The sequence below is a fragment of the Microcystis aeruginosa NIES-4325 genome (assembly GCF_008974145.1).
Classification (GTDB): Bacteria; Cyanobacteriota; Cyanobacteriia; order Cyanobacteriales; family Microcystaceae; genus Microcystis; species Microcystis aeruginosa_G.
Map to the genome: position 1 here is coordinate 1 of NZ_BJKP01000021.1, position 57,671 is coordinate 57,671.

The following is a 57,671-nucleotide window of genomic DNA, read 5'->3' on the forward strand; positions in this document are numbered from 1 at the left end:
AACCGGATGATTATGTGGTGGCGACAAATGAAACCTATTCTATCCGGGAGTTTCTCGATATTTCTTTCCAATACGTTAATTTAAATTGGCAGGATTATGTGGAGTTTGACGAACGTTATTTGCGTCCGGCGGAAGTGGATTTATTGATAGGGGATTCCACAAAAGCTAGGGAGAAATTAGGCTGGCAACCGTCGGTGACATTCGAGGGGCTGGTAAAATTAATGGTAGATGCGGATTTAGCGGCTTTGGGGATTAATCTTAATAACGGTGGTGATAGCCAACAGTTATTAAAAGATTTGGCTTATCTTCGCAATCGTTCCTTAATTGCCGTCGATTAATAAAGTCAGGTGGGTTAGGGAAGGGCAGCCCACCCCCGTCTTGATCCATCACCATTTTTGCCTGACTTTTAGGAATAAATAGGGTCTTTTTCCAGGAAACCTAGCAATTTTTGCATTTTAATCCAAGCCCTTCTCATTTGCCAGAATTTACTTTTTTCCATGGCGGCTATTTTACTTTTAGCTTTTTGCAATTCCTCGTCTCTTTCTCGATAATCAAATTGGTTTTTTTGCAAGTCTTGTTGCAATTCTTGTTCATGGATTTCTAATTGTTTAATTCGTTCTCTAGCCTGTTCTAACTGAGCAAATATATCGACTTTTAGGGTGACTAAAGCAGCAAAAATGGCTTGGATATTTTGGGAGTAAAGTTGGGGATGATTATAAAAGAGTTGGGTGTAGGAATAAATATAGTGTTCTGCGGTCATTGAGCGACTCATAGAATCAGCTTTTTGCCGATAGAAAAATAACACTTCTGGGATACGATAGACTTCTCGACCTAATTCGATCAGAGATAACCAAAAATCGTGATCTTCCCAACCATAAATTAAATTGCTATTATAGCCGCCCACAGTTTCCCAATCGGATTTCCGAAACAAACCAGAGCAAAATATCATATTATCTACTAATATATCGGGAAATTTATACTCAGGTAGCGGCCAAATTCCTTGTCTATCGCCAAAATACTCCGCTTCGCAATAAACTATACCTAATTGCTCATTACCTTCCAGCAAAGTAACCGCTTTTTCTAGATAGGAATCGGCAATTTTATCATCGGCATCAAGAGGAAGAATATAGGTTCCTTGTCCTTGGGCAATTCCTAGATTTCTCGCTGTGGCAACCCCTTGATTTTCTGTGCGGATGATCCTAGTTTTTGGCTGTTGATAATCTTGTAAAACCTCGATGGTTTCTGGTTCTGTGGATCCATCATCAATGACGAGGATTTCAAAGTTTTGGTATGTTTGCACTAAAACAGATGCGATCGCATCATCGAGATAGCGACCTTGATTATAGCAAGGAATAATCACGGAAACTTGAGGATCATGACTCATTGAGGGCAATTCTCTCCTACTTGAGCAAAAACTAGGTTATCAATAGCTTATCCCAAAAGCTCCCCTTTCTCATTTTTCTACGTCAAGGAAGTGTTGATATCCCCACTGGCAATTTCGGGATAGTAGGACATATTATGGATAAACTCTTAAATTATTGCGATTGGTCGACAAAATCACCCAATTGGGTGATCCCCGTGAGGGAAGCATCTCTTTTTAATAGAGGATAAGTTATTCAATAATCAGATTATCATTACAAATGATCCTTAGTCATGGAAGCTCATCAACAAAAACAACTCCGCACTTTCCTCTTGGAGAAATTAGCCATTTCCCCCCGTTCCCTCGATATGGCTGTGCGTCTCTGTGAAGCATCGGTGGGTTCTTTGCCGATGGTTTTATGGCAGTACGGTTTAATCGATTTGTCGCAATTGAATCAAGTTTTTGACTGGATGGAAACTGTATAATTATTTTCCAAGAATATGCTCATTAATTATCATTTTTATTAAGAGAATTGACCAAGTTCCAGAGCTGCAATGTCCTGCAATTTATTTATTAAGTCCCATTAAGGTTTACCATAGCAGAAAACCTCCCCTTTGCTGGGACTAATTAAACTGGCTATTATCTGCTGTTTCCCCTACTTTGCATTCGAGATCGATATTAAGATAACTGCTGTAATCTGTCCTAGGTTCTTGAGTTAGGCATCGACTATATGGAACTCTTTCAGGGCTGGATAGAAGTTGAGATTTTCGTGACTGGGACGACTGAGTTTAATCAGGGCAAAACGTTGGGATGGTTGCAATTTTTGCCATTGTTCTAAACTAATTTCGATCTGGAATTCTTTAGCTTTTTCTAGGATTGTATTGGGAATCTGGCTATCATCTAGCCAAGGAGGATGCGGATCTATTGCTACTTCTCCTGGAGGAGTACCGGTTTTTTCGGTGATTAATTTTTGCAGAAAATCTCGATAAATTTTGGCTTCTGCTGCCGTCGTACAAGCCATATTAACTAATACCATTCTTTCTGGTTGACTCAACTGCATCCAATGGGATAATTTTAATTTAACTCCACAGGTATCTAGTTTCATTCTCACGGTCATCGGGATACAACGTAAGGAGTCAACAAATTCGGCTTCAAAGTCGAAAAAGGTGGTCATATCATTTCATTGGGTTGCTTAGTATAAATCTATGATACAGTGCCGTGGGATAATTGCTAGGGACAAAATGTTATTTTTATTGAATAAAATTGGCTCGATCTTGATGACTAGAGACGAGAATTTCCTCTAGTTCCTGCCATTTTTCTCCTGCAATATAGTCAATAATTTGATCAAGATTTTGCCGATAATTTGTCAAGGATATCAATAAAGCTTGACGATTGTATTTAGCCATCATTAAACCTAATTCGGGATTACCGCCACCGACGCGACTGGTATCGCGAAAACCAGAACTAGCTAAATTTTCCGCTAATTGGCGAATATTCAGGTCTTGTTCTTTCGCACAAGCTTGGATTAAACTGGTACTAATCATTACTGGCAGATGGGAAATCCAGGCCACGGCTTGATCGTGTTCTTCGGGGGAAGAATAATAAATTTTACAGCCTAATTTTTGTACTATTTCGGTTAAGATTTCCACGGCAAAATCAGGAGTAGATTCGAGGGGAGTAATCAGATAGGGGGTATTGACAAATAAACCCAATTGTGCTGCATTAATTCCCTGTTCGGTTTTCCCAGCCATAGGATGACTACCGACAAAATTCGGACATAATCGACTACAATTGGCCACAATTGCCCCTTTAACCGATCCCACATCGGTGACAATGGCTTGGGGTTTTAAATAGGGAGTTAATTTTTGCAAAGTTGGCACAATTAAATGTATGGGAGTACAAATAAAGATTAAATCGGCAGTAGCCAATAATTCTAAACTGGTACTAGATTCATCTACCACTCCTTTTTGTACAGCGATATCACAGGTGGATTGTTGACGAGAAACTCCCAAAACCTTATAACCTTGTGATTGTAAATCTAACCCCAAGGAACCCCCGATTAAACCCAGTCCAATAATGCCAATATTCATTAGTTTTACTCAAAGATAATTTCGTCTTCCACTCGCCAAGCAGGATCGACAATGCACAAGAAAACTAAGGTTTCCTCTCCACAATTATGAATATATTGTTTAGCTAGAGGAGGTATATAAATGGCAGCACCGACAGTCACTAATTGCACTTCCTCATCGATGTGCATTTCCCCTTGTCCTTGCAGAATATAATAAACTTCCGCAGTTTTTAAAGCGTGGGGAGTAGAAGTTTCCCCCACATCCACCCGGGCGTGGGCTAAACTATAACGTAGATTTAACGGCTGTTTATCGGGATGCAATAACTCCCGCAATCGGGTATGATCACCGGCGATGAATTCCTCGCATTCGAGCAGTTTTCTGATTAACATGGTAGAATTAAACCTCGAAGATTGTTTTTATTTTATCATTGAGTCAAAAGCTAAAGACTAATAGCCGTTATCATAGAAATATTCAGCATCGCCAGAATTAACGAATGACTTGGTTAGAACATAGTGTACAGGTAGAAGTGGACGCGCCGATCGATCTGGTTTGGGAGCTCTGGTCAGATTTAGAACAAATGCCCCACTGGATGAAATGGATCGAATCTGTGAAAATTCTCGAGGAGGAGCCAGAACTTTCCCGTTGGAAGTTAGCCAGTGGTGGTCTAGAATTTACTTGGTTGTCACGGATAATGAAAATTGTCCCCCACCAGATAATTCAATGGGAATCTGTAGATGGTTTACCTAACCGCGGGGCGATTCGTTTTTATGACCGTCATGGTAGGAGTATTGTGCGACTGACAGCAGCCTATGCTATACCCGGTTGGTTAGGAAAATTGATGGATAATCTTTTCCTCGGTCGAGTGGTGGAATCAACCCTGCAAGCCGATCTAGAGCGTTTTCGCCTTTATGCGCTCAATATTGTCAATAATACGCAGCCAAGGTGAGGTAATCACCGGTAATAAGCTTTTGACTAGCTAAATTGCTCGTTAAGACTGTCTATGAGCAGGGAGAGTCGGTCTGAGCATTTGTACTAAAATCAATACTAGGTTTAAATGCAGTACAGCTTATTGCTGACTACCGACAACCGACTCCCCAAAAGGAAAACTTCCTAAGAATATCCCCAGCAAATTCCGCTATCACGGTTGAGTTATTGCTACTCGATTTTATAGAGATAGGCTTCCGGGGTTTCAAGAAGGGGAGTCATCGGGCGATCGAGAGGGGGAGTTTTGACGAGGGTAAAAATTGGAAATAAATCGTTCATTTGGATAGCCATTTTAAATTTCGGCTGTATGTAATAACTACCCGATGGGCAAGCATTGGTGATCTTTAGCTCTCTTTTGGTCATAAAGGTATCGATATAATCGTACTGACCATGCTCTTTTCTTTTGCCTTTCTTGGCTGGATCACAAAGGGTTGAACCGACCGGAATCTGATTGATAATTGCCACTGTATCGGCCACGGATAGGAGTCTTTCGGAACCGTATTTACTAGCAAGATAACGTTGATTGAAATAGAGATTAGTTGCGATAGAATAGCCGATGATAATTGCTAGAACTAGACCGAGGATCCTGTCGAAAGTCTTAGTAAAGTTTAGATAGGCCAGACTAGCGATCGCCAAGAGGATAGGAGCAAACCAGAGTAAGATTTTACGATGGGAATAAAAATGCTCATCAGGATAATTAGAGGAAGCATAGAGAAAAATTATCCAAGTAATCGCCAAAAAGCCGATCAGTGTTTTATTGCCTCGATATTTTTTGATGACTATGTATAGAGAAATGCCGAAAAAAATCACCGAAACTACAACATTGAAAATCGATATATTGTCATTCAAAAAAAATACTTGATTGCCCAGATAAACCGTTTCCAAAATCGCTTTAAATAGACGAGTGAACAGATTGCTCGATGGTTCACCGCTCGCCCCCTTCGCCGTGAGTGCTCTCACGATTCCCCTCGTATTAGCGAAATTCCGAACGATCTCACTGTGCCAATACATAAATAAGGCGAGATTTGCCGAGAGAATCGATAGAAAAGGCAAAAGACATTTACGAGTATTCTTGCGATTGCGATAAACAAACCATAGACAGGCAATAACACAAGTCACTGGGATAATTAACATCGTGGTGGTGTGTAAACTCACCAATATAGCGACGGTAATCCCGAAGAATATCCAAGCTATAGCCTGATAGAGCAGCGGCTTACTCGTTTCCATCTGGAACCGATAGAGTAAAGCAAAAACGAGCAGGAAAAAGGGTATTGGGCTAGGGGCCCAGGCAAAATTATTAATGAAATAGTCCGCATAAATCGTGCTATACCAAAATCCTGCCAAACTGGACAGGAGAAGACGTTTATCTTGTTCTACATTTTCCAAAAGTTGATAAACAAAGTAGATTAAGAGGGGAATCGATAGAAAAGAAAATAGGCCATTGGTAAGGACTTGAAATTCGGGAGCGGTACCGAAAATTGTCAGAGGGAACGCTAAATAACCATAGAGGGGAGGAATTACGAATCCATATTTTCCACCCCCCCCTGCGGGTCCTAATTGAGGAAAGTTTCCCTTCCACATATCCATCCAAAAGTAACCACCGCTAATCTGATCGGGATCGGGTCCGATATCGAAGGTAACGTATTCAAAAATACTGACAATCCTGGTGAAAAAGGCAAAGGCGATCGCTAGAATCCCTAAAATCAGTGCTGTTACTCGGACTTTATTGATTGATTTCCCCATAAGTGTCGGTATTTTTATCCTAAAATTGTCTGGTAGCTTCGCGACCGTATCCCCGAATGGTTATCTTCGCATGGTAGCGCAAATTTCTAGCCCTACCCAAGTCGGAATTATAGCGTTGTTGATAAACTGGACACACTCGCTCAACAAAATTTTTTGGGGACAGATGGGGTTCTCTTCGGTTTGGTGGGTAAAATGTATTCTAAAATACAGTCCTGCCGACGAGCGAGTGGAAGGAACCACAAAGACACAAAGGACACAAAGATTGATCCCTCCTATATAAGTTAAACTGATCACACAAAGAATCAGAGTTGAGACCAAATCCGCCAGCAGAGGGATTTGGTCATGGTTTGCCGTTCACTAATCTCTGATCACTAGGGGCGATTGCAGGGTAATATTTAAATCTCGATCGGGGTTAACAGAGTATAACTGTGCGGAACTACCACCGACAATTCCTGCCGTCGGTAAACCCCATCCGGCAAGGGTTCCCACGGCTGCCCCCGCTAAGACATCGAGAACTTCGATCTTGCGATCGCCTGTAAGAGCAGCGATCGCTGTAGCTGCCCCCGCGCCAGCCACGGTTCCCCCTAAGATATCTTGAGTTTTTGCCCCTTTACGCACGGTTTCAGTGGTAGTAATTAATCGGGAAGTAGCATTGAGGGGAAGGGTGCGATTACCCCCATCAATGCGAATTTCATCGGCAATAAACCGCACACCTCGGCCCGCCGCTTCTAAAGTACCCTTGACTTCACTTCCCGCTGCAATCACCACAATCCCATTCCGGTTACGAATATCTCTGGCTACGGTTAAAGTCAGAGGAATAACATCACTTTTAGAAACTAAAATTTTATCAGCTTTCTCGTAATTCAAAGGGATAACTGTTCCCACCGGAATCGAGATTTGTTGAGCGATGAGACGTTGCCGATTAATATTACTTTGAGCAAGGACGGGAAAAGTACCGGACATGGAACCCATGAGCAGGGTAATCAGTAAAGCTGTGCTGGCTCTAGTAACAGGATTCATAGACATAGGGGTTATCCTCTCAAAAAACAACAGTGAACTTTCTCTATTTCTAGATTATTTTTTTCTGTCTGTCATGTCAGTCCCCTCCACAGGGAATTTTTTCCCTCTCTATAGGGAAAAAAGTAGAATGGGAGAATTTCCGCCGACCGCAAAAGAGAGCCGAAAAGCCTAGAATAGTAAAAAACCTTGGATTGCCATCGTCTATGGAACTCGCTGCCGGAAAAATCCTTAGTCATCGCTACCAAATTATCCGTCAATTGGGAAAAGGGGGATTCGGACAGACTTTTTTGTCCTGCGATCGCCAGTTGCCCAATCAAAATCGCTGTGTGATCAAACAATTTCAACCCCAGTGCCGGGATGCCGAAACTGTAGCCATCGCTAGACGACTGTTTGAAACCGAGGCGAAAATCCTGCAAGAATTGGGCATTCATCGCCATATTCCCCGTTTATTTGCTTATTTTGAGGAAAATGGGCAATTTTTCCTCGTGCAAGAATACATTGAAGGGGAAGATTTAGCCACAGAAATTACTGCTGGTGTCTATGGGCAAAATGAAGGGAAAGTGGTGGCTTTATTAACAGAAATTCTCTCAATTCTGGAATTTGTCCATCAGAAACAGGTGATCCATCGTGATGTTAATCCCTTCAATCTTATTCGTCGCAGGCAAGATGATCAATTGGTTTTAATTGATTTTGGTGCTGTCAAACAAATTAGCACTCAAGTAGTTAAAGAAGGTAAAACCGTTTCTACAGTCGCTATTGGTACCCCCGGTTATTTCCCTAGTGAACAGGCCCAAGGTTATCCGCGTTTTAGTAGCGATATTTATGCCGCCGGTATTATTGGATTACAAGCTTTAACTGGTAAAAATCCCGAAGATATTCCACTCGATGCTCGCACGGGAGAAATTCTCTGGCAACATTTGGCTATGACTAGCCCAGAGTTTAGTTATGTTATTGATCGCATGATCTGCTATGATTTTCGTCAGCGTTATACCAGTGCCAGTGAAGCATTAATCGCTCTGAGAAAATTAGGGAAAATTCATCATCTCGCTCCGAAAACTACCCATGTGGTGAAATCGCAAGGTCGAGTTGCTCGTCAAGGTAAATCTTGGCTAACAAAAATCCTGTTTTTCTCTGGGACAATTGGCTTAATAGCAAGTGCTTATCTGGGTTTTGACTATTGGCAAAATTCTCGCAATTCTCTTGGTTACTATCAACAAGGTCAGACTTTTTATCAACTTAAACGTTATACCGATGCCCTTAATTCCTATGGTCAAGCCTTAAAAATCAATCCCGATTATCTTGAGGCATTGCAAGGAAAAGCTGATGCTTTATTGGCTTTAAAAAGATACTCGGAGGCTTTAAATACCTACGAAAAAGCTATTCAAATTAACCCAGATTCCGCTTGGGCAGCTTGGCTCGGTCGCGGGCAAGCTTTAGATAAATTAGGCAAAAATCAAGAGGCTTTAGAAAGTTTTGAGCGGGTCTTATCTCTTAATCCTGCCGCTAGTCAAGCTTGGCAAGGTAAGGCCGATATCTATCTAGAACTGCAACAATATTCCGCAGCCCAAAAAGCTCTTGACAAATTGTTAACTTTTCAACAAAATGATGCCAAAGTATGGTATAAAAAAGGCTGGTCATTACAAAATCTTGAGGATTACGAAGGAGCAGTTAAAGCCTATGATCAGGCTCTAGCGATCGAGTCAGATAATGCCTTAATTTGGTATCAAAAAGGTAATAGTTTGTATCAATTAAATAAAATTAATGAGGCTTTAGAAAGTTATAGCAAAGCCGGACAATTTAATCCCCAATTTTCCCAGGCTCACTATAGTCAAGGGATTGTTTTACAAAAATTGGGCCGCAAGTTAGAAGCTTTGGAGGCATTTACGCAAGCAACTGAGGCCAATTCTAATTATTATCAAGCTTGGTTAAATCAAGGGGCATTACTTCATCAAATGGAAAGATTTCAAGAAGCGATCGCATCCTACGAAAAAGCTCGCCGTATTTCTTCCCAAAAAGCCGAAGTTTTTATCGGTATCGGTAACGCTTGGTATCGTTTAGGCGACTATTCTCAAGCCATAACCGCCTATCAACAGGCGATTCAAAGACAAAAGGATAACCCCGAAACCTGGAAAAGTTTAGGCAATAGCTGCTTTAAACTCGGTCAATACGAGCGAGCGATTCAAGCTTATCAAGAATCACTTCGTTATCGTTCTAATGACCGAGAAGTGCAAACACAAAAACAACTGGCAGAAACTCGCTGGCAAGAACTTCAGCAATCTCCCCAAAACCAAACCCCCAAAGTGGATAATGAGGAACCTGTTCCCTAACTTCCGCTCTTTTTCGGCAGCTTTATCGCTTTTTACCAGTATTTCTCGGCAATAATTCCCGTCCTTGATAAAACTGTTTTTTCAGTTCTCCCAAGCGCCAATAAACTGCCACCATAATAACAGTTAATACTGTCAGCACTGTCACGGGAACAAGGGACGATTGAGCGAAAATTAGGGCTAAAAGTGGTAAAGATAGACCAAGAATAATGGCGATCGCTAATGTTAACCCCCGGAGACGATTAATATTTTTTAAAGTACCTTGACAAACAGCACAATTTTTGGTATGTGACTGATAGCGTTCCAGGAGAATCTCTTTTGATTGTAGGGGGGGGAAAGGTTGACCGGCAAAAGGATCAGCTTGGTATTGATTAACCCAATTGCGATACTCGAACACGAATAAATCCGCTTTGGTGGGGAGATAACAAGCTTGACTAAAATTCTGACTATCCCCCTGAGCTTGCAGATAACGCTCTTGATAGTAGAGGAAAATATGATCATCTTCAAGAATAGCGTTTTGATTGATGTGGGAATACCAAGTAGGGGTAAGCTTAATGAAAAATTTCGGCAGCTTAGAGTTAAATTTAAAGGGAAAACGAGCAAAGAGACGACATTCTCCCTGACGGATCGGAGTTGCATAGACTGCGGTTAAAGTCCGTCCGAACTTTTCCGAGGTGAGATCGTGGTAAATTAATCCGGGCGCGATAAAATTGCTGTATTGCTGACCTAATTGACCTTTACGCGGTCCTTCGGGCCAAATTCCCTTAAATCCCTGACGATTGGACTCGATAATTTCTAACTCCATAGGAGCGGCATTGGCCCGATTACCGATGGTGAGATGATGAGTATAGGGAACATGACTAGAATCGATAATATTTTCGATTAAAGTGACGGCTGAGTAGGGTAGATCTCGGAAGGTATCCAAACAAATCCAAGCATCACCATCCTCCTCCATGGGTTCAATAATTGGAATCGCAGTCAGGGGAGCATTTTCGGGATTACCCGCATAAACGAATAATAATCCCTGACGGATAGCCGTGGGCAAAGACCGCACACAAGCGCGTCGAGAGGTGTTAGCTTGACTGTTTTCTGGTTGTTGGGGAATAAATTCACAGTTTCCTCCTCCGGAAAAAGACCAACCGTGATAGGGACATTCTAGGTGTCCGCTTTCGTTAAGACGACCTTCTGAGAGAGGAGCCAAGCGATGGGGACATTTATCCTCAAAAACTCGCCATTCTTGCTTATTTTTGTCCCACCAAATCACTAAATCCTCTTCTAGTAGGGTAAAGCGTTGGGGCTGCTTTTTGTCTAAATCTTTGACGTAGTAGATAGGATACCAAACTTGACGACAATCAAAGCGATCGCTATCGGTTCCCCCGACGGGATAGGTAGCAGTGCTGGTCAGCATAAATTTTAAAATAAGTTAACATTTCTCCTCCAAAATCTAACAAATTTAATCGATAAAAGGGGACAGATGCCGGGATCTGCTGGGGAAACAAACACTGGGGCTATATTTTGGGGTGATATCTCCCATGGATAAAGCGAGAATGGGAGAAATATCAAGATAAAACTAAAGGGAGTTTACCAGAATGTCCGGAGAAACCGTCACTTATTCCCTAGAAACTGTCTTAAAGGATATCAAAGACAGCGTTAAGGATGTTAGTCAAAAAATAGACAATCTACAAAGGGACGTTAATCAAAAATTTGACAAGATTGATGAGTGCTTTGACAAAATCGATGAAAGATTAAATAAAGTAGAGATAGGATTGGTTGCTTTAACCGAGAAAGTCGGAGGGATGGATAAACGACTCGAAAAGGTGGAAAATGAGCAGGCTACCATGATTAAAGCTATTTCTGACCTCCAGAGATTCCGAGGTCTGATTCTGCCGATCATCGTCGGTGCGCTCAGTGCTACCATTGGTGCGGTGATTACCGTAGCAGCAAAAATGTTATTGATCGGCAATAGTCCCTGATCGAGATAAGATTAATTCTCGTGGTCTAGATGGGGGAGATTTGTGAATAAACTAAGCATTCTGGTTCTGCATGGGCCGAATTTAAACCTATTGGGGAAAAGAGAGCCGAATCTCTACGGTAACGTTAATTTAGAGACGATTAACCAGTTTTTAAGCGAAGAAGCTACCCGTTTAGGGGTGAATTTAACCGCGTACCAGTCCAATCAAGAAGGGCAATTAGTGGACTGGATTCAGCAAGCATGGGGTCAGCAGCATGGTATTTTGATTAATGCGGGAGCTTATACTCATACCAGTATCGCCATCCGTGACGCACTCTTAGGCACAAAAATGGCCTGTGTGGAAGTACACTTAAGCAATATTTACAAACGCGAGTCTTTTCGTCATCATTCCTACATTGCCGATATAGCCATCGGACAGATTAGCGGTTTTGGGGCCGAAAGTTATCGCCTAGGATTATGGGCATTAGTCGATTATTTGCAAAAGAATAGAGAATGATGATTAGGCAAGGGATTCTCCTACTTCTAAGAGGGGACAAAAGGGAAAATAGGGGGAAACCGTCCAACGATAGAATTTTTTGCTGCTGGTGGACTGGAGATTAAAACGTAGGGAAACAAAGGGGAAAAAGGGAGATACGGAACAATTCCAACTGAAAGCCGGCTTAGAATTGCTATTATCCCCTTGCAAAGACCAAGCAGGGTATTGAAAAACCTCCCGGACGAGGGATTTTCCTTCATCGCTAACTTGGGCGCAGCTGCGACTAATCCCTGAAACCAAACAGAGACTATTACTAACACAATTATCATTAGAAGCCACGATCAGGATATCTTCCCCGGTGGTGGTTAGTTCAAAAGCGATAAAGTCTCCAGCTTGCCAACGACTAAGGACTTGTCCTTGGGCATTCTGGTAGATGGCGCTGCAGTTTTCGGGATCGAGAAGACGATTACTGTCGGGATCTAAGTAACCGCAAACCTTGCCCATCAGACGAGTTCCATCCTGAAACCCATACACCCAATCAAAGGTATCGGTTTTAGCAGCCTTTTGATTGTTTTTGTTAACCAATAGTAATCGATCGCTGACCACGGTTATTAATTCTCAATAAAACTAAGCTTCCCTTGATAACAAAGGTATCACTAAATACCAATTTCCCAACGAAAAGATTTATTAAGTTTAACTTCTGGTCTATTTGGGAGAGTGGACTGGTCAACTTAAATCAAGGCCAAAACCTGCTATCTTATGGGGAGACAAAAATTATCTAGATCTTGTTTTAGCGAGTGGTAGTAAGGGCATGGCGTACAAGCGGGTATTATTAAAACTGAGTGGGGAAGCCCTGATGGGCAATCTCGGCTATGGGATCGACCCGATGGTGGTTTCCGCTATCGCCCAGGAAATTTCCGAAGTGGTTGACCAAGGCATCCAATTGGCGATCGTGGTCGGTGGGGGCAATATTTTTCGCGGGGTGAAAGCCGCCTCGGCCGGCATGGATCGGGCTACGGCCGATTATATTGGTATGATAGCAACAGTCATGAACGCTATGACCTTGCAGGATGCCCTAGAACGAGCGCAAGTACCGACCAGGGTATTAACGGCGATCGCTATGCAGGAATTAGCTGAACCCTACATCCGCCGGCGGGCAATCCGTCATCTGGAAAAAGGTCGGGTGGTGGTTTTCGGTGCGGGATCGGGTAATCCTTTCTTTACCACCGATACCACGGCAGCCCTGCGCGCTGCCGAAATCGATGCGGAAGTGGTGTTTAAAGCGACGAAAGTGGATGGAGTTTATGATTCCGATCCCTCCCACAACCCTAACGCGCGACGCTTTCAAAGTCTCACCTACGGTCATGTGCTGACCCATGATCTGCGGGTGATGGACGGAACGGCGATCGCTCTGTGCAAGGAAAATAATATCCCGATAGTCGTTTTCGATCTGTCGGTGACAGGTAATATTGTTCGCGCTGTCAAAGGTGAACCCGTTGGAACATTGGTAGGAGGATTCTGTGAAGTTAGCTGAAGTTCAAGACCATATGCAGAAAACCGTCGAATCGACCCAGAGAGCTTTTAATACGATTCGTACCGGCCGCGCAAATGCCTCTCTTTTAGATCGGATCGTGGTGGAGTATTATGGCATGGAAACTCCCCTCAAGTCCCTGGCCACTATTAGCACTCCCGACGCAACCACGATCGCCATTCAACCTTTCGATCGTACCAGTATGGGGGCGATCGAAAAGGCGATTTCTCTCTCGGACGTGGGTTTAACTCCCAGTAATGACGGTCAGACCATTCGTTTAAATATCCCTCCTCTCACTAGCGATCGCCGCAAGGAATTGGTCAAATTAGCGGCAAAATTGTCCGAAGAGGGAAAGGTGGCTATCCGCAATATTCGCCGGGATGCGATCGATGCTATCCGTAAACAGGAGAAAAGTCACGAAATTTCTGAGGATGAATCCAGGGATTTACAGGATCAAGTGCAGAAATCCACCGATAAATTTATCGCCAAAATCGAGGATTTATTAACGACAAAAGAAAAGGATATCATGACCGTTTAATTTTTTTTCTCCTAAGGGATAGAACAGGCTTTTTGTCTGTTCTATTTAGCTTTTTATCCCTAGGTAAAAGCTATAGGGGAGTGAGAAGGTTTGGGGATGAAGTCTTTCAGTTACTTATAACATTTTTCACAAGTAATGCCAGAAATGGTTAATTGCCCTCACCCCCAATCCCTCTAACGTTCTGGGAGAGGGGATTAAGATACCTGCCATGAATAAAAAAAATGGTATTATATGCGGGTACAATTCTCTAATTATTGTAGAAAAAAATCATCTTGCTTAAAAAATATTCGGTAAATTATAAAAATGAAACGCTATCAAATTCTTCAAGAAAAACGAGAAAATTTTATAAAAATTGCTCGAAAACATGGAGCATTTAATATTCTAATATTTGGATAAGTTGCCAGAGAAGAAGAGAGAAATGACAGTGATATTGACTTTTTAGTAGAAATGGAACAATGGCGCAACTTATTAGATAGAATTGGTTTAATTCAAGACTTAGAAGATTATTTAGGCTGTAAAGTTGATGTGGCTACTATTAACAGTTTACGAGATTGTTTTCGGGAAAGAATCATGAAAGAGGTGATTCCTTTATGAAGGATGACTTAATTTATTTAGGTGATATTTTAGATAGAATTGAACGAATCGAATCTTATACATAGGAGGGAAAAGGCAGATTCTATCAATCTTTATTAATTCAAGATGCTGTGATTCGCTGTTTTGAAGTCATTGGAGAAGCTGTTAAACAACTCTCTCCTGAGATTAGAAAAAAATATCCTGAAATTACTTGGCGTAAAATTGCAGGGTTTCGAGAAAAATAGCAGCGGTTGCCCCCTAGTTCTATAATCAGATCACGGCTAATTTGATTGGCTATAGTCCCTATTCATGTCTATCTCCCCACCCCGTTCCGGTTACACTTTACCAGTTTTTGCCTGTGCCAGTGCGATCGCCTCTCTCCAGCATCTCCACGGCGAAAATGAGCTAAATTCCGTTACTTTTAATCTTTTAGAACCGCCAGAAGCCGTTACAATTGCCATCGAACAAGTTGCCCGACTGAACCACGATGCTGCCCTAGCCATCACCCGCAGCGATCCGGGTGATAATTTAGATTTAACTAGAAATACCCCTATATGGGCGTTAGTAGAAAGAAAGACGGGTAATCAAGAGATAGAGATTCAAGGCGGCGAAGGAATCGGACTACAGCTTGATAATGGCGGAAAATCAGCTATTTATAGTTATGCCCAGCGTCTGCTGCAAGAAAACCTCAGCCCCCTGTTACTGCCCCAAGAAAGCATCAAAGTGACGATTATCCTGCCGGAAGGCAAAAAACTGGCCACAAGGACTTCTAACGCCGCTTTTGGGGTGGTAGAGGGATTATCTTTGTTGGGTACTACTGGCATTTCCCAACCCCTGAGCGCCCCCGGACAGTTGGAAATCTTTCGCGAGCAATTAAAAATTTTATCCCTTCGTTTCGATCACTTGGTGTTTTGTATCGGGGAAAATGGCTTAGATTTAGCCCCTCAAATGGGGATTAATCCTGATATTTTGGTAAAAACAGCCAATTGGATCGGGCCGATGTTATTAGAGGCCCAATTACAGGGGATATCTGAAATTCTTTTGTTTGGTTATCACGGTAAATTAATTAAACTTGCTGGGGGAATCTTTCAGACTCACCATCATCTCGCCGATGGTCGTCGGGAAATTCTCACCGCCTACGCCGCTAAAATGGGTTTAGCTACCCCCCATCTCCAGCAAATTTTTGACAGTAGCACCAGTGAAAACGGTCTGGAATATCTGCGTCAATTAGACCGGCAAACGGGAGATAATTGGGTGGAACGCATCTATGGAGAAATGGCTAATACTATCGATCGCCGTTGCCAAGAATACGTTTATAACCACAGTAACGGTCATCTTGGGGTCGGTTGTATTTTATTCGATCGCTCTCGTTCTTTGATCAGCAAAAGCGAAAATGGCCTTAAATTTTTGCAAAATCTACAAGTCACTCCCCAGTGACCGTGCTATGATCGTGGGAATATTTAGTCTTAAAAAATGAAACTAATAAGGCCATACTATTGTAGCTTATTTCCAGAACAATAGCCGATTTAGTTTACAAATCTTTAACCTTTTCCTGCCAGTTTCTTTTTTTGATCGCAGTGACAACTCAAACCCCCCTTCCCACCCATCAAGAGACTTTGCCCTCAGAGTCCTTCACTAATAGCCTTAATCGTCAAATAATCATCATTCTTGACTTTGGCTCCCAGTATTCTGAATTAATCGCCCGCAGAATCCGGGAAACCAATGTTTACTCGGAAGTTCTCTCCTATCGTACCAGCGCCGAACAGTTGGCCCAAATCAACCCGAAAGGAATAATTCTTTCGGGCGGTCCCAATTCCGTCTATGATCCTGGAGCGCCTCACTGTGATCCCGAAATTTGGAATTTAGGTGTACCCATCCTCGGAGTTTGCTACGGGATGCAATTGATGGTACAGCAGTTAGGGGGCAGGGTAGAACGGGCAAAACGGGCCGAATACGGCAAAGCATCCCTATTTATCAACGATCCTACCGATTTATTAACCAATGTCGAGGACGGTTCCACCGCCTGGATGAGTCACGGGGATTCCTGCGTGGAATTGCCTGCGGGTTTTGAAATTCTCGCTCATACCGATAATACCGATTGTGCGGCCATTGCCGATCACGAGAAAAAACTCTTTGGAGTGCAGTTTCACCCGGAAGTTGTCCATTCTGTGGGAGGAATCGCCTTAATTCGCAATTTCGTCTATCATATCTGCAAATGCGAACCCACTTGGACTACGGAAGCTTTTGTCGAGGAATCGATCCGAGAAATTAGGGCAAAAGTGGGCGATAAGCGAGTTTTATTGGCTTTATCCGGCGGTGTAGACTCCTCTACCTTAGCATTCCTGTTACATCGAGCGATCGGTGATCAACTAACCTGTATGTTTATCGATCAGGGATTTATGCGTAAGGGTGAACCAGAACGATTAATGCAGATATTTAACGAGCAATTCCATATCGGAGTCCAGTATGTCAACGCTAGAAAGCGATTTTTAGCGCAGGTTGCCGGTGTCACGGATCCCGAAGAAAAGCGCCGTCGTATCGGCCATGAATTTATTCAGGTGTTTGAAGAAGAATCGAATCGTTTGGGACCCTTTGATTATCTGGCCCAAGGGACTTTATATCCCGATGTGATTGAATCGGCCGATAGTAATGTGGATCCCAAAACCGGGGAAAGAGTCGCGGTTAAAATTAAAAGTCATCATAACGTTGGTGGACTGCCGAAAAATCTCCGGTTTAAATTGGTCGAACCCCTGCGAAAATTATTTAAGGATGAGGTGAGAAAATTAGGTCGATCGATCGGTCTTCCGGAAGAAATTGTTCGTCGTCAACCTTTCCCCGGCCCTGGTTTAGCGATTCGCATTTTAGGGGAAGTGACCGCAGATAAATTAAATATTTTGCGCGATGCAGATTGGGTGGTGCGCGACGAGATTAATAAGCAGGGAATGTATCACGATTTCTGGCAAGCTTTCGCGGTTTTATTGCCTGTCCGCAGTGTGGGAGTGATGGGAGATCAACGCACCTACGCTTATCCCATTGTCCTACGTTTAGTCAGCAGCGAAGACGGAATGACTGCCGATTGGTCGCGGGTTCCCTATGATTTATTGGAGACAATTTCTAATCGCATTGTCAATGAAGTTAAGGGAGTTAACCGCGTGGTTTATGATATTACTTCTAAGCCCCCTGGAACTATAGAATGGGAGTAGTATTGAATATTGATTGATTGTTAGTCCCGTCCAAATATTGGGGCGGGATTTTTGCAGAATAGACAATTGAGGAGATTAATTACTACCATGGCACAGTTAGAGATTTTGGAAGAAATAGAAGCGGTGGATTTTGCGGAAGAAGAAGATGATGTTGAAGGAGAATCAGCAAACCAAAAAAAACTACAACTCAAAGAAATCTCCGAGACTGTTGTTGCTGGAAGTGATTGGACTACCGCAACGATCCGCGATCAATTAATTCGAGAAAATATTCAACTCAATCCGCGCTTTCAAAGACGAGATGCTTGGAATATTACTCGTAAAAGTCGATTTATTGAATCCCTAATTCTAGGGTTTCCAGTCCCACAGATTGTCTTAGCTACTAATAATAAGGAAAAAGGTAAATTTATTGTTCTTGATGGCAAACAACGCCTACTAACAATTTTACAGTTTTATGGTGACAGTGCCACACCTAATAATAGTTTTACTTTAAAAGATTTAGAATTTCTAGATAATCTCAATGGCCGCCAATATCAGGATCTAAAAAATGACTTCAATTTGAATGATATCTTAGACCAACTGGATAATCAAACTATCCGCACGATTGTTATCCGTAATTGGAAAACGGAGAGTTTCCTTCATAAAATTTTTCTGCGTCTCAATGTGGAAAATACCCCTTTGTCTCCACAGGAATTAAGACAAGCATTACACCCAGGGGGTTTTATTAATTTTTTAGATGATCGAGCGATCGAAAGTCAAGCATTAAAGAAAATATTTAAATCTTCCTATCCCGATTTCCGGATGCGCGACACTGATATACTCTTGCGTTATGTAGCTTTTCATTATTATTTATCCGATTATCGCGGTGATCTTAAAGGATTTCTTGATAATGCTTGTGTCTGGCTTAATGATCGATGGGATCAAAACTCAAAAGAAATCAAAAATATTATTGATCAATTTGAAAAAGCTGTCCAGACAACGATTAATATTTTTGGAGAGAAAAACTTTTCCCGTCTCTGGCTGCCTGAATCGGCAACTTATCGAAGTCAGTTCAATCGAGCAATTTTAGATGTGATGGTTTTTTACTTTTGCGATGATCTAATTAGAGCAGCTGCCGAGAAAAACAAAGAACAGGTAGAAGACGCATTTAAAAGTTTATGTCGTACTGCCGTTGATCGATTTAAAAATGCTGTATTAATTAGTACAAATACTAAACAATCAACCTATGATCGTTTTCATTTATGGGGTCAAGCTTTATCAAAAGTATTAGATATTAACTTCAATATTCCTCAGATGGAAGACAATCGTATTATTTTTAAGGGGTTAAGATAGTTAGTTTTTTTACTATGCCGAAATCTCTGAGATTTAGACAACTAACCAAAGAATTAAATCGACTAAAAAAACAATTACTATGGCATAGAACGAGTTAGTTAGGACGCTTTCAATTTTCAAACTCTTATCGGTCAAGGGTTTCAGCGATTGATTGTCCTAACCACCCCGATCTTTGCTATACCTCGTAAATTCAGCGAGATAAATAACTATTCTGAAAGACAGTTAGCGTTGACTTTTGCCTATAGAGTTTTTGCTCATGCTGAGATTGAATCTTATCTTGAAGATCGAGTTTGGGATACCGTACTGACAGCAAAAAAAATCTGGGATAATCAAGGTAAAGCTAGTGGAGTTTTGTTATGTGTAATCGCTTTTTCTGGTCAAGAAATGGAAGCTCCTCCCGACACCCTTACTCCTCTTAAAGGTAAGAAAAATCTGCCTGAAGATAAACTAAAAATAACTAAAAAAATTGACATAGCGATTAGATGTTTTAAATCAGTTATCGATCAAAATCATGGGATTAAAGAAACTAACCTATTAAAATTACTCTTACCAATTGGCATCGATAGTGATGACTTAGATAAAGTTTGGTTACTAAATATGGATACTTTTGGAGAAGAACGCGGTGAAATCGCTCATTCTTCAGCAATAAAAACGAAACAACCGCCTAACCCTGCCGACGAATTAGAGAAAGTTAAACAAATTATTCAAGAATTAGAGAAAGTTGATCAATTGATTACTAACTTGCTCAAGTAATTGCCCTCTTAATAAAACTTAAAGTGTTAATTATATCAGAAATACAGTATAATGAAAGGCGGACAATAGAGAGCTAATCATCAAAGTGAAACATAGACCAATTGCGATCGATTTATTTGCTGGCTGCGGTGGGATGTCCCTTGGTCTAGAAGCGGCGGGATTTGATATTGCTGTAGCGGTGGAGTTTGATGCAGTCCATTCCTTGGTTCATCATTTTAACTTTCCCTATTGTCAAACTATCTGCCGGGATATAGCCAAAGTAACAAGTAGAGAAATATGGGAATTATTAAAACTAAAAGGCTATGCCACCGATGTTAGTTTAATTGCCGGCGGTCCGCCGTGCCAAGGTTTTTCATTAATTGGTAAACGACAAACAGATGATCCTAGAAATTCTCTTGTATTTGAATATCTGCGGATTGTAGCAGAAATTAAACCCAAGTATTTTATCTTTGAAAATGTCCCCGGCATGGCTACGGGTAAACATAAACAATTTTTAGAGGAGTTAATCTCTGAATTTGAAGCTATTGGCTATACAATTAATCAGCCAATTAAAATCCTGGATGCCAGTGAATACGGCGCACCACAAAAGCGCAGGAGATTAATCTTAATTGGTAGTCGAAAAGACGTGCCCATGGCTAAATATCCTTTGACAAAGACCGTCGATTTAAACTCAGCCAAAAAATCAGCTTTTACCAGCGTCTATGATGCGATTTCAGATTTGGAATTAATACCTGCCTTTATCGATACTGATTTAGGCATACCTGCATCAAAATTAGATTATAGTGGTAAGAGGAAAAAATATTCAGTGCAGCCAAGGGATATTTTTAAACTTTGCCATCAAAGAACAGTAGATACAAAAATCTATGGGCATATAGGCTCAGTTCATACCCAAAGATCAATTGATAGATTTATCGTAACCGAACCGGGTACAGTGGAACCAAAAAGTCGCTTTTTAAAGCTTTCTCCCACCGGTTTATGCAATACTCTCCGGGCCGGAACTAATAGTGACAAAGGGGCCTATACTGCTCCTAGACCCATTCACTATTCTATTCCTCGTTGTATTACTGTACGAGAAGCCGCCAGATTACATACATTTCCCGATTGGTTTCAGTTTCACCGCACAATATGGCATGGTTTTCGTGAGATTGGTAATGCAGTTATTCCGCTATTATCGAAAGAACTTGGCTCTTCTGTGATGGGAGCAATGAATATTAATCCAGCCAATTTCGACCAGCTTATTTTGGAAAGAATGCCCGAAGACTTATTGCTATATAATATGTCTCAGGCATCAAACTATTGGGGAATCTCTGACGATGTTATCCCTAAAAGAAAACGAGGTGTCTCTCAGAGATAGTACGATTAACTGCCAATCGAACTTTAAAAACCTGCTCCTTTCTCCCCACTCTCCTATACTTTTTAAACAGGATTTACTATCATTTTTATTATTCAGGAACCGTCCACCAAGCAAGAGCAAAAGCTTGTTCTTTCTCGTTAACTTGTTGACGATATTGAACCCGAATTTTATAGTTTCCAGAGATGGGTACAGGACAAAAAATATGCTCTAAACTATCACTATCACTCAGGGAAGCACAGGTGTATTTAGCATTATTATCCTCCTGGTCAGGTAAAAGATAAACATCTAAATTATTCAGTCCGAGATCCTGGAAACTTTCATCGATATCATAGAGATTATTACGATTAGTATCGATTAGTTCTACCAAACGATCCCAAGCTAAAGTTATCGAAACAAAACTATTAGCTTTTAATGGCTTCTCTAGGGCATAATCTTGATAACTATTAGCGGTAACTGTACCGTAATCCCAACCAATGGCAGGAATAGATTCTGCGGCGGACCATTGACCATTACTAAACTGTTGGTAGGCGCGAAAAGTGTTAAGATGTCCCGTCCCCATCTGCATATCTAAAGGAATTTTCGGGTCTTTATAAGCATCGGACTCTAACCAAGTTTTTTGGTCTTTAGTTAAGACCGTCCGTCTCATACCTAATCGTAACCCATCGCCCGTATCTTTAATTTTATCGGCAGCATTAAGCATCACTGCCTTCATCACTTGATGATGACGAGAATCGAGACTCCAATGGGTATTTTTTTGATTAATTTGTTGATCGCCGTATTCTTGTAAAAGTGCCACCGATGCCGTAATATGAGGAGCGGCGAAACTGGTGCCACTAACAGTATTTAATTTACCTTTGAGGTCATAAAGTTCTATTTTATTGCCAGGGGCAACTAAATTAATTGACCGCCGCAAACCATCATTAATTTCCCGTTTAATTAAACTGCGACCAATACCCACCGGCAAAGCACTAATATTAGCAAAATCAACTTTAGTAAATTTTCCTTCTCTTTTGGCTGTATAAGCGGTAGTAATGCCGTTAAAGTGATCGGTGGGAATGGGAATTCCTCCCTTACCCTGATTACCAGCAATTACATAAAGAACATCATCAACTCGCGATGACCAATCAACACATTGAGTTAATAAAGCTTGACCATCTAATTTTGGTTCCCGTCGCTGATCTCTTTGCAAAGATTCCCCAAAACTAAAGTTAATCGCCCGCACATCACCGCTATTTTGTCGGGCAATATTTTGACTGGTAAGACATTCTTCTGGTTGTCCGCCGCGTCGCAAAGAACCCACAGCCCCCGAATATAATCTCGCTTTTGGGGCCACTCCGGGGATTTTTTTATCATCACTGACCATCACCGTTGCCACCATAGCGGCGTGATTATCGAGATAGGTATTGGGTTTGGCAATTTGATCGCGAAAAAAAACACCGGCTAATTTATAGGGAGGCTGCCAAGCTGCCACTTTATCATAACCAAACTGAGCCGGTCGGCCGATTTCCACTTGACCGATGGCAATTTTTCGCCCTAATAAATTATAGGGTTCCGCCCGCAGGCGATCGGCATAAATTCCCTGTTCACCGATGGAATTAGAAAGAACTAGGGAAGGAAGGAGAATTATCGTTACTACTAACCCGACGACAAACCAAAACCCTCTTTTCATCATCAGCAATCCTGCGGCAGTAAGGTGATATCGATCCATTCTAAGACAGAAATATCAGAAAATACCTAAGTCTCTTTTTTGGCTAGGCGGGATGGTAATAAAAAGCCACTGCCAAGATTAAATAGGTGGCTAGTAATAGGGTTCCATCTAACCAATTGGAACGACCGGTAAAGCTGATTAAATTAGTAACAACCACCGCTACAATCAAAGCCACCACGTTAAAGGGATTAAAATTTAAATCCATCGGTTGCTGCCAAAATTGACCGATAAAAACTAATAAAGGTGCCACGAATAAAGCCACCAATAAACTATCACCCATAGCCACGGAAACCGTTAAATCCATCTGATTTTTTAGGGCTAATTGAGTGACGGTAACTATTCCAGAAACATCGCTAATTAAAGGAATAAAAATCACCCCGATAAAGAGAGGAGTGAGATTAAATCCTTCCATCACCGATTCCACTACATCAACAAATAAATCTGACTCATAGGCTACAGCTACGGTGGAAGTAAGCAGCACAAGTAACCAAATCCAGACTTGAGCTTTTTCTTCCTCACTAACCTGATTGTCGGGGGTATTTTCGTTACTTAATCCCACTTCGTAGAGATAGCTATGGGTTTTGAGGGAAAATAATAAAGTTAACCCGTAAACTATTAATAAAACCGTGGCGGTGACTAGGGAAAGACTGAGAATATCGGCAACTTCCACCACGTTAGATGTATATATTACCAAAGTTGGTAAAGCGATCGCTATTACTGCTAACGTCATGGAAGAACCATTTACCCGCGCTAAAATTGGTTTAAATGCTTGCTCTTTGTAGCGAATTCCTCCCGTGAGCATTCCCATGCCCATAAATAATAATAAATCGCTGAGAATACTGCCGGTAATACTGGCTTGTACGATGTCCACCAAGCCTTTTTTTAGGGCAATTAAGGCAATAACTAAAGTGGTAGTATTGCCAAAGATAGCATTAACTAATCCTCCCAAAGTTGGCCCAGTGACTACGGCAACTCTTTCCACGGCCGTACTTAACCAAATTGACAGGGGAATGATCGATAAAGCGGCAGTGATAAAAATAGCTTGATCTCCCCAATTAAGACGACTAGCGACCACCGATAGGGGAATAAATAATAGGAAAGCAAAGGAGACAATTTTTCTTAAATTCATGGGTTATTAATGGCAATTTCTCCCATCATTCCCGCTTCAGCATGACCCGGAATAGTACAGATTAATTTATACTTACCAGTTTTGAGAGGAACTATCACCCATTCTGCCTGTGCATTAGGTTTTAATTCTAGTTCGTGAATTGCCCCTTTAATCTCCACTTTTCCCGCTTCAACTTTCTGCGTCCAACTAGCATCGGCGAAGTCTTTAGCGGTAAAATAATGTTTAGTGGGGCTGGGATTATCGAGGATTAACTTATATTTTTGTCCAGCAATAAAGTCTAATTGACTAGGAAAGAATTTTAATTCTCCTTGTCCGGAGCCTAGACTAATTTTAACTTCTAGGGGGACCGAACCAGCGAAGGCGGGAAAAGTCACTAACCAACAACCAATTAAAACTATTACTACTGCCACAAATTTTTGATAGATATCCTTGCCAGCGAAGTAGGGATTAGAATTCATTTTGTTCCTGCAGCTGATAATAGAGACAATCCGGCGGCTTTGACGATAATTTTACAACAAGTGGTGATTCTTTCTGGCTCTCTTTCCTTCCATTCCCTAAAAGTCCCTTGGTCATGGTTAAAACCGCAGGACTTCTAGCCACTGTCAGTTAAATCGACAAAATTAATCTAAGCTATCGGGAGAATGGGGATAAAGTTGTTCTGCTTCTGGACAATCTTCCGAGACATTAATATCAGGATTCGTCCGCGACACCGATGCCAGTTTTCTGCTCACCGCACCGATACTTTCTAAACGCACCATTTCTTCCCAAGAACTAATCTCGTCTTCTTCTTCTGTTTCGTAGCGAATGGTGACGAGATCGCTTTCTAGATCGATAATACGAGCATTATCAATCCATCTTTGCTGATCGCGCAAGAAAATGCAGACTTCCTGACCATCCATACAGAATTGATAAATCTTGCGGTGTAACATAAATTGCTCCTAAACAGCTTCTTTTGTTGGATTCAACTAACGGGAAGTGACAAAATGCCAATCTCAGCAATAGCTCAAAAGTTCCCGCGGATAACACAAAAGGGAGAAAAATTCCGCTATCAGTGGCAAGAATGGGAAAGGAAAGTCAGGTTTCCGGTTTGGGGCTACGTTCTTCAAAGACATCGATTCGATTAATAGACGGCCTCGGCGATTCACTAAAAAATCGCCCTTATAGAGTCATTGTGACACAAAATTTCACTTCCTAACAGTATCTGTAGATGGAATGGGGGAATTTCAACTAAAACTCTAAAACCCCAACACCTAACCCCGATGCTGATTTAGAATAGCCATCATATTTTGGGCTACCGCTGCTGTTTGTTCGAGCATAGCAAAATGACCACAATCGGATAACTCAATCACGTTGCTGCCAGTTTCAAACAAGGGATGAAAACTGGCCAGATGGTTAACGTACTTAACCTCCATAATCGTATCCTCTTTCCCCGCCAGAAAATAGACCGGCTGCGGGAGACGAGAGACAATCTGGGGTAAAAGATGAACTTCATCGATAGTGGTGGTTTCCAAAAGTGACCCTAGGGCTGCTTGGTAATCGGCCCGAACAAAATCAATCACGCGCTGTTTGCCCCATTTTTTACTTAGGGTTTGCTTGACCATCATCCGCGAGAATAAAAGATCAATAAAGGGAACACTGGGCAACCAAGGCGGTCTTCTCTGTAGAATCTGTCTCCCGGCTTCTCGAAATCGCTCAAATTCCTCCTTTAGATAGATGCCACCGCCGGCATTCATACAGATTACCCCTTTAATCCGTTCGGGACAGCTATCTGCAGCCCACAAAGCAACACTACCACCGAGGGAATGACCAACTAACCAAGCAGCATTGAGGTTTAAGCGGTTAAGAAGGGTAATAACGTCTTGGGAGTAGGATTCAAGGTTATAACTGCTAGGAGGACTGTTAGAGGTGATTTTTTGGGAGTCGCCAAAGCCCCGGAGATCGTAAACTAGACAGGGATAATCCAGGGAGAGAATATCTACCAAAGGCTGCCAGTAGTGACGACTCAGCAGCCAACCGTGTATAAAGACTAAAACCGGTTTATCCCCTTGGGGCGAAAATAACTCGTAACTGTGGGATACTCCCGATATGTCGATGGTAGGCATATAATCAATCTCAACCTAAGTTAAACCGTTGATAGGGGTTACTAGGGAAACTTCTAGAGAAAAATCGGTGTATTTAGCCTTGTTTACAGAGCAAAGTCAGGGAAGCTTAGGATATTCCCTGATAGCTGATCAATCAATGCTATAGACAATTTCAAAAGCTTCTACTTTAATTATAAAACACCAGGGATACCTCCCTAAAATAGGATGAAAACCTAAGACCAAGATTTATCTATGAAATGCGATCGCTTTTTAACTCTTTCCCTCGTGTTAAGTCTGGGATTAGTTTTTCCCCCCTCTTTACCCGCACAAAATCCCCCCGCTACCACCTTTCAACCGGGTCCTTGGCAGCCTGTTGCTAGGGTGAATATGAATCGTCCCGTGGAGATTAAAATCATCAATCAAACCGATATTGACCTCAATTATGACCTATCGGCCAATATTAATTCTTCTCCCCAATTATTATCTCCTGGTACGGAGACAACCCTAAGAGGTTTCGTAATTCCGGCATATATTCTGATTAATCAGGCTAATGCCGCCGCAGATCGCTATTCTTCCAGTTTAATCTATGCCGTAGAAGTCAATGATGACAATTTAGTCACGATTACTGTCACCAAAGTTCCGGGTAGTACCCCCGGTTATACCACCTTTAACCTCAATCAACAGGGTGCTATTTATATTTACTAGCTCTAGCTTAAACTGTTGTGGGTCCACCTCGATAATTGTCCCTGCACTTTCTTAATTAATTCCTCCCGCAGCGGTTGTAGGAGAGCTGAGTGCCTGACACATCTTGTGTAAGGGGTAGCAGGTCAAGGACGACAGAGCAAAGAGTGAACACGGGAAAACCATATTCGGTCATAGTAATCGGAGAGAGCGTTCTTAGAAGAGAAACAGGGTTCTGGGTCAGAGTGGAACAAAGGGATAGGAGAAAGCAAAGAGCGGCCTTTGTGGACAACGCCCTGGAGCCAACGAAGACCAATTTTGAGATAGCTGAGACCCCCTGTCCAATGGGGGTCAACCTGAGAGCGAAGACCATTGAGTTGAAGGGCCATAGCGTGAGTAGTGGCATAAAGAAGAGCAAGGGCTGCGACCAAATACAGAGGTGTCAAAGCAGGGGCAGAACGGATAGCGGAGTCTTCAAGTTGAAAAGCATCGGATTTTGAATCTAAAAATAACTCCTCGACCCGAAAGCGCAAGGCGTACTGCCATAAAGTGTTCAGAGAGGGGGTTTCATCAGTAATGACAGCCTAAGGTTCTTTGACTGCCGTGACCCTTGCCAGAACAAGATTGCATCGATAAATGCCGTCTGTCCACAGACCGACCTGATCGTAAAGAATGGCTTCTCCTTTGGCAGGCCAGAGATATTTGACTTCGATAGGATGTCGCCGAACCCCATGGACTAGAACGTCGCAAGGTAAACGTAAGCAGTAATGCCATCCACTGACTGGCAGCCAACTGAGCCAGCCATGATTGGCAAACCCTCGGTCGGCTAAGAGCATGACATCGGGATAATCCTTCAACAATCGCTGAGGCAAGCGCAGCATCGGTTTGTAGGTGTTCACTGCGACGGTGGCACTCGGAGGGTCTAGCACTCGCCATAACAGGGGGACTGCAGGACCGCAACAGACTATCGACCGATGAATCATGCAATAGCGATTCCACAATACATTTGTATCTAATGCCAGGTAAAGTCGATTGCGTTTCCAGCTACTGATGGCGGCTAGCACCAGAGGAATATACAGGGATTTGACCCGAATTCGATGATTGCCCATAAATCTCGGCCATCTGCGTTCGGTGCTTTCTGCCTGTGTTGCACGACTAGGGACGTAGGACTCCCACATTGGCAGGCTTAATTTCCTGCTACAGATTACTGCTGTGACCATCCAGGCTAATGCCTTGAGGTGTCGCAGGTCTCGCCATTGGCTGTGTTGACACAGTAAAGAAAGTAGTTGAGCATAGACACTGGTAGTGGTTGACATGGAAGGTTCGCTGATGTTCTGTTAATCTCAGCGTTCTATATCCTGCTACCTTTTTCTCTTTCCACGCTATTTCAACGGTTTCCGACACTTGTGTCAGGCACTCAGGGGTTAAACGTTTCTGGTAGGGGCTAATTGCATTTTGTACTTTCAACAACATTATAATAGTTAGAAGTTAATTTTGTCCTATTACTTACTATGTCTAACAACAATTCTGAACGAGTAGTGCGTCGTGGTCGAGTTTTTCCAGAGATTCAATCTACAGAGGAAGAAAAGGCCAAACATCGCGCCCGACAATTAGAATTTTATCATCGTTGTTGGCCGATTTTTCAGAGTTTACAGCCCCAGTTAATGAAACATTATTATGGTTGGTACATTGCGATCGAACCCGATAGCGGCGATTATTTTATCGATCCTGACAAAGAAGTAGCTAGTAAAAAAGCAAGGGCAAAATATCCCGACAAAATCCATCATATCTTTGGCATTAATGAAACTGGAGTTAGTGGCAGAATATGATTGAAGGGAGATTTGGAGAAAATGGTCAAATTTATTTTGATATCGATTTAGTCAGCCCTAATGGTCTGCTGTTACCTGTAGAAGCTATGCTAGATACTGGTTTCACGGAGTTTTGTGTTATGAATGACCAAGATGCTCGCAGTCTTGAATGGCCATTTTTAAACCAAGATAAGTTACGCACCGCCCAAGGAGAAGCATTTTTTGATATATATTTAGGCAGAGCAAGAATTGATGGTCAGGAATACGAAATTCCCGTCTTTGCAGGGGAGGCAATTCAGGAGATTTTGTTAGGTTCCCAGTGGCTCAAACAATTTATCTTAGTAGCTAATTATCAACAAGGACAGGTGACATTAGGATAATGACAAAAAAGGCGATTATTTTACTTTCTGGGGGATTAGATTCAGCGACAACAGCAGCGATCGCTTTAGCTGCTGGTTATCAATTAATCGCCCTTTCCTTTCGTTATGGACAAAGACACGATCGAGAATTAGTGGCGGCGAAAAAAATTGCTAATTTCCTTGATATTAAAGAACATCATCTGATCGAAGTTAATCTATCTTTGTGGGGAGGTTCCGCTTTAACGGATCAATCTATTGCTATTCCCCAAGAGGGAATTAACCCGAATATTATCCCGATTACCTATGTGCCAGGGAGAAATACAGTTTTTATTTCGATCGCTCTTTCTTTAGCGGAAGCAAGGGCAGCGGAGGCGATATATTTAGGAATTAATGCGGTGGATTATTCTGGTTATCCCGATTGTCGTCCCCAGTATTTAGAGGCCTTTCAAACTTTAGCTAATTTATCATCGAAAGCGGGTTTAGAAGGGAAAGCACCCCAATTAATTGCCCCTTTGGTGATGGATAGTAAGGTAGATATCGTCCGTCGTGCTGTTAGTTTAGGGGTTCCCATTGCTGATACTTGGTCTTGTTATCAAGGAGAAGTTGAACCCTGCGGTTTATGCGATTCCTGCCGCATCAGAGATCAGGCTTTAATTGAGGCTGGTTATCCCGAATTAGCTACTTCCCTCTTGAAACAGTCAGGAAAAGGGCGAGCATAGTGAAAAATGAAAATAATCTAAGTAGTCATGCAAAATAAATTTCCTAGTGAAGAAAGGCAAAAGGCAAGAGGCAAGAGGCAAGGAGGGTTAGATATGTGTAATTAATTTTGCTTAGGTACTTAGGTAATTAAATGTTCAATAAGGATTTTACTGCCGATTAATATTAAAACTAAACCGCCGAGAATTTCCACCTTTTGACTAAATAAATTACCGAATTTATGCCCGATAAAAACAGCTATAAAACATAAAGCAAAGGTAATAGAACCGATGACAGTGCAAGCTAAAAGTAAGGGAGTTTTAATCATCGATAGACCCAAACCAACTACTAAAGCATCGATGCTAGTAGCGATCGCTAATCCGATTAAAGTATAGGAATCTAGAGGATTAAATTTTTTTTCCTCGTCATCATTTTGAACAGCTTCGTAGATCATTTTACTGCCGATCGCCCCTAAAATAATAAAAGCGATCCAATGGTCAAAAGAGGCGAGGAAATCGCGACAAGTTAGGCCGATACCCCAACCGATCATCGGCATAATTGCTTGAAATCCCCCAAAAAACAAAGCAATTTTCAAAGCCTTATTAACATGAATATGACGAATCATCAGGCCACTGGTCAGAGAAACGGCCACGGCATCGGCGGCTAATCCCACGGCAACAAAGGAAGTGGTTAAAAGTTCGAGTGAAGTAAACATCTATAGTTGTTTATCCTTTAATTTCCCCTTATCTTAACTAATTTTTACCCAGAAAACTTTCATATTTCTCTCATGATCCTCTCATTTATCTATCATTTCTCTAACCTAAGTAGGTAGGCGTTAAAAGTTGTCAGATGCCCCCCTTATCAAGGGGGATTAAAGGGGGGACTAAGGGGGGATCGGCACCCCCCTTATCAAGGGGGCAGGGGGGATCGAACCTAAAATCCATTTTTAATTTAATTATAACCAGCTACTTAATTAGTGAGAGGATCGAATTGAAAAGGTTTAAAACCACATTACTGGTTCCTCACCGATCGCCTGCACCTGATGGATCGCTTCTGGGGTAAAACCGATAATATACTCAGCTTCTAGGACTTTTTCAGCCGCTACTGCGATTTTATCGGGAAATTCAGCCGTAGGAGTCCGAGTAACCAATGCTACTGTTTCATAAATTCCCCCGAATTTTTTCCAGGACAAAGTTGAGGAAGATACCTTTTCCCATCATCGATCATCCCGTCTGCTTTTAAGGTGGCGAACGCTACCATATAGGAAAAGTGCCAAGTAAAAAATTATGATAATTTCGAGAATTACCGGAGAATGAGGTGGGAGAGAACGGTGATAAAATTAGCTAATTGACTCCCCTAACTTAAGCACCCAATAACCGCTCACTGAAAATATGGCTGATTTTTTTAACACCTATGGTTTTTTAATTGTTTCAATGATCTTTGGGTCCATCTTAGGCATTTCAATTTATCTGCCCTTAATGGCCGGTCAATTATCCTTAGCAACCCCCGGTTTTTACGCTTTAGGCGGTTATGTTGCCGCCATTCTTTCCACGAAAGTTTTTACTAATACTGGTAGCAATTATCCCCTGGCTTTGGTCTTTTTAGAAATGTTAATTGCTGGCATTATTGCAGGAATATTAGCCATAGTTTTAGGTATTCCTGTTCTCCGTTTGCGAGGGATTTATTTAGCTATTGCCACAATCGCCTGGGTAGAAATTTTGAGAATTATTGCCCTTAATCTCGAGATAACTGGCGGTGCGGTCGGTATTTTCGCCATTCCCCAACCTTTCACCACTCAATTAGCCTACCTTTGGCTGGCCTTGCCCCTCTTATTCCTAACTATGCTGTTTCTCTATCGGTTAGAAAACATCAAAATTGGTCGGGCATTTAATGCCATTCGTGCCGATGAATTGGCAGCTGCGTCCATGGGAATTAATCCCACCTATCACAAGGTTTTATCCTTCACTTTCGGGGCAGTTTTAGCGGCAGTTGTGGGAGCGGTAAGCGCCCATTTTCTCAATACTTGGAATTCCCGTCAAGGAACCTTTGATTCTAGTATTATTTTCCTGGCTTTTGTTTTAATTGGTGGTTACAGAACTTTTGTCGGGCCGGTGGTGGGAGGCATTGTTTTAACTGCTTTGCCCGAAGTTTTACGCGCCCTCGGCGGCGTGAATGGTTTACCAATTTGGTTAGGGAATTTCTTGCGCGATGGTCGTTTGATTATTTTTGGAATTTTAATCGTTTTGGGAACTATTTTTTATCCTCAAGGCTTAATTACACCTGAATTAATCAAAAAACTAATGCCTTTTAAAAGACGTTTCTCTCCTAGTCAAGTTGATTCCTAATTACAGTGATCAGATTTTAGTTTTCAGTTCATTGATTACTGTTTACTGTTCACAGCAAAAAACTCCCCACTCCCCACTCCTGTCCCCTAACCCACCCTGCTGATACGGATATCCCCCTTCCGGCTAATGTAAAGAAAACGTTACAGTAACAGGTAAAGCCCAGTAGCCAGGAAGCCGTCGATCATGTTTGAATACTTTAACCAAAAAGCTATCAAAGCGGTGATGTTCGCCCAAGAAGAAGCCCGTCGTACCGGCCACAGTGTCGTCGGTACGGAGCATTTACTGCTAGGATTGATAGGAGAAGCCACCGCCACCGCAGCCTTAATTCTCAAGGATTTAAAAGTCACCCTGCACGAAAGTCGCCGCGTGATTGAAGGAATGACTGGCCGCGGCACCGGTTACAGTCCCGTTAATATCCCTTTTACCCCGAAAGCGAAAAAGATGTTCGAGCAAGCATTTCAGGAAGCTCGACAATTAGGGGAACAGGCGATCGCAGCTGAACATCTATTACTCGCTATCACCGCCGATCCCGAATCCTTGGCCGCTAAAGTTTTAATTATGCAGGGTGTTGATCTCCTGCAACTTCGCAGCCTTTTACTGAAAAACGCCGGGGAAAAAGTCGCTAGTGGTCGCTTCACAGCAAAGAGTGACTATGAAGACCAGAAAAATGCTCCCCAAGGCGGTATTTTAGCCCAATATAGTCGCAATTTAAGCCAAGAGGTCAAAAATGGCAAAATTGACCCTGTAATCGGTAGAGAGCCAGAAATCGAGCGAGTTATCCAAATTTTGGGACGTCGCAGCAAGAATAACCCGATTTTACTCGGTGCGCCGGGAGTGGGCAAAACAGCGATCGCTGAAGGGTTAGCACAACGCATCCATAATGGCGATATTCCCGAACTTTTGCGGGATAAACAGGTAATTGCCCTCGATATGGGGTCTTTACTGGCGGGAACCCGTTTTTGCGGCGATTTTGAGGAACGTTTAAAGGGTGTTGTGGAGGAAGTTCGCAAATCGGGCAATATTATCCTGTTTATCGATGAAATTCACACTCTTGTCGGTGCTGGTAGCATGGGAGGAGCTATGGATGCTTCTAACTTGCTGAAACCTGCTTTAGCTCGCGGCGAGTTACAGTGTTTAGGAGCAACCACTCTCGATGAGTATAAACAGCATATTGAGCGCGATGCGGCTCTAGAAAGACGTTTTCAGCCAGTTATGGTGGGAGAACCGACTAAAGAGCAAGCGATCGAGATTTTACGCGGTTTAAAAGCCACCTACGAGGATTTCCATCAGGTAAAATACGATCAAAAAGCGATCGAAGCTGCCGTTAATCTATCCTCGCGCTATATCAATGATCGCTTTTTACCGGACAAAGCGATCGATCTTCTCGATGAAGCGGGATCCCGCACCCATCTGCGCTATTCCCTGCAAAGTAAAAGTCCCGCAGAGGTTAACGAAGAATCACCCCTAATTAACCCCGAATCTTTGATTCCGGTGGTGGATGCGGAGGAAATCGCCCAAATTGTCGCCGCTTGGACAGGTATTCCCGTTACCCAATTAACTGAAACTGAGTCAGAATCGCTCTTAAATCTGGAATCTCAACTGCACGAGCGGATTATTGGTCAACAGGAGGCAGTAAATGCCGTTTCTCGTGCTGTTCGTCGAGCGCGAGTGAATTTAAAGAATCCTAACCGTCCGATTGCCTCGTTTATTTTTGCCGGTCCCACGGGAGTAGGCAAAACCGAATTAACGAAAGCCTTAGCTAAGTTACTCTTTGGCTCGGAATCCAGTATGATTCGCCTAGATATGTCGGAATTTATGGAATCCCACACGGTTTCTAAGTTAATTGGTGCGCCTCCCGGATACATCGGTTATAATGAAGGCGGTCAGTTAACGGAAGCAGTGCGTCGTCAACCCTATAAAGTAGTTTTGTTTGACGAAATCGAGAAAGCACATCCCGATGTTTTTAATCTTCTCCTGCAACTGTTAGAAGATGGACATTTGACCGATAGCCAAGGTCGTCGGGTGGACTTTAAGAATACCCTAATTATCATGACCTCGAATATTGGTTCAAAAGTCATCGAAAAAGGCGGTAATAGCTTAGGATTCGAGATTGCTGACGATTTTACTCAATCGCGTTACCAACAGATTTCTAATCGGGTGACGGACGAGTTAAAACAATATTTCCGTCCCGAATTTCTCAACCGTCTCGATGAAATCATTGTTTTCCGACAGTTAACTCGCGAAGAAGTTACCCAGATTGCCGATATTCTCATCGCAGATCTAGCCAAACAATTGACAGAAAAAGGAATTTCTGTGGAAGTTACCGCCGCTTTTAAGGATTTGGTCATCAATGAGGGTTATGATCCTAGCTACGGTGCGCGGCCTTTACGTCGTGCTTTAACTCGACGCTTAGAGGATAGTTTAGCCGAGGCGATGTTATCGGGAAAAGTCAATTCTGGAGACCATGCGCTATTAGATGTAACTGCCGACGGTGTGGTGACAGTCTCTAGTCATCAGCGCTCCGAGCAGAACGATATTCTCTCGCAATTACAGTTACAACCGGTGGGTTAATCCGCTCAAAAATTGCTTTTTCTGGGGTTGAACAATTTTCAACCCCGATTTTTATCATCCTGGAAAAATAACTTCTAGGGGAGCCGGAATCATCTCGCTGCGAAAGTCAAGAATCTGGACTAGGATTAAATAGGCAACCGCGATTAAAATCGAAATCGCTCCCGTGATAATAGCGATAATTTTACCAGAATTCATATAATTAACCGTTAATTTCCTGAGATTGCCGCAAAAGCTACCGAAATTTATTCTCATCTACGATTGCGAGCCTAAACAATTGAAACTGAAGATATCTTACAGCACAATTCTCCCGGACGGTTACGAGAAGGGAGTGCGACTCAGTAAAGCTGTCCCTTGAAAATTTGACAGGAGATAGTTCTTGTCCCTCAATCCATAGGCTAAACTCTATGGTCAAGCCTATAATTATTTGTTAATTGAATCTAGGCAACCAGCAAAACCCTTGCTATAATCGCCAATATATGGTATGAAACCGATTCCGTCCACTGCATCGGCATCCTCAAAGTTGATCAACCTCGCTTTGTTTTAAGGTAGGCTAAGGCCTGCCTTACTTTTTATCGGTGATCAGTAACCAGTAAGCAGAAAATTGCCATTTAATACCAATCACCGATCAGACTGTACTGGGAAAACTCACATCTGATCACTGGTAACTGATAACTGATAACTGATCTGATCCCCTAGCGTGATAAGCTGAGTATTGGCTAATTTTACAAAAAATTAAGACTTTCCCCTTGTGGGAGTTATCAGCTAAAACCCAGAGTAGACATAAACAATGGTAGCGACAACAGAAACTAACGTTGGTAAAATCGTCCAGATCATCGGTCCTGTCATCGATGCCGAATTTCCCAGTGGCAACCTGCCCCGTATTTATAATGCCTTAACCGTAAAAGGAACTAACTCCGCCGGTCAAAATTTATCCGTTACTTGTGAAGTACAACAGTTACTCGGTGATAACCAAGTGCGGGCCGTTGCCATGAGTACCACCGATGGTTTAGTGCGCGGTATGGATATCGTGGACACCGGTGCGGCGATTAGCGTTCCCGTGGGTAAATGCACCCTCGGTCGGATTTTTAACGTTCTTGGTGAACCCGTGGACGAAAAAGGACCGGTTAACGTCACCGAAACCTCTCCTATTCACCGTCCCGCTCCCAAATTAGTCGATCTTGAAGTAACACCGACGGTTTTTGAAACCGGTATCAAGGTAATTGACCTGCTCACCCCCTACCGTCAAGGTGGCAAAATCGGCCTCTTTGGGGGTGCTGGTGTGGGCAAAACCGTCATTATGATGGAATTAATCAACAATATCGCCATTCAACACGGGGGGGTCTCGGTTTTTGGCGGTGTGGGGGAAAGAACCCGCGAAGGAAACGACCTCTACAACGAGATGATCGAATCGAAGGTAATCAACGCTGATAACCCCGAAGAATCGAAAATCGCCCTCGTTTACGGTCAGATGAACGAACCCCCTGGAGCGAGAATGCGCGTCGGTCTCTCCGCTTTGACCATGGCCGAATACTTCCGCGATGTCAATAAGCAAGACGTTCTCTTATTTGTCGATAATATCTTCCGTTTCGTGCAAGCTGGTTCGGAAGTATCGGCGCTCCTCGGTCGGATGCCTTCTGCGGTAGGATACCAACCCACCCTCGGTACTGACGTAGGCGACCTGCAAGAGCGGATTACCTCCACCAAAGAAGGATCGATCACTTCCATCCAAGCGGTCTATGTACCTGCGGATGACTTGACTGACCCCGCTCCTGCTACTACCTTCGCTCACTTGGACGGAACAACCGTACTATCCCGTGGTCTGGCTTCCAAAGGTATCTATCCGGCGGTAGATCCCCTCGGTTCCACCAGCACCATGCTCCAAGCTGATATCGTCGGTGATGAACACTACGGCACCGCTCGCGCCGTCCAATCTACCCTGCAACGCTATAAAGAGTTACAGGATATCATCGCTATTCTCGGTTTAGACGAATTGTCGGAAGAAGATCGTCTCACCGTTGACCGCGCTCGCAAAATTGAGCGTTTCCTCTCGCAACCTTTCTTCGTGGCGGAAGTGTTCACCGGTTCCCCAGGTAAATACGTTACTCTCGCTGATACGATCAAAGGCTTCCAGATGATCCTCAAAGGTGAACTCGATAGCTTACCAGAACAAGCGTTCTATATGGTCGGCAGTATCGATGAAGCGATCGCTAAAGGCGAAAAACTCAAAAAAGGCTAATTAAAAGTCAGTAGTAACCGCGTTTAGCGGTTACTAAACCCAGAAATCTGCCAAAATTATCGTTATTATCACCAATGAGCATTACAGTACGGGTTATTACACCCGATCGCATTGTCTGGGATAACGTGGCTGAAGAAGTAATCCTACCCAGTTCCACAGGACAATTAGGTATTCTTAGCGGTCACGCTCCTTTATTAACTGCCCTGAATATTGGCGTAATGCGAATTCGACCGGGGAAAGACTGGGAAAATATCGCAGTTTTGGGCGGTTTTGCCGAAGTCGAAAATAATGAGATCAAAGTCCTCGTTAATGGGGCGGAATTAGGCTCAAAAATCGATAAGGAAAAAGCTCGCGCCGAATACGAACAGTCCCAAACTCGTCTCGATGAAGCCAGCAAAGGGGATGACCGTCGCAAAACTATCCAAGCGCAACAAGCATGGCGCAAAGCTCGCGCTAGATACCAGGCCGCTGGCGGTTTAGTATCGGTTTAAACCCAACCAAATTAAATTAAAGCAAAATCGGGCGGGTTTATATAAACCTACCCGATCAATTTTTTAGCCTTTAGCAATCAACTTTTAGCCATTTTTCTGCTTACTATCAAGATTATCTAGCTGACGGCTAAAAAGCTGGTTAATTGCTACCACTAAAAACAACTTCGGGGAATTTTAACTGTGCATCGGCCATGGGGATTTGTCGGCCTTGATTGCGTAACTCTTGCCAAAAATTAATTACTTCTGTGGCTTTGTTGAGAACATCAACGCGATCGGATTCATCAATCCAGTGCTTTGCTTCTAACTCCTCTTGCAGTTGTTGCCAAGCATCATTGCGCGGCCAGAAAAAATAAGCGGTGAGGGGGCTAGTTCCTTTGCCGACCACCTGATCCACAGCGATCGCTACGTTCTGATCTAACCACAATACTTTTAAAATAAACTTTGATTCGGAACTGACTGTCATTGTTAATCGTTAATCGTACAATTTTCCATTATATCATCTTTTGAGTCAATTTTACGAAGTCAGTTTTTAACTATTTTTTCCTATTTTTTCGCCAATAACCGCTATGATTCCCGAAACAGACTCTTTAGCTTCTAAACAAATCGGTGTGGCCGTAATTAGAGATGATCGAGATTTAATTTTAATCGATCGCCGTCTGGCCAAGGGACTCTTGGGCGGTTTTTGGGAATTCCCCGGCGGCAAAATCGAAGGCAATGAAACGGTGCAGGAATGTATTAAACGGGAGATATTAGAAGAAATTGGCATTGACATTGCGGTGGATAGTCATTTAATCACTATCGATCACACCTATAGTCATTTTCGGGTTAATCTACAAGTATATAACTGTCGTTATCTCAGTGGCGAAGCGCGGGCGATCGAATGTGAAGAAATCCGCTGGGTAACTATCCAGGAACTAGATCATTACACTTTTCCTGCGGCCAATCAAGAGATTATCAGAGCCTTAAAAGACATGGTAAACTCGAAATGATTGCTGTTAATCGTCGAGTGATTATGCTTAATCCTTCTATTCGTCAAGAACCCCGCTACGAACCGGCCGCGGTTATTCCCCTAAAAAAAGACGCTTCCATTGTCGAGTGGTTAGAAAAAAATAATCGCATGATTCCCCGGGATAAAGTCGCAGAACCGGATCTGACTCTGGAAGAAGATGTGGAACTATCTGAACTCATGGATGTCGATGATATCGGTTATGATGACGACGAGGATGAATTAGTCTTAGATGAAGATTAATCCCGTCTTCTTTGGCAAATTTTCCCCTTATCTGGCGCTTTAGTCGTGAACGCTAACATTTTTTACGCCCCTATCTTTAAAAAACCCACTGGAACCCATCTCCTGATTCTACTAACGGGATTACTATTTCTGTTAGTAGTTTTTTTTCAGTCCACTAATTCCCTGTTACTCCCCCTGATGGCCACAACGTTAATCAGTGCTGGTCTTGGTTGTCAAGTAGTACCGATGCTGCGACGCTTGAAAATGGGTCAGATCATGCGCGAAGATGGACCCCAGGCCCATTTAAAGAAAGCAGGAACCCCGACGATGGGAGGCAGCTTTTTTGTGCCAGTAGCCCTTATTTTCGCTTTAATCTGGTCTAAATTCACTCCTAATGTGGTGGCGGTTGCTTTGCTGACTTTTGCTTACATGGGTATCGGTTGGTTAGATGATTGGCAAATTCTGCGTTATAAGTCGAATAAAGGCCTATCTCCCCGGATGAAGTTAATTTTACAGATAGCGGGGGCGGTGCTTTTCTGTCTCTGGATGTTGGTCAATCAGGTGAGTACCGATATCACCCTTTGGGGTCGATTAGTGATTCCTTTGGGCTTTTTCTTCTGGATTTTGGCGGGATTTGTCCTTGTGGCCGAAAGTAACGCCACTAATCTCACCGATGGGGTGGATGGATTAGCGGGGGGAACAGCTGCGATCGCTTTTTTGGGTTTAGGTATTATTATCGCTCCTAGTCATCCAGATTTAGCGATTTTCTGCACTTGTTTTAGTGGTGCTTGTCTAGGCTTCATTTTTCATAACCGCAACCCTGCTAAGGTGTTTATGGGTGATACGGGTTCCCTTGCTTTGGGAGGCGCTTTAGCTGCGGTAGGTTTAATTACTGGACATCTCTGGGGATTATTTTTAATTAGTGGTCTGTTCTTTCTGGAATCTCTTTCGGTAATCGCTCAGGTTAGCTATTATAAAGCCACAAAAGGACCCGATGGCAAGGGCAAAAGACTGTTAAAAATGGCTCCTTTTCATCATCATTTAGAATTAAGTGGTTGGACGGAAACCAGGATTGTGGGAGCATTTTATCTGGTTAATGCGGTTTTAGTTGTCTTGGCTATTTGGAGTAGTTAATTAAGCACTAAAGGAAAGACCACAACCGCAGGTATTTTGGGCGTTGGCATTGGTAAAGCGGAAACCACCACCCATGAGATCTTCTGAATAGTCTAATTTTAAAATTTGTAGACAGCGATCGCTGTCAGGATCGACTAAAATATTAATACCCTGACTTTGATAAAAGCGATCGTTTTCTGCCGGAATATCGGTTAATTCGAGATGGTAGTGAAGTCCCGAACAACCGCCGTTTTTTACTGCCAAACGCAGATAAGACCCACTCAGGCGAAGGCTTTGACTCCAACGTTCAATTTCTCTGGCGGCGGCGGGACTTAATTCGATCATTGTTTTTGAGACTATTGTGATAATAATATCAAGTTATTGTGAACTTATACCTAACAGTTGACCATTCTTGATGCCAACCCATCCCTTAGGGGGAACAGTTTTGATATCATAACCTGTAAACTCCCTTGATACCAGCAATTGACGCAGAGGATTGGGAAAAAGCAGGTTGGGAAAAATCTACGGTTCAATCAAATTCTGGGATTCTTGGCGGCGGTGTTGGGCTTTTAATCTTACCAGTTTCAACGGTGGATAAATTAACATTCCTGCTAGGGGTAAAGCAGCAGCAGTTAAACCAGCAAGCAGATAAGAATTAAAGCCAATTACTGCACCAATTCCTGTTAAAATACCTGTAGCTGCCGTCAAAACAGACAAAGCGATAGCCCGCCCCCCGTTCCAGGGAATTGCCCTAATTGCTCTGCCAATCGCCCAGCTAATCGCCAGCACCACGCCAAACCCCAGTGAAATCGCCAGCGGTATCTTAATTGAGTCGATAATCTCAAAAGTGTCAATCACTCCCGTACTCGCCCAGCGAATCACCACGCCAATCACCACTACAATCATCCAGCCAATCGCCACCAACACTCCTGAAAACATAAACGGAACCAGGTAACCCAAAAGCAGATCCTCAAAGTCAAGCCAGTCACTATTCTTTGACGAGTAAATCCCCAGGGCAATCGCCGTGAAAATCCCCACGGCAATCCACCTGCCAATCACATTTTCCAACAGCCCAACCTGTAACCCGATACCTGAAATGAGCGCTAAAACTAAACCAAAAGCTAATATAAACCCATAAGGCGGAAGAGAAACATTGAGTTGGAGGGGGGCAGTTTTAACCTTAACTTTTAAATAATACTTTTCCTGTCTTGCATTACTGTTTAAAACAATCTCCCTTTCATAATTTTTATTGGCTTTTAACTTGCTGGTATCAACCCTAAGCAAACAATTAACCTGATTACTCTCAAATTTTCGTGGCGAAAAACTAATCCAACTGTGACTATCGGGAGTATGGGGCGGATCTTTAGGATGAGGAGAAACTGACCATTCTCCTTGTAGCATAGTATCAGGAATAGTATTAGTAACTGTGATAGTTTTGCTCAGTTCTTGACCAACGGAATTGGCCACAAAATCTAATTCTAATTTATCTAAACTAACCTCTGGAATGCGGATTAAATCTAGAGATTTTAACGCTTCCAAAGCTAACCGGGCATTTTGGTAACGGTTAGCTGGATTAGGCTCGACCATTTTTTCTAACCATTGAATAAACCCTAAACTAAACTTAGATACTTTGTCTTTGAAAGTAATTTTGTTAGTAGAAAAATCAACCAAAGTACCAATATCAGCCGATTTAGTTTGAGTGATTAAACAGATTAAGGTCGCTCCTAATCCATATAAATCAGAAGCTTTAGTTAATTTTTGATTATGGACTTGTTCGGGAGGCATAAATCCAAGTGTACCCCCTATCAGACTGCTCAAAGCCATTGTACTATTGCCAATTCTCGCCAAGCCAAAATCAATTAAATAAGCTTTGATCTCTCCCCCATCTGGAAGAGACGAGACAGAAGAAATCTCATCAACTAAAACATTTTCTGGTTTAATATCGCGGTGGAAAATGCTCGGCTTTCTCTTTTGCAAATAAATCAAAATTTCTAAGACTTGTGTGGCAATACTTTTGATCTCTTCAGGACTAAAACCACGAAGTTTTGATAAAGGTTGAGCCTCTTTATATTCCTGGACTAAACATAAACCATTACTTGGATCAAATTGCGCCAAATATCGGGGAATACCAGGATGATTTAACCCTTGTAAAACCTCAATTTCTCTTTCAATTGCCTTGTAACTATCCCAATCACTCCTAGTAGCAAAGCGAAACTGTTTAATCACCACTGGCTTTTCGTTGGCGATTTCAAGAGCCTTATAGGTAATTATACCTCCTTGAAGATTCTGATTGAGTTGCTCAGTAACTTGATAACCGTAGGCACTAAAATCAGGCAGGGTAGTCATGGCTGTCAGAGAAAAACAATATAAGTAGGTAGGTGCAATTAATTTTCTGGGGAATTGAGTCACAGCAAGCCTTTCAAGGCTATCCATCTTATATCTAATTCCAACTACCTACTTAGTAACCGTTCAGAGCGGGTCAAGTAGCCAGTGGTCTTGACTCTGTGGAAGGACTCTCTTGGGGCAGCAGAGTCAGCCTTAATTGTTGGTATCGACCGTAGGTACTTTTCATCGATGTCTCTCAGATTACCAGATTTCGTCCCCCCCTGAACGATTATTAAGTTTCTAACCTTCTTTTTAGGTAGGAGAATTGCCAGATTCTTTCTGGGGGCCTCTTGCCCTCAGAAGCTGTTTACTGTTTACTGTTTACTGATCACTGATTACTGAATATCTGCTTCTCCCCCCACCACCACATCGCGGATGCGGAGACTGGGGCCACCGCAGCCGACGGGTAAACCACTTTGACCGCCTTTTCCGCAGCCTCCCGACTCATCCCAGTAGAAATCATCCCCAATTGCCTCAATATTGCCTAGGGTTTTAAAGACATTACCGGAGAGAGTCACATCTTTAACGGGTTCAGCAATTTCTCCATCGCGAATCATCCAAGCTTCCCCGGCGCTAAAAGTGAACATTTCGCCGTTAGTCATGCCTCCCTGCCAATTTTGGGCATAAACTCCCGTTTTTATCCCCGAAAATAACTCTTTAACGGCAGTGGTTCCCCGTTCAATCCAAGTGTTGGTCATGCGGACAATGGGCGGATAATGATAATTGAGACAACGGGCGTTACCGGTCGGTTTTTCGCCTAATTTGCCCGCCGTTTCCCGCGAATGCAGTCTTCCCACCAAAACCCCATCTTTAATTAACTGAGTCGTCGTTGCGGGGGTTCCCTCATCGTCATAAAAATAACTGCCCCGATGACCTTCCGGATAGGCCCCGTCAAAGATTTGCAGGTTATCTGGTCCGAAACGTTTGCCCATACTCATCACTTCCAAAAGGTCGGGATTTTCGTATAACATATCTGCCTCGGAAAGGTGGCCAAAAGCCTCATGGACGAACAGACCGGTTAAAATGGGATCGATGACGACGGTGTAGGTATCGCCCTTGACAGGGGGCAAAACTAGGGCTTGTACTGCCCGTTTAGCCGACCCTTGCACCTGTTCTTCTAAATTGACCAGATCCTCGAAAGCTTTTCGGGATCCGGTGGTTTCCCGGCCCGTTTGTACGCTGTCCCCATCCCTAGCGGTGGCCGAAAAACGCATTTCTAAGTCTGACCATTTTTGTTCGATTAAAGTCCCGTCAGAAGTGGCTAAAAGAATATGTTGACTGCTATCGCTGTAACGGACGGAAGTGGTGGCAATACTGGCATGGTGTTGACGCAATAGGTTATTATAGCGATCGCAGAGGGCCTTTTTATCAGCTAATGGTACTAAACGCGGGTCTGTTCCCGTTAAAGGCAATTCACAACTAATAATTACAGGTTCTACCGGGGCAATCAGGGTTTCTTCTTCCCCAATTAAACGGGCAGCAGCGATCGCATCTTCTAATCGTTCCTGTAAACTGGATAATTGATTAAAGCTGGCAAATCCCCAACCTCCTTTATAACAGGCGCGTACCTGACCACCGATAGCAATACCTTCGCTGAGGGTTTCTACTCGTTCGGAACGCAGTAGAATATTTGTCCCCCGCGCTTCTTCCAGACGAATTGTCAGGAAATCGACGCGGTTTTTATAACGGTTAATCAGTTCGCTAATTAGGTTTTTATAGTCGTTTAGAGTATCGGTCATGGGAATTAGGAAGTGGGGAGAATGGTGTGGGTGTGGGGTGATACTGATAACTGATAACTGAAATTAGGTGAGATAATCCTGTAAAGCTTTCACTTCTAAAGGTTGGGATTGCAGGGATTTTAAGGCTGCTACCGTCGCTTTTGCCCCGGCGATAGTGGTGATAATTGGTAACTTATAATCGAGGGCAGTACGGCGAATTTGTCGGCCATCGTTTTGGGATTCTTCACCACTGGGAGTATTGACAATAAACTGAATCCAGTCATTTTTGATCCAATCGATAACGTGGGGACGACCTTCGTGAATCTTTAGCACTAAATCGATATTTTCGCAACCGTTTTCTAACAAAACTTCACGAGTTCCCGAAGTGGCGACGACGCGAAAACCGAGGGATTGCAGATCCTTAACCACGGGAACCATGGGGGTTTTATCGCGATCATTCATCGAGACGAAAACCGTTCCACTGGTGGCTAAAATCACGCCGGCGGCCATTTCTGCTTTAGCGAAAGCTTTGCCAAAATCGCTGTCAATCCCCATTACTTCGCCTGTAGAACGCATTTCTGGTCCCAGGAGAGTATCGGCGCCGGGGAACTTCTGGAAGGGTAAAACCGCTTCTTTGACGGCGATATGACGGGGAATTGCTTCGCTGATGATACCCAATTCCGTCAGGGTTCGGCCTGACATGACGAGGGAGGCAACTTTTGCTAAAGGAACTCCCGTTGCTTTGGAAACGTAGGGAACGGTACGACTAGCCCGGGGATTCGCTTCTAAGATATAAACTGTCTCCCCCTGTACCGCATACTGGATATTCATCAAACCGACTACTTTTAAAGCTTTCGCCAGTTCCACCGTCCATTGTCGAATTGTGGTTAAAACCGAGTCGGTCAGGGACGTATGGGGGATAGAACAGGCAGAATCGCCCGAATGTACGCCCGCTTGTTCGATATGTTCCATTAATCCCCCGATAACTACCGTTCCCGTGGCATCTGACAGGGCATCCACATCCACTTCGATGGCATTTTCGAGGAATTTATCGATTAAAATCGGGTGATCTGGTTCTATCTGTACCGCATACTTCATATAGCGTTCCAATTCGCTATCGGAATAGACGATTTCCATCGCCCGACCGCCTAAGACGTAGGACGGACGTACTACCACAGGATAACCGATGCGTTTAGCCACCGCTTGGGATTCTTGGAAACTGCGGGCAATACCGTTGGGAGGTTGTCGGATATCTAATTGTCGGAGGATTTTTTCAAACCGTTCCCGATCTTCGGCGGCATCGATCGAATCGGGTGAAGTTCCCCAAATTTTGGTATTTACGGGACAATTAGGCGATTCTAAATATTTTTGAAGGGGAACCGCCAGTTTTAAGGGAGTTTGCCCACCGAATTGAATAATTAAACCCTCTGGTTGTTCCGCTTCGATGATATTTAAGACATCTTCTTTGGTCAGGGGTTCAAAGTAAAGGCGATCACTGGTATCGTAATCGGTGGAGACAGTTTCCGGGTTAGAGTTGACCATAATCGTCTCAAAACCGGCTTGACTGAGGGAAAAAGCGGCATGACAACAACAGTAGTCAAATTCTATCCCCTGGCCGATGCGATTGGGACCACCACCGAGGATCATGACTTTGCGTTTATCGGAGGGCAAAACTTCCGATTCTACCTGTTCGTAGGTGGAATAATAATAGGGTGTTAGGGCTTCAAATTCCGCCGCGCAGGTATCCACCATTTTATAGACTGGAACAATACCCAAACCCTTGCGATAACTTCTCACTTCGTCCTCGCTGCTGTTGGTGGCGAAGGCGATTTGGCGATCGCTAAAACCCTGTTGTTTAATAGCGAATAGGTTCTCTTGGCTGAGACTTTTCAGGGGAGTTCGTTTGAGAAACTTCTCGGTTTCCATCAAATCGGCCAATTTATCGAGGAACCAGGGATCAATCCCGGTTAGTTCGTGGATTTCCTCCCCATTCATGCCCAATTTGAAAGCATGATAGATGCTATAAACTCGTTCGGGGTTAGGTGTCCGCAAACTAGCCCGGACTTCCGAGAGGGGGGGCAGAGTTTCGACTTTATCGCAACCAAAGCCAAAACGCCCCGTTTCTAGGGATCGAAGTGCTTTTTGAAAGGATTCTTGGAAAGTTCGACCGATAGCCATGGCTTCCCCGACGGATTTCATCTGGGTGGTTAGAATCGGTTGGGATCCGGGGAATTTCTCGAAGGCAAAGCGAGGAATTTTGGTGACGACGTAATCGATAGTCGGTTCAAAGGAAGCTGGGGTTTTTTTGGTGATATCGTTGGGAATTTCGTCTAAAGTGTAGCCTACTGCTAGTTTAGCGGCAAATTTAGCGATCGGGAATCCCGTGGCTTTCGATGCTAGGGCCGAAGAACGGGATACCCGGGGATTCATCTCAATCACGATTACGTCCCCGTTAGTGGGATTAACGGAGAATTGGATGTTCGATCCGCCGGTTTCTACGCCAATTTCCCGAATAATTGCTTTAGAATAGTCCCGGAGGCGTTGGTATTCTTTATCGGTTAGGGTTTGGGCGGGCGCAACCGTAATCGAGTCGCCGGTATGGACCCCCATCGGGTCAAAGTTTTCGATCGAACAGATGATCACCACGTTATCGGCTAGATCGCGCATAACCTCTAATTCGTATTCTTTCCAGCCAATTAGGGATTTTTCGACGAGAATTTGCGATGTAGGCGAACAATCTAGCCCATACTGGGCCATCGGTTCAAATTCTTCTTGGTTATAGGCAATACCGCCCCCGGTTCCCCCTAAAGTGAAGGCCGGCCGGATAATGAGAGGATAGGAACCGATCTGATGGGCGATCGCTTTCGCCTCCTCTAAATTGTTGGCAATCCCCGAAGGACAGACGGGAACACCGATTTTCTCCATTGCTTCTTTAAATAGTTCCCTATCTTCGGCTTTTTCAATAGCGGGAAGTTTTGCCCCGATCAGTTCCACGTTATATTTTTCTAAAACGCCGCTTTTGGCCAAAGCTACCGCAGTATTGAGGGCAGTTTGACCGCCCATCGTCGGTAGAATCGCATCAGGACGTTCTTTAGCGATAATTTTCTCAACAATTTCCGGCAGAATTGGTTCAATGTAGGTGCGATCGGCCATTTCTGGATCGGTCATGATCGAGGCGGGGTTAGAATTGACTAAAATTACCTCATAACCTTCTTCTCGTAGGGCTTTACAGGCTTGAGTTCCCGAATAGTCGAATTCACAGGCTTGTCCGATGACAATCGGGCCAGCGCCCAAGATTAGGATTTTCTGTAAGTCATCACGGCGTGGCATAGGCTTAGGGTTGCTTGACGATAAACCCCAATCATTGTATATGTTGTCACCCTCAATCCCGCAAAGCTTTATTTAGGTTTAATGACCTTGTTTGCTTGAGGAGGCGGTCGGCGGTCGGCAGCTTTTTTCTCTCCACTTCCCCACTTCCCCCATTTCCCTGATAACTGATCACTGTTTACTGATCACTGATATCGCGTACGATGATAAGATTGTTTTCAAAGATACAATAGGCGTTTGTCTTCGCTAGAGAGTTTATGAAAGTTGGCGATCGAGTTCGTGTAATTGAGTCCGTGGTAGTTTATCATCATCCTGAACACAAATCGGATCCTTTTGACGTGAAAGGACTAGAGGGAGAGGTAAAAGCGTTGGTCACCGAATGGCGTGGTAGGCCAGTTAGCGCCAACCTACCCGTCCTTGTGGAGTTCAGTAAAAAGTTTAAAGCCCATTTTCGAGATTTTGAGTTAGAAATCCTGGAAAAAGCCGCCGAATAGGGACTTTTTCGCTTATTTAAGCTACAAAGCGAATAAATTTATTTTTGCCCACCTGTAGTACTTTTCCGGTTAAAGCTTCGGCTGTCTCAAAATTTTTGTCCACATCGGTGATTTTCTCACTATCGATCCTCACCGCGCCCCCCTGAATCTGTCTTCTCCCTTCGCCGCTACTTTTACATAAGCCGGTGGCCGAAAGAAGATAGAATAATTTCAGAGGAAAAGTGACCGCTGCTAGGGAAAATTCGGGGACAGAGTCCGCAGCTGCCATATTTCCCTGTAGAACTATCTCCTGCGCCGTTTTTTGTGCTTTTAATGCCTCCTCTTTCCCGTGAAACTGGGCAACTACCTCGATCGCCAGTTGTTTTTGTGCCTCTCGCGGATTGATCGGCATAGCATCTAATGGCAAATTTGTCAATAGTTCGTAATAATCTTTTAACAAAGCGTCGGGGGTTTTTTCCAGTTTCGAGTACATGGACAGGGCCGATTCCCGCAATCCCACATAATTATTCAGGGATTTGGACATTTTTTGACTGCCATCGGTTCCGATTAAAATCGGTAAAAGTAGCCCGAATTGCGGTTTTTTAGCGAAATATTTCTGTAAATCACGACCGACGGCAATATTAAATTTTTGATCGGTTCCTCCCAATTCCACATCGGCCTCAACAGCTACGGAATCATAACCCTGCATTAAGGGATAGAGAAATTCATGGAGAAAAATCGGGGTTTCCCGGTCGTAGCGTTCGGAAAAGCCTTCTTTTGCCAACATTTGCCCCACGGTCATGGTGGAGAGAAGTTCGAGAATTTGCGAGAGGTCTAATTTCCCCAACCATTCCGAGTTATAGCGAATTTCTAGGCGATTAGGGGTGTTAAAATCTAAAATTGGGTGTAATTGTGCCAGATAATTCTCAGCATTAGCTCTCACTTCTTCGATGGTCAATTGTTTTCTAACTTCCGATTTTCCCGTCGGATCGCCGATTCTAGCGGTAAAATCGCCAATAATCACCACTGCTACATGACCGGCATCCTGGAAAGCACGCAGTTTCCGAAAAGGGATACTATGGCCTAGGTGAATATCGCTGCCGGTGGGGTCAATACCTAGTTTAATTCTTAAAGGGCGATCGGTAGTTTGCAGTAGTTGGGTTAAATTTTCCCTAGGATCTTGGGAGTCGGGTTGATGGGGGAATAAATCACTGGTTCCACGGGTTAGCCAGTCTAGGGAGGAAGATACGGTCATCGTTGCACATTTTCCACAGCCTTCCTATTATAGTTTTTTATTATGTCAAGTAACAAGCAAAAGGTAAATAAACCGGCATCTTCACTAAGAGTCGATAATATCTTGACAATTCTCCCGATCGAATATAGAGTCTTAAAATCTTCTTTTTCAAAACTATCAAAAAATTTTCTGTCTTGAATTGCGATCAGATAAGCCGATGAATCCTAGTTTTAATAACTCTATACCCGTGCAGAGGATCAAAGTTTCCGTAATCGTTTCTACCTATAAATCAGCGGAGTTTATACTGGGTTGTCTAGAGGATTTAATTACTCAAACTCTTTATGAAAAGGGAGAAGTAGAAATTATTATTATCGATAGTGCTTCTCCGGAGAACGAAGGGGAGATTATCCAAGAGTTTCAAGAAAATTATCCTAATATTATTTACCAGAGAACTACAGAACGAGAAACCCTCTACTGCGCTTGGAATCGCGCTATTAAACTAGCTAGGGGTTCCTATCTCACTAATGGGAATACTGATGACCGTCGCTGTTTCAATGCTCTGGAAATTATGGCTAATTATCTAGATAATAATAGAGAGATTAGTTTAGTTTATGCTGATCAATTAATTACTACAATCAAAAATGATACTTTTGCCACTACCTCAGCTTTAAAACATTGGAATTGGCCAAATTACTCCTATCAACAGATGCGTCAAGGTTGTTGTGTGGGTTCTCAACCAATGTGGCGAAAAATGCTGCACGATAAATATGGTTATTTTCAGGAAAGTTTTCACTGTGCTGGTGATTACGAATTTTGGTTAAGAATCGGCAGTAAAGGTAAAAAAATGGCTTTGATTCCTGAGATTTTAGGGTTATATTATTTAAATCTCAAAGGTTTAGAACATGGCAGCAATGGTCAAGCATTAGAGGAACATTATCAAGTGTGTAAAATCTATGAAATTCCTCACCTAGAAATTAAGGATATAGAAATTAAACCCAATCCAGTTAAGATGGAAGATTTAGGGAAAATTTTAAATAAGGATGAGCGAGAAAAATTAGAAACAATTCAAGCTATCTCCCAGAAGAAACCCCCAATTATTGTTATTGATGGCGTAATTTTTCAAATCGATCAAGGAAAATTAGCCAGGGTTTGGTCTTCAATTCTAGAGCATTGGAGTCAATTAGAATTGAGTCAACACATTGTTATTTTAGATAGAAATAACACCGCACCACGATGGGAAGAATTTAAATATTGGCCCGCAGAATCCTACGATTATAATTGTACGGGAAAGGATGCCAGAAAAATTCAAGCTATTTGCGATCGCCTACAGGCTAATTTATTTATTTCCACTTTTTATACCAGTCCCTTAACCACTCCTTCTCTACTTTTTCTTGCTTCTGAGTTCCCAGAAGAAAACGGCAATTTACCAGTGGATTTAGAAAAACACTATGCAATTTTATCCGCTTCTATAATCATCGCTTTTTCCTTTGATATCGCCCAAGATTTAAGAAGGTTATACCCAAAAATTACCCCCAAAAAAATTGATATTATCGAGCTTGTTGAAGTTAATCAAAAAATAGCGGTAGAAATCAGTAATTTTCTCTGGTATGCGCTCAGTCAACGGAACGAATTAAGTCAGGATCAAGTCTGGTTAGAGTTAAGAAAATTACAGGAAGCGCAACAGACAATGTATCTGAAACAACAGCAAGATTATCATAGTATGCAACAGATGGAAATATCACTAAAAGAATTAGAAAATAATCATAATAATCTCCAGAAAAATAATCAGAAATTACAGGAAGAAATTAACTATTTGTCCTCCCGTAAGGGAATAGTAAAAACCATCGGCAAAACTCCTATCTTACTTCTTGCTAAGATCAAGAAAAAACTCCCAAGATTTTAGAAAATTAAGGGAAGTTTCCTAACAATGATTACAATCATGGCAGAGCAGTGCCTAAAAGTGGTAAAGTAATGTTAAGAATTAGAGGAGAAAACACTGTGCCACATTCGATCGTCACTGGAATTTGTGAAGGGGTTGCTGATTGCGTTTCCGCTTGTCCTGTTGCTTGTATCCATCCGGGACCGGGTAAAAATGTTAAAGGAACCGATTGGTATTGGATTGATTTTGCCACTTGTATTGACTGTGGTATCTGTCTTCAAGTATGTCCCGTCGAAGGTGCAATTCTCCCAGAAGAACGTCCCGATTTACAAAAAACGCCCTAATTTATCAGTTATCAGTTATCAGTTGTGAGTTTTCAGTTTACTGCTTACTGTTCAATGAAAATGCTCCCCACTTCCCCACTTCCCCACTTCCCCATTCATATTACTCTCTCCTTTTTACCTTGCCATGGATTATCTTTTAGAAGTCGAACAAGTTTATGCTGGTTATGTGCAGGATTTATACATATTGCAAGGGGTTAACTTTCGCATTGCACCGGGGGAATTAGTCACGGTTATCGGTCCCAATGGTGCGGGAAAATCTACCCTTGCTAAGACGATTTTTGGTTTATTAAAACCCAGTGCTGGAACCATCACTTTTAAGGGAAAAAATATCGTCGGTTGGAAATCTAATCAAATCGTTCCCCTCGGTATGGGTTATGTTCCCCAAATTGCTAATGTTTTCCCGTCCCTGAGCATCGAGGAAAATCTGGAAATGGGGGCTTTTACCAGTGAAAAAGCGATTAAACCGCTAAAAGAGCGCATTTATGCCATGTTTCCCCGTTTGCTTGAGCGCCGTCGTCAGAAAGCTGGCACTTTATCCGGAGGAGAAAGACAGATGTTAGCCATGGGACGAGCGCTGATGTTGCAACCAGATTTATTAATTCTCGATGAACCTTCGGCAGCTTTATCTCCTATCTTAGTAACCAGCGTTTTTGAACAGATAAAAGCGATTAATCAGACGGGAACTGCCATTATTTTAGTGGAACAGAATGCCAAAAAAGCCCTAATGATGTCCGATCGAGGTTATGTTTTAGAAAGTGGTCAAGATCGTTTTCAGGGATCGGGTCAAGATTTACTCAATAACCCGAAAGTAGGGGAATTATACCTCGGTGCGGCCCACCATGGCGCACCAGGAAAGAATTAATTTGGCTCTCTTGTTCTTTGTGTGATAAATCTAACTTATCTAGAAGCGATCAATCTTTGTGTCCTTTGTGTCTCTGTGGTTCGTTCCCCAGAGCCTTAATTTTAATTGAAGCAAAACAGAAAAGTAGGCATTGTTTCACTTTTTAGCATACCAGCGCCATAAAACTCGGGCTAAACGTTGGGGATCGTGACGAACTTTGGCAGTAACTTCATCTTCTGCCATTACATTCGCTAAGATAATGCGATAACCCATTTTTCCCACCTCCTCGCGATCTAAAAAGACGGGATGACTATGCTCTTGGGCGTATAATTGTAGAGATTGGGGCGATGGTGCAGTTCTTTGGGCCAAAACCGCATCAAAGACGCGTTCTTCACAGACTCCTTCGATCGCTCGCAAATGATCAGCCACCGAATAATTGTCTGTTTCCCCGGGCTGGGTCATAATATTACAAACATAGACCCGGGGGACTGTCACCTGTGCCAGGGCCTGACGAATTGCGGGAACCAACAAATTAGGGATAATACTGGTATAAAGACTACCCGGCCCGATGATAATATAATCTGCCTCCTTAATTGCCGCTAAAGCCGCCGGTAAAGCGACCGGATCGGCAGGATGACAGCCAATCTGACGAATTTGGCCCATAGCTTCGGTTATCTTCGATTCTCCCTCAATAATGCGCCCATCGGCTAACTTAGCCCAGAGACTAACATCGGTAAGGGTAGCCGGTAGCACTTTGCCGCGAATCGCCAAAACTTTGGCACTAGCATCGATCGCCTGTTCCAGATCCCCAGTAATCTCGGTCATAGCACTGATAAATAAATTACCAAAACTGTGGCCCGATAAACCATCCCCGGCATGAAAGCGATATTGAAACAATTCCGTTAATAACTTTTCCTCATCGGCTAAAGCGGCGATACAATTGCGAATATCCCCCGGGGGTAAAATGCCCATTTCCCGGCGTAATCGGCCCGAAGAACCGCCATCATCAGCTACGGTGACAATAGCGGTGATATTGGAACTATACTGTTTTAAACCCCGTAAAAGCGTCGATAAACCTGTACCGCCACCGATAGCCACGATTTTCGGGCCGCGATGGAGACGACGATGGGTGCGTAGGAGATCAACTAATTCCTCCGATGCGTCCGGTTGTAGTGCTTCTGTAATCGTTTCGACTGTGCGACTCTGACCCCAGAATAACAAAAAGACACCCAGCAAAACCGCCAGTGGTCCGGAAACAGAATTGGGGACCAAACGGGCGATCGTTTCTAATGCTTGGGAAACAAACTCTAAAAAGCGATTAACTGGGGTTAATTTTACCCAAATAGCCAAACCGAAGGAGGTGAGAAAAACGCCGGTTAAACTGATTAAAAGCCAGCGTTTGACAAAAAGACCGGGATAAAGCCATTTAAACCAACGATTAACCCGTTTAGGCGTTTTTTTGCCCACAGAAGCGGCTATTTTCCCCTTCTGAGCGTTGAGTTCCCGTAGCGTCTGTTTAAATGGACTCATAGATGTGGCCTGGCAGCGAACGCATTCATTGATTCTGGAGAGACTGTAGCCGAAAAAGGGGACAAACTCAAGCTAACCTAACCCCCCACTTGGGAATAGGCCGCCTCGGAAATTGTGGGAATATCGGCGTATTTGCCGATAAACGACTGTATAATGCTGTAAACACAGGCGGCAAATGCTCCCAAAAAGACGACGTTAAAAAGAGTTTCTACCACCAAATTCGCCCCTAAACCCCTAGCAAAGAAACCTAAGGCCAATCCCAATAAATACACCAAAATATCGATTAAAATCGCCTGCATGGTGTTAAACCGGATAAAATGACTGATGCGGGGATTGCGTACCACGGCAAAAAAGAGGACGAAAAAGATGATTAAACTGCCAAAGCTTCCCAGAGAACTATAGAGAAAAGCTAAGGGAGTTAAAACTATTGCTAAGGCCGCTCCTAAAAAAGGAATTTGCTGAAAGATAAAGATACCGAAGGCAAAGGCCGAATATAAGGGTAAAAGATATACTAAAGCTGCAAAAATGCGATCTTTTGTATCGGTTGAGCCGCGCCAAGTCATAATCTATTGTCTCCTGAGACTACTGCTAACTCTCTTCAAGATAACCCGGCAGCCCACCAGACTTCCCGTAACCGAAAAAATTGATCGAGGCCGAACATTGTTAGGCCTCGAGCGAGTTATTCTCAAACAGAGACGGGGTGCTTGATTTCCTGTAACAGAGCCAGATATTCCTCCTTAAAATACTTTAGGGTACTTAAAATCGGATTGGGAGCGCTTTGACCAAGACCACAAAGACTGGTTTCCTTGACCATTTGACAGAGATGTTCTAAGTTTTCGAGGTCGTGAATATCGGCCTTTCGAGCGATAATTTTGGCCAATAATTCAAACATTTGTACTGTTCCCGTGCGACAGGGGATACATTTACCACAGGACTCCTCGCGACAGAATTCCATATAGAATTTCGCCACTTCCACCATGCTGGTGGTGTCATCCATGACCACCATACCCCCGGATCCCATCATCGAACCGAGTTTGGCTAAGGATTCGTAATCCACGGGAGTATCGAGTAAATTAGCGGGAATACAACCCCCAGAGGGGCCGCCAGTTTGTACCGCTTTTACTTGACCATCGGGAACACCACCCCCCATCTCCTCGACAATTTCCCGGAGAGTAATGCCCATCGGCACTTCAATCAGCCCATTATTGCGGATTTTTCCCGTTAAAGCGAAGATTTTTGTCCCTTTACTGCTGGCAGTACCGATATTGGCATACCAAGCAGCCCCCTCGCGGATAATAGCGGCGATATTAGCGTAGGACTCGACGTTATTAATCAGGGTGGGACAACCATCGAGGCCCGATTGGGCCGGATAGGGGGGACGGGTGCGAGGAGTGCCGCGGCCGCCTTCAATGGAATGGATGAGAGCGGTTTCCTCTCCACAGACAAAGGCCCCCGCCCCGATGCGGATATCTACCTTAAAATCGAAAGTGGACTCGAATACTTGGGAACCCATTAAACCGAATTTTTTGGCCTGATTAATCGCTTTTTGCAGACGATCGATCGCCAGAGGGTATTCGGCCCTAACATAGATATAACCATGATCCGCCCCCACAGCATAGGCAGCGATCGCCATTCCTTCTAGGACTAAATGGGGGTCACTTTCCAAAACACTGCGGTCCATAAACGCCCCGGGATCCCCTTCATCGGCATTACAGATAACGTATTTTTGTTTACCCGGTTGTTTAGCCACCGTTGCCCATTTTAAACCAGTTGGATAACCGGCACCGCCCCGGCCGCGTAAACCGCTTTTGGTGATTTCCTCCACCACCTGGGCCGGAGTCATCTCGTAGAGGGCCTTGTAGAGAGATTGATAGCCACCGACGGCGATATATTCCTCAATGCGATCGGGATCGATTTTACCGCTATTTTCCCGGACAATTTTGACTTGATGGGAGAAAAAGGGATGTTTTGAGTCCCCTAATTGCACCTCGGTTTTGCCGCCGTTTAAGGCCGCAATAATGCTGGCCGCACTTTCTGGGGTGACTTCTTCGTATAGGAGATCCTGGGGATCCACTTCCACCAACGGACCGCGACCACAAAAACCCATACAACCGACCCCCACCACTTCGACTGTATCCTCTAGGTGTGCCTCTTTAACGGCAGTGTCGAGGTTTTTTTCGATTTGGAGGGAGTTAGCAGCTTGGCAACCGGTGGAAGTGCAACAATGCACCCGGATGCTTTTTTGTCTAGCTTTTTCTTTTGCGGCCACTGCCAATAATTCTTGTAAGTCCATATTTTTCTCAATCCACTAGAGTGAAAAATTACTGGGAGAAACTCTTTAGTTTCGCTAGGACAGTTTGCGAATCTTGTTTCGGGGCCACGACTCCATCGAAGACCACGGCCGGCGCAATCCCACAGGCCCCGATACAACGGGCCGACACTAGGGAAATTTCTCCATCGGCGGTGGTTTCTCCCACTTTGACATCAAAGCTGTTTTCGATGTCTTCGAGGATTTTGCCGCTGCCTTTGACATAACAAGCGGTCCCCATACAGACAATACAGGTGTGTTTTCCCGCTGGTTTCAGGGAAAAGAGATGATAGAAGGTTGCTACCCCATAGACGCGACTGAGGGGCAGTTTTAGCGCCCGGGCAACGTAGAGGAGAACATCTTCTTCTAGGAATCCAAAAGCTTCTTGCGCTTTGTGCAGGACTTCAATCAGGGCTGATTGATTATATCCTGCTCGCTTCATGGTGATGTCGAGGACTTTGAAGCGTTTATCGCCACTGGGATGCTCTTTTTTCTCCGTTTGAGGAGGATTGGCAGTTTGCATAAATCTTAACCAAATAAATTTTAGGGGCGATGACGGGAAAAAGATGGAGAGTTATGGGTTTTCCTTGGTCATCTCCCTGCTTTTATTCTGACACTGGCTCCGGAGGGCGATCGATAACTTTATCTTTCCTTTAGTTATTGGGGGATAGGGGATTTTTCTGTTATCAGTGACCGGTCAGGGATTAGGAGATGGGGCATGGGGTAAAAAGCCGCTTCTTACAAGAGGACATCTCTCAAAAATAGCCAAATTCTGCACGACCACTTAATTGATGAAGTGGTTCAAGGAAAGTTTGTCAACCTTGAGCAAGTTAATTTTTGTTAAGCTCCTTCCCTAACCTCTTGAAGATAAATTTAACCTCATTTGTCAAGAATTATCCACCGCCCATTCAAAAATGAAACGCATCAACCTTAAGAGTTGACAGAGAAAGGCTCATCAGGTACTGTCTGATCATTAACAACAACAAATCAGACCCAAAAACGAAGCCCCCAACATCTTAACGTAGAACAAAGAAACTTGCTCTACCAACTTAGTCAAGAGGGAAATTTATTTCATCTTCTCTTCACTGTCTTCACTTTCTTGATCATCTTTATTGATTTCTTCTTTAAATCCCCGTAAAGTTTTCCCCAAAGCTGCCCCAAATTCGGGTATTTTTTTCGGTCCAAATATCAGGACAACAACCACGGTAATAATTACTATTTCTGGCCAACCTAATCCAAACATAATCTTGAAAGTAAAAAGTAAAAAGTAAAAAAGGGTGTTGGGGTTTTAGGGTGTTGGGGTTTTAGGGTATTAATTGAATTTCCCCATTTCCCCATTTCCCTATCCCCTAATCCCTAACCCCCTCTATACCGCCACTTCAGCGCGTTTATAAGCTTCGTCGAGGACTTCTGAGAGAGTTGGATGGGTGTGGATGCGGAAAGCGAGTTCATGGACAGATTTACGTTCAGCGATCGCATTGGCCGCTTCTTGAATTAAATCCGATGCGTGGATACCGATAATATGAACACCGAGTAATTCGCCCGTATCCTGACGATAAACGACTTTAGCGATGCCTTCCGTTTCTCCTTCCGCTAAAGCTTTGGAATTTCCCTTAAAATAGGTTTTGACAGCAGCGACTTTATACCCTTCTTCCTGTCCCAAAGCTTCTGCTTGCGGTTCCGTTAAACCCACATAACTAATTTCGGGGTGGGTAAAAGCGGCGGCGGGAATACTGCGATAATCGATGGTTTTTGGGCGATTACAGATATTTTCAATGGCTATTACCCCTTGACCCGAAGCAGCGTGAGCTAACATCATTTTACCCGTAGCATCGCCCACAGCCCAGAGATGGGGAATCGGTTCACCGTCCTGAATTACCTGCATTTTGTCATTAACCGCAATAAAACCGCGTTTATCCAGTTCTACCCCCACAAATTCCAATCCGAGACTCTTGGTC

At 43.3% G+C, this 57,671-nt stretch carries 55 protein-coding genes and 3 pseudogenes (1 of these 58 running past the window's edge); 30 read left to right on the forward strand and 28 right to left on the reverse strand.

Going from position 1 to position 57,671, the window contains the following annotated elements; translation table 11 throughout:
• Positions 1-338 (forward strand): GDP-mannose 4,6-dehydratase (locus MiAbW_RS12440; protein WP_172967369.1); only part of this gene is annotated, 338 nt, incomplete at its 5' end.
• 68 nt (positions 339-406) lie between these two features.
• Here MiAbW_RS12440 and MiAbW_RS12445 read toward each other — a convergent pair.
• Positions 407-1,384, reverse strand: coding sequence for a glycosyltransferase (locus MiAbW_RS12445; RefSeq protein ID WP_151696373.1), 978 nt, complete (start codon positions 1,382-1,384; stop codon positions 407-409).
• Positions 1,385-1,653: 269 nt separating this feature from the next.
• Between MiAbW_RS12445 and MiAbW_RS12450 the strand changes: the two genes are divergently transcribed.
• On the forward strand, positions 1,654-1,845 hold the full coding sequence (locus tag MiAbW_RS12450; protein WP_002738067.1) for a DUF2949 domain-containing protein: 192 nt from the start codon (positions 1,654-1,656) through the stop codon (positions 1,843-1,845).
• 230 nt (positions 1,846-2,075) lie between these two features.
• Here the strand turns inward: MiAbW_RS12450 and MiAbW_RS12455 are convergent, their stop codons facing one another.
• The 3 genes from MiAbW_RS12455 to MiAbW_RS12465 form a co-directional block, all read right to left on the reverse strand.
• A complete protein-coding gene (locus tag MiAbW_RS12455; RefSeq protein WP_151696374.1) occupies positions 2,076-2,534 on the reverse strand; it encodes a nitrate reductase associated protein in 459 nt (152 codons plus the stop codon).
• 76 nt (positions 2,535-2,610) lie between these two features.
• On the reverse strand, positions 2,611-3,450 hold the full coding sequence (locus MiAbW_RS12460) for a prephenate/arogenate dehydrogenase (RefSeq protein ID WP_149987543.1): 840 nt from the start codon (positions 3,448-3,450) through the stop codon (positions 2,611-2,613).
• A gap of 5 nt (positions 3,451-3,455) precedes the next feature.
• Positions 3,456-3,818: a cupin domain-containing protein gene (locus MiAbW_RS12465; RefSeq protein ID WP_151696375.1), complete on the reverse strand. Its 363-nt coding sequence runs from the start codon at positions 3,816-3,818 to the stop codon at positions 3,456-3,458.
• A 104-nt stretch (positions 3,819-3,922) separates the two neighbouring features.
• On the opposite strand from MiAbW_RS12465, the gene MiAbW_RS12470 reads away from it, so the two are divergent.
• On the forward strand, positions 3,923-4,375 hold the full coding sequence (locus MiAbW_RS12470) for an SRPBCC family protein (RefSeq protein ID WP_151696376.1): 453 nt from the start codon (positions 3,923-3,925) through the stop codon (positions 4,373-4,375).
• A gap of 209 nt (positions 4,376-4,584) precedes the next feature.
• Here the strand turns inward: MiAbW_RS12470 and MiAbW_RS12475 are convergent, their stop codons facing one another.
• Together MiAbW_RS12475 and MiAbW_RS12480 are read right to left on the reverse strand one after the other, a co-directional pair.
• Positions 4,585-6,156: a hypothetical protein gene (locus MiAbW_RS12475; RefSeq protein WP_151696377.1), complete on the reverse strand. Its 1,572-nt coding sequence runs from the start codon at positions 6,154-6,156 to the stop codon at positions 4,585-4,587.
• Between the two features lie 357 nt (positions 6,157-6,513).
• Positions 6,514-7,182, reverse strand: a complete 669-nt coding sequence (locus MiAbW_RS12480) for a hypothetical protein (RefSeq protein WP_151696378.1) — start codon at positions 7,180-7,182, stop codon at positions 6,514-6,516.
• Positions 7,183-7,379: 197 nt separating this feature from the next.
• On the opposite strand from MiAbW_RS12480, the gene MiAbW_RS12485 reads away from it, so the two are divergent.
• Positions 7,380-9,503 carry a serine/threonine-protein kinase gene (locus tag MiAbW_RS12485; protein ID WP_151696379.1) on the forward strand — a complete coding sequence of 708 codons (2,124 nt, stop codon included), beginning with the start codon at positions 7,380-7,382 and terminating at the stop codon, positions 9,501-9,503.
• Positions 9,504-9,525: 22 nt separating this feature from the next.
• Here MiAbW_RS12485 and MiAbW_RS12490 read toward each other — a convergent pair whose 3' ends face one another.
• On the reverse strand, positions 9,526-10,908 hold the full coding sequence (locus MiAbW_RS12490) for an aromatic ring-hydroxylating dioxygenase subunit alpha (protein WP_151696380.1): 1,383 nt from the start codon (positions 10,906-10,908) through the stop codon (positions 9,526-9,528).
• Between the two features lie 181 nt (positions 10,909-11,089).
• On the opposite strand from MiAbW_RS12490, the gene MiAbW_RS12495 reads away from it, so the two are divergent.
• Both MiAbW_RS12495 and aroQ read left to right on the forward strand, forming a co-directional pair.
• The gene (locus tag MiAbW_RS12495) at positions 11,090-11,473 is read left to right on the forward strand and encodes a hypothetical protein (protein WP_151696381.1); all 384 of its coding nucleotides are present in this window, start codon (positions 11,090-11,092) and stop codon (positions 11,471-11,473) included.
• A 42-nt stretch (positions 11,474-11,515) separates the two neighbouring features.
• Positions 11,516-11,968, forward strand: a complete 453-nt coding sequence (gene aroQ / locus MiAbW_RS12500) for a type II 3-dehydroquinate dehydratase (RefSeq protein ID WP_151696382.1) — start codon at positions 11,516-11,518, stop codon at positions 11,966-11,968.
• A gap of 3 nt (positions 11,969-11,971) precedes the next feature.
• Here the strand turns inward: aroQ and MiAbW_RS12505 are convergent, their stop codons facing one another.
• Positions 11,972-12,553, reverse strand: a complete 582-nt coding sequence (locus MiAbW_RS12505; protein WP_151696383.1) for a hypothetical protein — start codon at positions 12,551-12,553, stop codon at positions 11,972-11,974.
• A 205-nt stretch (positions 12,554-12,758) separates the two neighbouring features.
• Here MiAbW_RS12505 and pyrH point away from each other — a divergent pair, with 205 nt between their 5' ends.
• The 9 genes and pseudogenes from pyrH to MiAbW_RS12550 all read left to right on the forward strand — a co-directional run bounded on the left by pyrH (position 12,759) and on the right by MiAbW_RS12550 (position 21,228).
• Positions 12,759-13,481 (forward strand): UMP kinase, encoded by a 723-nt coding sequence (gene pyrH, locus MiAbW_RS12510; protein ID WP_002762234.1) that lies wholly within the window; start codon positions 12,759-12,761, stop codon positions 13,479-13,481.
• A gap of 13 nt (positions 13,482-13,494) precedes the next feature.
• A complete protein-coding gene (frr, locus tag MiAbW_RS12515) occupies positions 13,495-14,016 on the forward strand; it encodes a ribosome recycling factor (RefSeq protein ID WP_221633151.1) in 522 nt (173 codons plus the stop codon).
• 411 nt (positions 14,017-14,427) lie between these two features.
• Positions 14,428-14,610, forward strand: a pseudogene (locus tag MiAbW_RS20705) (nucleotidyltransferase family protein); the annotation flags it as partial.
• Positions 14,611-14,696: 86 nt separating this feature from the next.
• Positions 14,697-14,834 (forward strand): annotated as a pseudogene (locus MiAbW_RS20120) (HepT-like ribonuclease domain-containing protein); the annotation flags it as partial.
• Positions 14,835-14,898: 64 nt separating this feature from the next.
• Positions 14,899-16,026 (forward strand): cobalt-precorrin-5B (C(1))-methyltransferase CbiD, encoded by a 1,128-nt coding sequence (gene cbiD, locus MiAbW_RS12530; protein ID WP_151696384.1) that lies wholly within the window; start codon positions 14,899-14,901, stop codon positions 16,024-16,026.
• 140 nt (positions 16,027-16,166) lie between these two features.
• A complete protein-coding gene (guaA, locus tag MiAbW_RS12535) occupies positions 16,167-17,792 on the forward strand; it encodes a glutamine-hydrolyzing GMP synthase (protein WP_151696385.1) in 1,626 nt (541 codons plus the stop codon).
• A gap of 87 nt (positions 17,793-17,879) precedes the next feature.
• Positions 17,880-19,121: a DUF262 domain-containing protein gene (locus MiAbW_RS12540; RefSeq protein ID WP_151696386.1), complete on the forward strand. Its 1,242-nt coding sequence runs from the start codon at positions 17,880-17,882 to the stop codon at positions 19,119-19,121.
• Positions 19,122-19,135: 14 nt separating this feature from the next.
• A pseudogene (locus tag MiAbW_RS12545) lies at positions 19,136-19,874 on the forward strand (HEPN domain-containing protein).
• 85 nt (positions 19,875-19,959) lie between these two features.
• Complete coding sequence (locus tag MiAbW_RS12550; RefSeq protein ID WP_151696387.1) at positions 19,960-21,228, forward strand: DNA cytosine methyltransferase; 1,269 nt, start codon at positions 19,960-19,962, stop codon at positions 21,226-21,228.
• A gap of 88 nt (positions 21,229-21,316) precedes the next feature.
• Here the strand turns inward: MiAbW_RS12550 and MiAbW_RS12555 are convergent, their stop codons facing one another.
• From MiAbW_RS12555 to MiAbW_RS12580, 5 genes are all read right to left on the reverse strand, one after another.
• Positions 21,317-22,936 (reverse strand): S8 family serine peptidase, encoded by a 1,620-nt coding sequence (locus MiAbW_RS12555; protein ID WP_151696388.1) that lies wholly within the window; start codon positions 22,934-22,936, stop codon positions 21,317-21,319.
• A gap of 43 nt (positions 22,937-22,979) precedes the next feature.
• Entirely contained in the window at positions 22,980-24,065 is a 1,086-nt protein-coding gene (gene cax / locus MiAbW_RS12560; protein ID WP_151696389.1) for a calcium/proton exchanger, read from the reverse strand.
• Positions 24,062-24,523, reverse strand: coding sequence for a plastocyanin/azurin family copper-binding protein (locus MiAbW_RS12565; protein WP_151696390.1), 462 nt, complete (start codon positions 24,521-24,523; stop codon positions 24,062-24,064). The genes cax and MiAbW_RS12565 overlap by 4 nt, the downstream gene beginning before the upstream one ends.
• Positions 24,524-24,685: 162 nt before the next feature.
• A complete protein-coding gene (locus MiAbW_RS12575; RefSeq protein WP_002735547.1) occupies positions 24,686-24,994 on the reverse strand; it encodes a DUF6679 family protein in 309 nt (102 codons plus the stop codon).
• A gap of 321 nt (positions 24,995-25,315) precedes the next feature.
• The gene (locus MiAbW_RS12580) at positions 25,316-26,167 is read right to left on the reverse strand and encodes an alpha/beta fold hydrolase (protein ID WP_151696392.1); all 852 of its coding nucleotides are present in this window, start codon (positions 26,165-26,167) and stop codon (positions 25,316-25,318) included.
• Between the two features lie 231 nt (positions 26,168-26,398).
• Between MiAbW_RS12580 and MiAbW_RS12585 the strand changes: the two genes are divergently transcribed.
• From MiAbW_RS12585 to queC, 4 genes are all read left to right on the forward strand, one after another.
• Positions 26,399-26,851: a hypothetical protein gene (locus MiAbW_RS12585; RefSeq protein ID WP_151696393.1), complete on the forward strand. Its 453-nt coding sequence runs from the start codon at positions 26,399-26,401 to the stop codon at positions 26,849-26,851.
• A gap of 1,487 nt (positions 26,852-28,338) precedes the next feature.
• Entirely contained in the window at positions 28,339-28,656 is a 318-nt protein-coding gene (locus MiAbW_RS12595; protein WP_151696394.1) for a hypothetical protein, read from the forward strand.
• Entirely contained in the window at positions 28,653-29,015 is a 363-nt protein-coding gene (locus MiAbW_RS12600; protein WP_151696395.1) for an aspartyl protease, read from the forward strand. The genes MiAbW_RS12595 and MiAbW_RS12600 overlap by 4 nt, the downstream gene beginning before the upstream one ends.
• Positions 29,015-29,713, forward strand: a complete 699-nt coding sequence (gene queC / locus MiAbW_RS12605; protein ID WP_151696396.1) for a 7-cyano-7-deazaguanine synthase QueC — start codon at positions 29,015-29,017, stop codon at positions 29,711-29,713. Before MiAbW_RS12600 ends, queC begins: the two co-directional genes overlap by 1 nt.
• A gap of 119 nt (positions 29,714-29,832) precedes the next feature.
• Here the strand turns inward: queC and MiAbW_RS12610 are convergent, their stop codons facing one another.
• Positions 29,833-30,405 (reverse strand): manganese efflux pump MntP, encoded by a 573-nt coding sequence (locus MiAbW_RS12610; protein WP_151696397.1) that lies wholly within the window; start codon positions 30,403-30,405, stop codon positions 29,833-29,835.
• 285 nt (positions 30,406-30,690) lie between these two features.
• On the reverse strand, positions 30,691-30,882 hold the full coding sequence (locus MiAbW_RS12615; protein WP_151696398.1) for a hypothetical protein: 192 nt from the start codon (positions 30,880-30,882) through the stop codon (positions 30,691-30,693).
• A gap of 199 nt (positions 30,883-31,081) precedes the next feature.
• On the opposite strand from MiAbW_RS12615, the gene MiAbW_RS12620 reads away from it, so the two are divergent.
• On the forward strand, positions 31,082-32,035 hold the full coding sequence (locus tag MiAbW_RS12620; RefSeq protein ID WP_151696399.1) for a branched-chain amino acid ABC transporter permease: 954 nt from the start codon (positions 31,082-31,084) through the stop codon (positions 32,033-32,035).
• A gap of 183 nt (positions 32,036-32,218) precedes the next feature.
• Positions 32,219-34,606, forward strand: a complete 2,388-nt coding sequence (locus tag MiAbW_RS12625) for an ATP-dependent Clp protease ATP-binding subunit (protein WP_151696400.1) — start codon at positions 32,219-32,221, stop codon at positions 34,604-34,606.
• 54 nt (positions 34,607-34,660) lie between these two features.
• Here MiAbW_RS12625 and MiAbW_RS19600 read toward each other — a convergent pair whose 3' ends face one another.
• Positions 34,661-34,858, reverse strand: coding sequence for a hypothetical protein (locus MiAbW_RS19600; RefSeq protein ID WP_238707277.1), 198 nt, complete (start codon positions 34,856-34,858; stop codon positions 34,661-34,663).
• Positions 34,859-35,393: 535 nt separating this feature from the next.
• Between MiAbW_RS19600 and atpD the strand changes: the two genes are divergently transcribed.
• Entirely contained in the window at positions 35,394-36,842 is a 1,449-nt protein-coding gene (atpD, locus tag MiAbW_RS12630) for a F0F1 ATP synthase subunit beta (protein ID WP_046663513.1), read from the forward strand.
• Positions 36,843-36,916: 74 nt separating this feature from the next.
• Positions 36,917-37,333: an ATP synthase F1 subunit epsilon gene (gene atpC, locus MiAbW_RS12635; protein WP_151696401.1), complete on the forward strand. Its 417-nt coding sequence runs from the start codon at positions 36,917-36,919 to the stop codon at positions 37,331-37,333.
• Positions 37,334-37,472: 139 nt separating this feature from the next.
• Here the strand turns inward: atpC and MiAbW_RS12640 are convergent, their stop codons facing one another.
• Entirely contained in the window at positions 37,473-37,796 is a 324-nt protein-coding gene (locus MiAbW_RS12640; protein WP_002760450.1) for a 30S ribosomal protein PSRP-3, read from the reverse strand.
• Between the two features lie 103 nt (positions 37,797-37,899).
• Here MiAbW_RS12640 and mutT point away from each other — a divergent pair, with 103 nt between their 5' ends.
• The 3 genes from mutT to mraY are packed head-to-tail and all read left to right on the forward strand — an operon-like array spanning position 37,900 to position 39,695.
• Positions 37,900-38,322, forward strand: a complete 423-nt coding sequence (gene mutT / locus MiAbW_RS12645) for an 8-oxo-dGTP diphosphatase MutT (RefSeq protein WP_002746036.1) — start codon at positions 37,900-37,902, stop codon at positions 38,320-38,322.
• The gene (locus MiAbW_RS12650) at positions 38,319-38,582 is read left to right on the forward strand and encodes a DUF3134 domain-containing protein (RefSeq protein ID WP_002766063.1); all 264 of its coding nucleotides are present in this window, start codon (positions 38,319-38,321) and stop codon (positions 38,580-38,582) included. Before mutT ends, MiAbW_RS12650 begins: the two co-directional genes overlap by 4 nt.
• 45 nt (positions 38,583-38,627) lie before the next feature.
• The gene (gene mraY / locus MiAbW_RS12655) at positions 38,628-39,695 is read left to right on the forward strand and encodes a phospho-N-acetylmuramoyl-pentapeptide-transferase (RefSeq protein ID WP_151696402.1); all 1,068 of its coding nucleotides are present in this window, start codon (positions 38,628-38,630) and stop codon (positions 39,693-39,695) included.
• Here mraY and MiAbW_RS12660 read toward each other — a convergent pair whose 3' ends face one another.
• From MiAbW_RS12660 to carB, 4 genes are all read right to left on the reverse strand, one after another.
• Positions 39,696-40,019 (reverse strand): HesB/IscA family protein, encoded by a 324-nt coding sequence (locus MiAbW_RS12660; protein WP_151696403.1) that lies wholly within the window; start codon positions 40,017-40,019, stop codon positions 39,696-39,698.
• 177 nt (positions 40,020-40,196) lie between these two features.
• The gene (locus tag MiAbW_RS12665; protein ID WP_238707276.1) at positions 40,197-42,020 is read right to left on the reverse strand and encodes a serine/threonine protein kinase; all 1,824 of its coding nucleotides are present in this window, start codon (positions 42,018-42,020) and stop codon (positions 40,197-40,199) included.
• Positions 42,021-42,394: 374 nt separating this feature from the next.
• Complete coding sequence (locus MiAbW_RS12670) at positions 42,395-43,798, reverse strand: TldD/PmbA family protein (RefSeq protein ID WP_151696404.1); 1,404 nt, start codon at positions 43,796-43,798, stop codon at positions 42,395-42,397.
• Between the two features lie 63 nt (positions 43,799-43,861).
• The gene (gene carB / locus MiAbW_RS12675) at positions 43,862-47,107 is read right to left on the reverse strand and encodes a carbamoyl-phosphate synthase large subunit (protein WP_151696405.1); all 3,246 of its coding nucleotides are present in this window, start codon (positions 47,105-47,107) and stop codon (positions 43,862-43,864) included.
• Between the two features lie 254 nt (positions 47,108-47,361).
• Here carB and MiAbW_RS12680 point away from each other — a divergent pair, with 254 nt between their 5' ends.
• Positions 47,362-47,598 carry a ferredoxin-thioredoxin reductase variable chain gene (locus tag MiAbW_RS12680; RefSeq protein WP_151696406.1) on the forward strand — a complete coding sequence of 79 codons (237 nt, stop codon included), beginning with the start codon at positions 47,362-47,364 and terminating at the stop codon, positions 47,596-47,598.
• A gap of 16 nt (positions 47,599-47,614) precedes the next feature.
• Here the strand turns inward: MiAbW_RS12680 and tyrS are convergent, their stop codons facing one another.
• Entirely contained in the window at positions 47,615-48,832 is a 1,218-nt protein-coding gene (gene tyrS / locus MiAbW_RS12685; protein WP_151696407.1) for a tyrosine--tRNA ligase, read from the reverse strand.
• Positions 48,833-49,028: 196 nt separating this feature from the next.
• Between tyrS and MiAbW_RS12690 the strand changes: the two genes are divergently transcribed.
• From MiAbW_RS12690 to MiAbW_RS12705, 3 genes are all read left to right on the forward strand, one after another.
• The gene (locus MiAbW_RS12690; RefSeq protein ID WP_151696408.1) at positions 49,029-50,714 is read left to right on the forward strand and encodes a glycosyltransferase; all 1,686 of its coding nucleotides are present in this window, start codon (positions 49,029-49,031) and stop codon (positions 50,712-50,714) included.
• A 95-nt stretch (positions 50,715-50,809) separates the two neighbouring features.
• A complete protein-coding gene (locus MiAbW_RS12695) occupies positions 50,810-51,034 on the forward strand; it encodes an indolepyruvate ferredoxin oxidoreductase subunit alpha (RefSeq protein WP_016516721.1) in 225 nt (74 codons plus the stop codon).
• Between the two features lie 124 nt (positions 51,035-51,158).
• Positions 51,159-51,896 carry an ABC transporter ATP-binding protein gene (locus tag MiAbW_RS12705; protein ID WP_151696410.1) on the forward strand — a complete coding sequence of 246 codons (738 nt, stop codon included), beginning with the start codon at positions 51,159-51,161 and terminating at the stop codon, positions 51,894-51,896.
• Positions 51,897-52,031: 135 nt separating this feature from the next.
• Here MiAbW_RS12705 and MiAbW_RS12715 read toward each other — a convergent pair whose 3' ends face one another.
• The 6 genes from MiAbW_RS12715 to lpdA all read right to left on the reverse strand — a co-directional run.
• Positions 52,032-53,405, reverse strand: coding sequence for a gluconeogenesis factor YvcK family protein (locus MiAbW_RS12715; protein WP_151696411.1), 1,374 nt, complete (start codon positions 53,403-53,405; stop codon positions 52,032-52,034).
• Between the two features lie 77 nt (positions 53,406-53,482).
• Positions 53,483-53,968: a Tic20 family protein gene (locus MiAbW_RS12720; RefSeq protein ID WP_151696412.1), complete on the reverse strand. Its 486-nt coding sequence runs from the start codon at positions 53,966-53,968 to the stop codon at positions 53,483-53,485.
• 122 nt (positions 53,969-54,090) lie between these two features.
• Positions 54,091-55,698, reverse strand: a complete 1,608-nt coding sequence (gene nuoF, locus MiAbW_RS12725; protein WP_151696413.1) for an NADH-quinone oxidoreductase subunit NuoF — start codon at positions 55,696-55,698, stop codon at positions 54,091-54,093.
• A gap of 28 nt (positions 55,699-55,726) precedes the next feature.
• Positions 55,727-56,236, reverse strand: coding sequence for a bidirectional hydrogenase complex protein HoxE (gene hoxE, locus MiAbW_RS12730; protein ID WP_151696414.1), 510 nt, complete (start codon positions 56,234-56,236; stop codon positions 55,727-55,729).
• A 543-nt stretch (positions 56,237-56,779) separates the two neighbouring features.
• Positions 56,780-56,956, reverse strand: a complete 177-nt coding sequence (gene tatA, locus MiAbW_RS12735) for a twin-arginine translocase TatA/TatE family subunit (RefSeq protein WP_151696415.1) — start codon at positions 56,954-56,956, stop codon at positions 56,780-56,782.
• Between the two features lie 123 nt (positions 56,957-57,079).
• A protein-coding gene (lpdA, locus tag MiAbW_RS12740) for a dihydrolipoyl dehydrogenase (RefSeq protein WP_151696416.1) crosses the window boundary here: on the reverse strand, positions 57,080-57,671 show its 3' end. Its footprint extends 839 nt past the window's final position; 592 of the gene's 1,431 nt are visible here — the last part of the coding sequence; the start codon falls outside the window, past its right edge; its stop codon occupies positions 57,080-57,082.

Coding starts and splice junctions, on each gene's coding strand:
- MiAbW_RS12445 (WP_151696373.1), bottom strand. CDS start 1,384: ATGAGTCATGATCCTCAAGTTTCCGTGATTATTCCTTGCTATAATCAA.
- MiAbW_RS12450 (WP_002738067.1), top strand. CDS start 1,654: ATGGAAGCTCATCAACAAAAACAACTCCGCACTTTCCTCTTGGAGAAA.
- MiAbW_RS12455 (WP_151696374.1), bottom strand. CDS start 2,534: ATGACCACCTTTTTCGACTTTGAAGCCGAATTTGTTGACTCCTTACGT.
- MiAbW_RS12460 (WP_149987543.1), bottom strand. CDS start 3,450: ATGAATATTGGCATTATTGGACTGGGTTTAATCGGGGGTTCCTTGGGG.
- MiAbW_RS12465 (WP_151696375.1), bottom strand. CDS start 3,818: ATGTTAATCAGAAAACTGCTCGAATGCGAGGAATTCATCGCCGGTGAT.
- MiAbW_RS12470 (WP_151696376.1), top strand. CDS start 3,923: ATGACTTGGTTAGAACATAGTGTACAGGTAGAAGTGGACGCGCCGATC.
- MiAbW_RS12475 (WP_151696377.1), bottom strand. CDS start 6,156: ATGGGGAAATCAATCAATAAAGTCCGAGTAACAGCACTGATTTTAGGG.
- MiAbW_RS12480 (WP_151696378.1), bottom strand. CDS start 7,182: ATGTCTATGAATCCTGTTACTAGAGCCAGCACAGCTTTACTGATTACC.
- MiAbW_RS12485 (WP_151696379.1), top strand. CDS start 7,380: ATGGAACTCGCTGCCGGAAAAATCCTTAGTCATCGCTACCAAATTATC.
- MiAbW_RS12490 (WP_151696380.1), bottom strand. CDS start 10,908: ATGCTGACCAGCACTGCTACCTATCCCGTCGGGGGAACCGATAGCGAT.
- MiAbW_RS12495 (WP_151696381.1), top strand. CDS start 11,090: ATGTCCGGAGAAACCGTCACTTATTCCCTAGAAACTGTCTTAAAGGAT.
- pyrH (WP_002762234.1), top strand. CDS start 12,759: ATGGCGTACAAGCGGGTATTATTAAAACTGAGTGGGGAAGCCCTGATG.
- frr (WP_221633151.1), top strand. CDS start 13,495: ATGCAGAAAACCGTCGAATCGACCCAGAGAGCTTTTAATACGATTCGT.
- cbiD (WP_151696384.1), top strand. CDS start 14,899: ATGTCTATCTCCCCACCCCGTTCCGGTTACACTTTACCAGTTTTTGCC.
- MiAbW_RS12540 (WP_151696386.1), top strand. CDS start 17,880: ATGGCACAGTTAGAGATTTTGGAAGAAATAGAAGCGGTGGATTTTGCG.
- MiAbW_RS12555 (WP_151696388.1), bottom strand. CDS start 22,936: ATGGATCGATATCACCTTACTGCCGCAGGATTGCTGATGATGAAAAGA.
- cax (WP_151696389.1), bottom strand. CDS start 24,065: ATGAATTTAAGAAAAATTGTCTCCTTTGCTTTCCTATTATTTATTCCC.
- MiAbW_RS12565 (WP_151696390.1), bottom strand. CDS start 24,523: ATGAATTCTAATCCCTACTTCGCTGGCAAGGATATCTATCAAAAATTT.
- MiAbW_RS12575 (WP_002735547.1), bottom strand. CDS start 24,994: ATGTTACACCGCAAGATTTATCAATTCTGTATGGATGGTCAGGAAGTC.
- MiAbW_RS12580 (WP_151696392.1), bottom strand. CDS start 26,167: ATGCCTACCATCGACATATCGGGAGTATCCCACAGTTACGAGTTATTT.
- MiAbW_RS12585 (WP_151696393.1), top strand. CDS start 26,399: ATGAAATGCGATCGCTTTTTAACTCTTTCCCTCGTGTTAAGTCTGGGA.
- MiAbW_RS12595 (WP_151696394.1), top strand. CDS start 28,339: ATGTCTAACAACAATTCTGAACGAGTAGTGCGTCGTGGTCGAGTTTTT.
- MiAbW_RS12600 (WP_151696395.1), top strand. CDS start 28,653: ATGATTGAAGGGAGATTTGGAGAAAATGGTCAAATTTATTTTGATATC.
- queC (WP_151696396.1), top strand. CDS start 29,015: ATGACAAAAAAGGCGATTATTTTACTTTCTGGGGGATTAGATTCAGCG.
- MiAbW_RS12610 (WP_151696397.1), bottom strand. CDS start 30,405: ATGTTTACTTCACTCGAACTTTTAACCACTTCCTTTGTTGCCGTGGGA.
- MiAbW_RS12620 (WP_151696399.1), top strand. CDS start 31,082: ATGGCTGATTTTTTTAACACCTATGGTTTTTTAATTGTTTCAATGATC.
- MiAbW_RS12625 (WP_151696400.1), top strand. CDS start 32,219: ATGTTTGAATACTTTAACCAAAAAGCTATCAAAGCGGTGATGTTCGCC.
- MiAbW_RS19600 (WP_238707277.1), bottom strand. CDS start 34,858: ATGAGAATAAATTTCGGTAGCTTTTGCGGCAATCTCAGGAAATTAACG.
- atpD (WP_046663513.1), top strand. CDS start 35,394: ATGGTAGCGACAACAGAAACTAACGTTGGTAAAATCGTCCAGATCATC.
- atpC (WP_151696401.1), top strand. CDS start 36,917: ATGAGCATTACAGTACGGGTTATTACACCCGATCGCATTGTCTGGGAT.
- MiAbW_RS12640 (WP_002760450.1), bottom strand. CDS start 37,796: ATGACAGTCAGTTCCGAATCAAAGTTTATTTTAAAAGTATTGTGGTTA.
- mutT (WP_002746036.1), top strand. CDS start 37,900: ATGATTCCCGAAACAGACTCTTTAGCTTCTAAACAAATCGGTGTGGCC.
- MiAbW_RS12650 (WP_002766063.1), top strand. CDS start 38,319: ATGATTGCTGTTAATCGTCGAGTGATTATGCTTAATCCTTCTATTCGT.
- MiAbW_RS12660 (WP_151696403.1), bottom strand. CDS start 40,019: ATGATCGAATTAAGTCCCGCCGCCGCCAGAGAAATTGAACGTTGGAGT.
- MiAbW_RS12665 (WP_238707276.1), bottom strand. CDS start 42,020: ATGACTACCCTGCCTGATTTTAGTGCCTACGGTTATCAAGTTACTGAG.
- MiAbW_RS12670 (WP_151696404.1), bottom strand. CDS start 43,798: ATGACCGATACTCTAAACGACTATAAAAACCTAATTAGCGAACTGATT.
- carB (WP_151696405.1), bottom strand. CDS start 47,107: ATGCCACGCCGTGATGACTTACAGAAAATCCTAATCTTGGGCGCTGGC.
- MiAbW_RS12680 (WP_151696406.1), top strand. CDS start 47,362: ATGAAAGTTGGCGATCGAGTTCGTGTAATTGAGTCCGTGGTAGTTTAT.
- tyrS (WP_151696407.1), bottom strand. CDS start 48,832: ATGACCGTATCTTCCTCCCTAGACTGGCTAACCCGTGGAACCAGTGAT.
- MiAbW_RS12690 (WP_151696408.1), top strand. CDS start 49,029: ATGAATCCTAGTTTTAATAACTCTATACCCGTGCAGAGGATCAAAGTT.
- MiAbW_RS12705 (WP_151696410.1), top strand. CDS start 51,159: ATGGATTATCTTTTAGAAGTCGAACAAGTTTATGCTGGTTATGTGCAG.
- MiAbW_RS12715 (WP_151696411.1), bottom strand. CDS start 53,405: ATGAGTCCATTTAAACAGACGCTACGGGAACTCAACGCTCAGAAGGGG.
- MiAbW_RS12720 (WP_151696412.1), bottom strand. CDS start 53,968: ATGACTTGGCGCGGCTCAACCGATACAAAAGATCGCATTTTTGCAGCT.
- nuoF (WP_151696413.1), bottom strand. CDS start 55,698: ATGGACTTACAAGAATTATTGGCAGTGGCCGCAAAAGAAAAAGCTAGA.
- hoxE (WP_151696414.1), bottom strand. CDS start 56,236: ATGCAAACTGCCAATCCTCCTCAAACGGAGAAAAAAGAGCATCCCAGT.
- tatA (WP_151696415.1), bottom strand. CDS start 56,956: ATGTTTGGATTAGGTTGGCCAGAAATAGTAATTATTACCGTGGTTGTT.